This window comes from Pseudomonas borbori (assembly GCF_900115555.1).
Taxonomy (GTDB): Bacteria; Pseudomonadota; Gammaproteobacteria; order Pseudomonadales; family Pseudomonadaceae; genus Aquipseudomonas; species Aquipseudomonas borbori.
Map to the genome: position 1 here is coordinate 112,580 of NZ_FOWX01000009.1, position 55,981 is coordinate 168,560.

Consider the following 55,981-nt stretch of genomic DNA (forward strand, 5'->3'; position numbering starts at 1 on the left):
CCGGTCAGGGCGCCGAACACCCGGCCGGTCTTGCCGCGCACCAGTTCGGGTACATCGGGGTTCTTTTTCTGCGGCATGATCGAACTGCCGGTGCAGAAGCGGTCCGGCAGGTCGATGAACTGGAACTGCGCGCTGGTCCACAGCACCAGCTCTTCGGAGAAGCGCGACAGGTGCATCATGGCGATGGAGGCGGCGGCGCAGAACTCGATGGCGAAGTCGCGATCCGACACGCCATCGAGTGAGTTGCCGCCCACGGCGTCGAAGCCGAGCAGCTGGGCGGTGATTTCGCGCTGGATCGGGTAGGTGGTGCCGGCCAGCGCGGCGCTGCCGAGCGGCATGCGGTTGGTGCGCTTGCGGCAGTCGAGCAGGCGCTCGTAGTCGCGGCTGAGCATTTCGAACCAGGCCAGCAGGTGATGGCCGAAGGTCACCGGCTGGGCGGTCTGCAGGTGGGTGAAGCCGGGCATGATGGTCGCGGCTTCACGCTCGGCCTGTTCCAGCAGACCCTGCTGCAGGCGGGTGATCTCGGCGAGGATCAGGTCGATCTCGTCGCGCAGCCACAGGCGGATGTCGGTGGCGACTTGGTCGTTACGGCTACGGCCGGTGTGCAGTTTCTTGCCGGTGACGCCGATACGGTCGGTCAGGCGCGCCTCGATGTTCATGTGCACGTCTTCCAGGTCGACGCGCCAGTCGAACTGGCCGGCTTCGATCTCGCTCTGGATCTGCTTCAGGCCATCGATGATGGCGTCGCGCTCGGCGTCGGTCAGCACGCCGACCTTGGCCAGCATGGTCGCATGGGCGATCGAGCCCATGATGTCGTGGCGGTACAGGCGCTTGTCGAATTCGACGGAGGCGGTGAAGCGGGCGACGAAGGCGTCGACCGGCTCGCTGAAGCGGCCGCCCCAGGATTGATTGGTTTTTTCGGTGCTCATGGGCTTCGCTCGGCTGGTGCGCTAAAAAACAGGCGGGCCGCAGGTGGCGGCCAGCGTGGCGGAAAAAGTCCGCCGATAATAACAGGCTGGCGGGCAAAATCGCCGGGTCGGTTTGTCGGCCGTTGCCTCGGACGCAGCGCGGGCAGTGTTGCGTGGCTCACAGTTTGCCGAGGCCGGCCGTATTTTCGCGTTTTATTTTGCCCGACTGCAGCCGGCTCGCTTGCCGCCCGGCCGGGCCACAGGGAAACTGCGCCGATGCATACTCAATGGTTGAACACTAAAAATCAGTCGGCGCCCATCGACGACTTCTTCGTCCCGGAGCTGTGCGAGCCGGAAGCGCTGCTGAGCATGGTCTTGCTGGCCGAACTGCTGGTGCTGGTGCTGGTGCTGGCCGAGCCGATGCTGCCCGGCTTCGACTGGGTGCGCCTGGCGCTGACCTCGCTGTTCGTGCAGTGGATCCTGCTGCTGTCGGCAGCCCTGCTGTGCCGGTTGCGACCACTGCTGGCGCGCTGGCGTGCGGCGCTGGCCGGGGTGCTGTGCTGCCTGATCGTGGTCGGGCTGACGCTCGCCTGCACCGCGGTGGCCGATTATTACGACCTCGGCGGGCCGCTGCCACATGCTGGCGAGGTCAATCTTTACCTGCGCCATGCCCTGATCAGCATGATCATGTCCGCGCTGCTGCTACGCTATTTCTATCTGCAGAGCCAATGGCGCCGGCAGGAGCAGGCCGAGCTGCGTGCGCGCATCGAATCCTTGCAGGCGCGGATCCGTCCGCACTTCCTGTTCAACAGCCTGAACAGTATCGCCAGCCTGGTGGTGGTCGATCCGTTCAAGGCCGAGCAGGCGGTGCTGGACCTGTCCGACCTGTTTCGCGCCAGCCTGGCCAAACCCGGCAGCCTGGTGCCCTGGAGCGAGGAGTTGGAACTGGCCAAACGATATTTGTCGATTGAGCACTATCGCCTTGGCGAACGACTACAGTTGCAATGGGAGGTGGTCGATGTGCCGAACGATTTACCGATTCCGCAGCTGACGCTGCAACCGCTGCTGGAGAACGCCTTGATCTACGGGATCCAGCCGCGCATCGAGGGTGGCTTGGTGCGTGTCGACGCGAGTTATGCCGATGGGGTGTTCCAGTTGTGCGTCAGCAACCCTTATGAAGAGCCAAGCGAGCAGCCGTCTTCGCGTGGGACGCGCCAGGCGCTGGGTAATATCGATGCGCGTCTTGCGGCACTTTTCGGGCCGCGGGCCAGTCTCAGCGTGGAGCGCCGTGACGGCCGCCACTTCACCTGTCTACGCTATCCTTGTGCGAGACTCACGCAGGAAGCCCGTGTCCTATGAATGTCCTGATCGTCGATGATGAACCCCTGGCCCGTGAGCGCCTCAGCCGCATGGTCGGCGAACTCGATGGCTACCGTGTCCTCGAGCCGTCCGCGAGCAATGGCGAGGAGGCCCTGACCCTGATCGACAGCCTGAAACCGGATGTCGTGTTGCTGGATATCCGCATGCCGGGCCTGGATGGTCTGCAGGTCGCCGCCAAACTCTGCGAACGCGAAGCGCCGCCAGCGGTGATCTTCTGTACGGCCCATGACGAATTCGCCCTGGAGGCGTTCAAGGTCAGTGCGGTGGGCTATCTGGTCAAGCCAGTGCGCGCCGAACACCTCAGCGAGGCGCTGAAAAAGGCCGAGCGACCCAACCGGGTGCAGCTCGCCGCCCTGACGCGTCCGGCGGCGGAAAGCGGGGTCGGTCCGCGCAGCCACATCAGTGCGCGCACGCGCAAAGGCATCGAGCTGATTCCGCTCGATCAGGTGATCTTCTTCATCGCCGACCATAAATACGTGACCCTGCGCCATGCTGGCGGCGAAGTGCTGCTGGACGAGCCGCTGAAGGCGCTGGAAGACGAGTTCGGCGACCGTTTCGTGCGTATCCACCGCAACGCCCTGGTCGCCCGCGAACGCATTGAGCGCTTGCAGCGCACCCCGCTCGGGCACTTCCAGCTATTCCTCAAGGGCCTCAACGGCGATGCCCTGATCGTCAGCCGCCGGCATGTGGCCGGGGTGCGCAAGTTGATGCATAACCTTTAGCCGCGCGCGCAAGCCTGTGCTGATTTGCCCCGGCCTCTGGGGTGAGGCTTGAGGCGGGTCAGCCTGTTATCATCCCTGGCAGTTCGTTTTCTGGAATTGCCCATGATCCGCGAAATCCGTATTGCCACCCGTAAAAGCGCCCTGGCCCTGTGGCAGGCCGAACACGTCAAGGCCCGCTTGGAGCAGGCTCATCCGGGTCTGGCCGTCAGCCTGGTGCCGATGGTCAGCCGCGGCGACAAGCTGCTCGATGCGCCGCTGGCGAAAATCGGCGGCAAGGGCTTGTTCGTCAAGGAGCTGGAAACCGCCTTGCTCGAGAACGAGGCCGACATCGCCGTGCACTCGATGAAGGATGTGCCCATGGACTTCCCCGAAGGCCTGGGCCTGTACTGCATCTGCGAACGCGAGGATCCGCGCGACGCCTTCGTTTCCAACACTTTCGACAACCTGGATGCACTGCCCGCCGGCAGCGTGGTCGGCACCTCCAGTTTGCGCCGCCAGGCGCAGTTGCTGGCCCGCCGCCCCGACCTGAAAATCCAGTTCCTGCGCGGCAACGTCAATACCCGCCTGGCCAAGCTGGATGCGGGCGAGTACGACGCCATCATCCTCGCGGCCGCCGGCCTGATTCGCCTGGGCTTTGCCGCGCGTATCCGCTCCTCCATCAGTGTCGATGACAGCCTGCCGGCGGGCGGGCAGGGTGCGGTCGGTATCGAATGCCGCAGCGCCGATGCGCAGATCCATGACTTGCTGGCAGCGTTGAACCATCACCAGACCGCCTTGCGCGTCAGCGCCGAACGGGCGCTGAACAAGCGGCTCAATGGCGGCTGTCAGGTGCCGATCGCCTGCTATGCGCTGCTCGAAGGCGAGCAATTGTGGTTGCGTGGCCTGGTTGGCCAGCCCGATGGTGGTTTGCTGCTGCGCGCGGAGGGTCGTGCTCCGGCGGCGCAGGCCGAGCAACTCGGCGTGCAGGTCGCCGAGGCGCTGCTGGCCCAGGGCGCAGCGGATATCCTGCAAGCCGTCTACGGTGAGGCCGATCCCGAGTGAGCGACTGGCGCCTGCTGCTGACCCGCCCGGCCGAGGAGTGTGCGGCCCTGGCCGCGACCCTGGCCGAGCAGGGGATCTACGGCAGCAGTCTGCCATTGCTGGCGATCGAGGCCCTGGCCGAGACGCCGGAGCAGCGCGCAACCATTCTCGAGCTTGATCGCTACTGCGCGGTGATCGCGGTGAGCAAACCGGCCGCGCGGCTGGGCCTGGACTTGCTCGAGCGCTATTGGCCGCAGCCGCCGGCCGTGCCGCTCTGGTTCAGTGTCGGCGCGGCCACCGCCGAGATCCTCGGCGACTATGGCCTGCCCGTGCATTATCCCGCGCAGGGTGACGACAGCGAGGCCTTGCTGGCGCTGCCGCAACTGCGGCAAGTGCTGGCGGCGGCGTGCCCGCCGCGGGTGCTGATTCTGCGTGGCGAGGGTGGCCGCGAACTCCTCGCCGAGCGCTTGCGCGACCAGGGCGTGGAAGTCGACTATCTGTCGCTGTACCGCCGGCTGTTGCCGCACTACCCGCCAGCGGCACTTGTCGAGCGGGTGCAGGCGGAACGCCTGAATGGCCTGGTGGTCAGCAGTGGCCAGGGTTTCAGCCATCTGCTCGAGCTGGCCGGCGAGCACTGGCCGTCGCTGGCTCGGCTACCCTTGTTCGTACCCAGCCCGCGTGTGGCTGAACAGGCGCGGGCTGCTGGCGCCAAAAATATTGTGGATTGCCGCGGTGCGAGTGCCGCGGCGTTGCTGGCGGCGTTGCAGGCGCAACCTGCCCCCGACCTCTGATGCAAAGGATGGATACGTGAGCGAAGCGACTACCCCGAAAGAACAACAGCCGCCGGTAGCGGAGGCGCCTCCTGCCGCCGCGTCCGCCCCCGTGGCCAAGCCGGCGTCGCGTGGCAATCGCCTGGTCGTGCTGGCCCTGTTACTGGGCGCTGCAGGCGTGGCGGCAGCGGGCTGGGGCCTGTGGCAGTTGCGCAGTCTGGAGCTGCGCGACCAGCAGCAGCTCAGTCAACTGGAGGCGGCGCGCAGTCAAACTGAAGCCTTGGCCCAGCGTACCCAGGGACTGGATGCCCGCCTGCAGCAATTGCCCGGCGCCGATGAGCTGGACGCTCGCCGCCGCCTGGTCGCGCAGTTGCAGGGCGATCAGCAGTTGCTCAACCAGCGTCTGGAAACTGTCCTCGGCGCCAGTCGTCAGGATTGGCGCCTGGCCGAGGCCGAGCATCTGTTGCGTCTGGCCAGCCTGCGCCTGTCGGCCCTGCAGGACATCAACAGCGCCACTGCCCTGGTGCAGGGCGCCGACGAGATTCTTCGCGGGCAGGATGATCCCGCCGCTTTCGCCGCGCGTGAGCAACTGGCCAAGAGCCTCGAGGCGTTGCGCGCTACCGTCAATCCCGATCGCACCGGGCTGTTCCTGCAGTTGGCGGCATTGCGTGAGCAGGTGGCGCAGTTGCATGCGCTGAATCCGGCCTTCGTCGGTTCCGGTGGGGTGCTCAGTGACCTGGCCGCCGAGGGTGATGGCAGCAGTTGGTGGGCCGAGTGGCTCGAGATCCTGTCACAGTATTTCCGTATCGACTTCAGTGCCGACGAGAATATTCGCCCGTTGCTCGCCGGGCAGAGCCTGACCCAGGTGCGCCTGGCCCTCAGTCTGGCCCTGGAGCAGGCGCAGTGGGCGGCGCTGCACGGCCAGACCCCGGTCTATCGGCAGTCGCTGGTGCAGGCGCGCGAGGTACTGGATGCACATTTCGACCTGGACAACCCCAATAGCCGTGCCTTGCGTGCGCGCATCGGGGAGTTGCTCGAGCAGCCGATCGAGGTGGCCGCACCGGATCTGAGTGGTTCGCTCAACGCGGTGCAGGCCTATATCCAGCGCAAGCAGTCGGCCCGCCAGCAGGTCGAGCGTGACCCGGCGGCAGACGCCCTGCCGAGTGTGGAGGAGGCTCGCCCATGAAGCGCGTCTATCTGCTGCTCGTCGTATTGGCGGTCGCCGCGGGGCTGGCGTTGCTCGCCCTGGCGGTAGCCGAGCACAAGGGCTACGTGTTGTTCGCCTACCAGGGCTTTCGCTACGAATCGAGCTTGTGGGCTTTCCTGGCGTTGCTCGCGGTGGTCTGGCTGGCGTTCTATCTGCTGCGGCTGTTGCTGCGCCTGCTCGTTACCTCGGGAGGACTGGTCAATCCCTGGTCGCGTCTGCATGGTCGTCGGCGCGTGCGCCTGGCCCGCGAGCAGGGCTTTCTCGATCTGGCTGAAGGTCGCTGGGCGCATGCCTTGCGTCATTTGCGCCGAGCCGCCGAAGGCGAGGAGCAACCCTTGGCCTATTACCTGGGGGCCGCTCGCGCTGCGCAGCAACTGGGGCAGGAGCAAGACAGCGAGCAGTTGCTGGAGCAGGCGCTCACGCGCCAGCCGCAAGCCGAGCTGGCCATCGCCCTGACCCATGCCGAGTTGCAAGTGGCGCGGGGGCAGACCGAGGCGGCGCTGGAGACCTTGCAGGCGATGAACGAGCGTCATCCCCACCACGCACTGGTATTGCGTCAGTTACAGCAGCTGTATGTGCAACGCGGCGATTGGTCGGCGCTGCTCGGCTTGTTGCCGGAATTGCGCAAGAGCAAGGTGCTCGCCGATGCCCAGTTGGCCGAGCTGGAGCGGCAGGCCTGGTGTGGCCGGCTGGCGGATGCCAGTCGGGCTGACGAAGACGGCGGGCAGGATGCGTTGGCGGCGCTGGCGCAAGCCTGGCAACAGCTGTCGGCGGCGCACCGTCAGGAGCCGGAGCTGTTGGCGGTCTATGCCGAGCGCTTACGTGTGCTGGGTGCGGAGCCCGAAGCCGAAGAATTACTGCATGCGGCGCTCAAGCGCAGCTATGACAGCCGCCTGGTACGCCTCTATGGCTTGCTGCGTGGGCGCGACCCCGCGCGCCAGTTGCAAGCGGCCGAGGGTTGGCTGAAGCAGCACCCGAGTGATCCGGGCCTGTTGCTGACGCTGGGGCGGCTGTGTTTGCAGTGCCAGCTGTGGGGCAAGGCCAAGGAATATTTCGAGACTAGCCTGGTGTTTCAGCGCCATCCGGAAACCTGTGCGGAATTGGCGCGTCTGCTGGCTCGGTTGGGCGAGACCGAGCAGAGCAATCGTTTGTTTCAGGAAGGGTTGGGGCTACTCGATCAGCGTTTGAACAACCTGCCTTTGCCTGCTCCAGGCATCAGCCGATAGGCGGATGCCTGCATGGTGCTGCAGGCGGTTTCCCTGAGCTTGCCGGGCGGCAGGTGGCGCTGTGCGGCCGAAATTGTGTCGATCCGTTTGATGTCGATCATGGGATGGGGCTGATTGATCAACCCATGCTGTGCAAGTTGGTCTGCATATGTTGTAGTGCAGGCACGCGTCGAGTGGCGTCTGGTTGAGTTTCTGCAAGCCAGACGCTGTGCGGGTCGCTGATTAAACGCTCGTATGAAGTTTTCTCGACCGAGCGCCTTGAAGGCGCAGGTTCGCGGGCATAATCTGGCTCGCAAGCGCCGCCGGAAAGTTGCCGTTTCGTAGGTTTTTTTCTGGACCATGTGCCGATTGACAAAAAACCGTCTCGGATCGGACGTATAACAGAAATACCGATAAGGGAAGTGAGGCCATCATGCTCGATAGTTGTCAGAACGCCCAGGAACGTTGGGGTGGTGTTCACCTGCTGATCGACCGCTGGTTGCAGGAGCGTCAGGATCTGGTGGGGGCCTATACGGCCATCAGTAGCTCACCTCAGGCACCGATTACCAATGCGCAAGCCTTGCAGAGGTTCTGCGAAATTCTGGTCGACTACGTATCCGCCGGGCATTTCGAGGTCTATGAACAGTTGACCAATGAAGCCAAGGCTTTTGGCGATCAGCGCGGTCTCGACTTGGCCACGCAGATCTATCCGCGCATCGAAGTGATCACCGAGGTTGCGCTGGCGTTCAACGATCGCTGCGATAACGGCGATTGTCGCGACAGCGTGTCCCTGGGTGAAGAGCTCCAGCGTCTGGGGCAACTGCTGCATGAGCGTTTCGAGCTGGAAGACTGCTTGATCGAAGTGCTGCACAACGCGCATCAGCAGCAGGTACAGGCTCCGGTTTCGGTGCTCTAGCCGGCGGTTTTAATGGTCCTGCCCGGGTTCGCTCTTGTGCAGGGACTCAGCCTCCCAGGGGGGGCTGAAGCCGGCCGGCGTTCAGCCCAGGCATCGCCCATCGACAGATGAGGGCTAGACCGGCTTGTGCGACCCATTCCCTCGATCTCAATGCAGTCGCTAGCGACTGGCGAGTCAGGCGTCTAGTATGACTCGCATCTACATCCGCCTGGAGGCGCGCCATGTCGGCCACAAAGAATACCAAGAAGAAATCGGTCAGTACCCCGCTGCACTTGCTCCATCAACTCTCCGGCAGCTTGCTCGAGCATCTTGAGGATGCCTGTTCGCGAGCGCTGATCGATGCTGAAAAGCTGCTCGGCAAGTTGGAGAAGCAGCGCGGCAAGGCCCAGGAAAAACTGCATAACGCCCGCGTCAAATTGCAGGATGCCGCGGTGGCGGGCAAAACCAAGGCGCAGGCCAAAGCCAAGGATGCGGTGGCCGAACTGGAAGAGTTGCTCGATACCCTCAAGGGCCGGCAGAGCGAGACCCGCGACTATATCGTCGGGCTCAAGCGCGATGCCCAGGAAAGCCTGAAGCTCGCCCAGGGTGTGGGCAAGGTCAAGGAGGCCGCCAGCAAGGCGCTGGGCCGCCGTGAAGCCAAGCCCGCCGTCGCCAAGCCTGTCGCGGCCAAAGCTCCGGCAGCCAAGGCCGCGGCCAAACCGGCGGCGAGCAAGGCGCCCACCAAGGTCACCAGCCCATCTGCCGCCAAGCCCGCGGCCAAGCCCGCGGCTAAGCCTGCAGCAAAACCTGCGGTCAAGGCCGCTGCCAAGCCGGCAGCCAGTAAAGCTGCCGCCAAGCCGGCCAACAAGGCACCGCTCAAGCCTGCTGTCAAACCAGCCGCCACTACTGCGGTAGCCGCCAAGCCGGTTGCCAGGGCAGCCGCCAAGCCGGCGGCGAAGAGCAGTGGCAAGCCTGCGCTAGCCAAGCCAGCGCCTGCCAAGGCGCCTGTAGCGGCCAAAGCGGCGAGCAAGCCAGCGGCGAAACCTGCGGCTAAAGCTGCCGCCAAACTCGCGGCGCCAACCGCGGTTGCCAGCTCGCCGGCCGTGCCTGTCGCGGCCACTGCCGTACCAGCAGGCGGCACCCCGCCGACAGCGTCCTAAACCTGTCGGGCTGCGGCGTGCAGTAGATGCAGTGCGTCGCGGTCGGCTGCCGTGTTTACGCTGGCCAGCCTGTGCAGCCAGCCGTGCACGTCCTCGCTCGCAGCGTCTGGCCAGGCGTGGCAGCATGACGCCAGACGTTGCAACTGTTCGCGTTCGGCTTGCAGTTCAAGCTGTTTGATCTGCTCGCGCAGCGCCGCCAGGGCGCTGTCGTGGTGAGCGGCTGCGCGCCATCGTTGGCGAACGTGCCTGAGGGGGCTGACCACCTCGCGCTGCCAGGGCTGCGCTAGGGCGCGCAGGCAGTCGGCTCGGACGGCGCTGCAGGCCACGCCGCGACGGCCGAGCCAGGCAGCGCAGAGCAGCAGGCAGATATCGTTACCCCGGGCCTGCAGGTGCAGGCAGGCGGTCTCGACGCCGGGGCGGCGATAGAGGTCTTCGGCGAAACGCCACAGGTCAGGATGCATGGTGCTTTCCGGGTGTGCGGCGGGCGACTCTGGTAGACTCCGCCGCCATTATGATCCGACTCCAGAACCTCACTTTACAGCGTGGTCCCCAGCGTCTGCTAGAAGACGCCGAAATGACCCTGCACCCCGGCCACAAAGCCGGCCTGATCGGCGCCAACGGCGCCGGCAAATCCAGCCTGTTCGCCTTGCTGCGCGGCGAACTCAGCGCGGACGCGGGCGACTGCCTGATCCCTGCCGACTGGCGCATTGCCCATATGCGCCAGGAGATCGACGCCGTCGAGCGCCAGGCGGTGGACTATGTGCTCGATGGCGATCTGCAGCTGCGCAAGGTGCAAGCCGAGCTGGCCGTTGCCGAGGCCGCCCATGACGGCGCGGCCATCGCCCGTTTGCACACCGAGCTGGATAACCTCGATGGTTACAGCGCCGATGCCCGTGCGCGCAAATTGCTCGCCGGTTTGGGCTTCGACAGTGCGCAGATGGATAGACGCGTCGGCGACTTTTCCGGCGGTTGGCGCATGCGTCTGAACCTGGCCCAGGCGCTGATGTGCCCGTCCGACCTGCTGCTGCTCGACGAGCCGACCAACCACCTGGATCTGGATGCGATCCTCTGGCTGGAGGGCTGGCTGCAGAGTTACCCCGGCACCCTGTTGCTGATTTCCCACGACCGCGATTTTCTCGATGCGGTGGTCGATCACGTCGCCCATGTCGAACAGCGCAAGCTGACTCTCTATCGCGGCGGCTATTCGGCCTTCGAACGCACCCGCGCCGAGCGCCTGGCCCAGCAACAGCAGGCGTACGAGAAGCAACAGGCGCAGCGCGCGCACATGGAAAAGTACATCGCCCGCTTCAAGGCCCAGGCGACCAAGGCGCGCCAGGCGCAGAGCCGGATCAAGGCGCTGGAGCGTATGGAAGAACTGTCGGCGGCGCATGTCGACTCACCGTTCGACTTCAGCTTCCGCGAGTCCGACAAGATCTCCAGCCCGCTGCTGGACCTGAGCGAAGGCCGTCTCGGCTATGCCGACAAGGTGGTGCTGGACCAGGTCAAGCTGCAGCTGACGCCCGGTGCGCGCCTGGGTTTGCTCGGCCCTAACGGCGCCGGCAAGTCGACCCTGATCAAGAACCTGGCGGGCGAGCTGCAGCCCATCAGTGGCCGTCTGCAGCGTGGCGAGAACCTGGTGGTCGGCTATTTTGCCCAGCACCAGCTCGACGCCCTCGACGACAAGGCCAGTCCGCTCCTGCATTTCCAGCGTCTGGCGCCGAGCGAGCGCGAGCAGACCCTGCGCGACTTCCTCGGCGGTTTCGATTTCCGCGGTCCGCGCTGCGACGAACCGGTGCTGAATTTTTCCGGCGGCGAAAAGGCCCGTCTGGCCCTGGCCCTGATCGCCTGGGGCAAGCCCAACCTGTTGCTGCTCGATGAACCGACCAACCACCTCGATCTGGAGATGCGTCTGGCTTTGACCATGGCCCTGCAGGAGTTCTCCGGCGCGGTGGTGGTGGTCTCCCACGATCGCCATCTGCTCAAGAGCACCACCGATGAGTTCCTGCTGGTCGCCGATGGTCGGGTGCAGCCGTTCGACGGTGATCTCGAGGACTATGCGCGCTGGTTGAACGACTACCGGGTGCGCCAGGCGCCGGTCAGCAATAGCGAAGGCAACCCGGATAAAACCGACAAGCGCGCCCAGCGCCAGGCCGCGGCTGCGCTGCGCCAGCAGCTGGCGCCGCTCAAGCGTGAAGCCGACAAGCTGGAAAAGGAACTCGGCCAACTGCATCAGAACCTGGCTGCCGTGGAAGCCCGCCTTGGCGACAGTACGATCTACGAGGCGGCGAGCAAGAATCAGCTGCGCGATGCGCTGGCCGAACAAGCCACGCTGAAAAGCCGCGAAGCCGACCTGGAAGAGCGCTGGCTGCATGCGCTGGAAACCCTCGAGGCCTTGCAGGCCGAGCTGGAGACGGCCAGTTGAGCGAGCCCGCTCGGGCCGTGCCGATTGTACTGCCGGTGTGGGTGCGCCGATCTGCGGATCGGCGATTGCGTCGAGGTGATCGAGAGTGCCGCCAAGCCCGATGTCGGCGGCCGGGGCCCGGAGATCAGCCTGTTCTACACCATCCCGGGTGCGCCGGGCACCGGGGTACAGGGCCCAGCAGCCCGTTCTTTCAGAAAGCCGTGCGCCGTTGGCGCAATGGCGAACGTCCCTCCACCCGCAAGCTCGAGATTTAATCCCTATGGAATGGCTGGCCAGCCCTGAACTCTGGGTCGCGTTTCTGACCCTGACCGCCCTGGAAATCGTCCTCGGCATCGACAACATCATCTTTATCTCGATCCTGGTCAGCCGCCTGCCCAAGGCCCAGCAACCCAAGGCGCGCTTCTTCGGCCTGGCCCTGGCCATGGGCACGCGGATCCTGCTGCTGCTGTCGATCAGCTGGGTGATGCGCCTGACCACCGACCTGTTCCAGGTCTTCGGTGAAGGCTTTTCCGGACGCGACCTGATCCTGTTCTTCGGCGGCCTGTTCCTGCTGTTCAAGAGCACGGCGGAGATCTACCACAGCCTGGAAGGCGAAGAGGAGGCGCAGGGTACGGGCGGCAAGGCCTATGGCTTCATGGGCATCATCGTGCAGATCGCCATCATCGACATCGTCTTCTCGCTGGATTCGGTGATCACCGCGGTCGGCCTGGTCGACAATGTGCCGGTGATGGTTGCGGCCATTGTCATCTCGGTGATCGTGATGATGCTCTCGGCTGGCACCATCAGCGACTTTATCGACAAGCACCCGAGCCTGAAGATGCTCGCCCTGTCGTTCCTGATCGTGGTCGGCACCGTGTTGATCGCCGAAGCCTTCGACGTGCATGTGCCCAAGGGCTACGTCTACTTCGCCATGGCCTTCTCGCTGGCGGTGGAAGCGGTCAATATCCGCCTGCGCACGGCCCGCGCCCGGGCGCGCAAGGAAGAGCTGGAGTCGGTGCACCTGCGCAAGGGTTCGCCGGACTGAGTTAGCCGGCTGGGCGTGCAACGCAACAAGGGGTAGGCTAGAGCGCCTGCTTCTGTCCGCAGGCAGCCCTTCATCATTCTGTTCGAGGTATCGCCATGGCACTGGAAACCTGGCTTGCGTTCTTCGCCGCCTGTTGGGTCATCAGCCTGTCGCCGGGAGCCGGGGCCATTGCCTCGATGTCCGCCGGGCTGCAATACGGCTTCTGCCGCGGCTACTGGAATGCCCTGGGTCTGCAGTTGGGCCTGGCCCTGCAGATCGTCATAGTCGCCGCCGGGGTCGGGGCGATTCTCGCCGCATCGGAAGTGGCGTTCAGCCTGATCAAGTGGTTCGGCGTGGTCTATCTGGTGTACCTCGGCTATCGCCAGTGGCAGGCCTTGCCCAGCGCCATGACGGCGCCGGCCGAGCGTCCGATCGGTCGGCCGTTGACCCTGGTCCTGCGCGGCTTTCTGGTGAATTTCAGCAACCCCAAGGCCATCGTTTTCATCCTGGCGGTGCTGCCGCAGTTTCTCGATCCGCAGGCGCCGTTGCTGGTGCAGCACCTGCTGATGGGCGTGACCATGATCGGCGTCGACCTGGTCGTCATGGCCGGCTACACCGGGTTGGCGGCACGGGCGCTGCGCGCCTTGCGTGCGCCGCGTCAACAGCGGGTGATGAACCGGACATTCGCCGTGCTGTTCGTCGGTGCCGCCGCGCTGTTGGCCACGGTACGCCGCGCACCGGCCTGAGCGGGAGTCGTTGGTCTTGAATGAGCAAAGCGCCCGGATACGTGTCTGGATAGATGCCGACGCCTGCCCCAAGGCGGCCAAGGATCAAGTGGTCAAGTTCGCCCTCAAGCGGCACTTCGAGGTGTTGCTGGTGGCCGGTCAGGCACAGGTCAAGCCGGCCTACGCCTGCGTGCGGCTGATCGTGGTGCCCAGCGGCCTGGATGCGGCGGATGACTATCTGGTCGAGCATGCCGTGTCTGGCGAGTTGGTGATCTGCAGCGATGTGCCCCTGGCCGATCGCCTGGTGAAGAAGGGGGTTGCCGCGCTCGATCCACGCGGCAAGGAGTTCGACGAGGGCAACATGGGTGAGCGCCTGGCGGTGCGCAATCTGTTTACCGAGTTGCGCGAGCAGGGCCAGGTCGGCGGTGGCCAGGGGCCCTATGGTGAACGCGACAAGCAGGCCTTCGCCAATGCCCTGGATCGTATTCTCACGCGCTTGTTGCGCAGCTGAAGCCCGGCCGCGCCGACTTCAGCCGCCCCAGGGCGTAGGATGGGTATCGCTGTGCTCTCCGCCCCATTCTTGTCCCTCGACTGCCGCCCAAAGAGACGATAGTTCCCGGCAGATCATTGGGGGAGGATCAGGAATAAGGGGCTAACCGCACAGGTAGGTGCCGGTGCCGACCGCCACCAGGGTGCCGTCATCGCTGTGCAGTTCGCTGCGCACCACCGCAACCTTGTTGCCGGAGCGTAGCAGCACGGCGCTGGCAGTGAAGTGCTGGCCGCGACCGGGGCGCAGGTAGTCGATGCGCAGGTCGATGGTGCCCAGCTTGGACAGCCGCGCCATGCGCTCCTGGCTGGACAGGTGGCGGTGCTTGTCGAAAGCGCCGATCAGCGCCATGGCGCCGCCGACGACATCCAGCAGCGAGGCGATCACCCCGCCATGCAGGATGCCGTGGACGAAGTTGCCGATCAGTCCGTCCTGCATCGGCAGGTGCATGGTCACCCGCTGCGAACTCAGTTCACCAAGCTGGATGCCCAGCATCTGGTTGAACGGGATGCGCTGAAAAAAGCCGCTCACGGCCTTCTGCAGTTCCTCGGTGAGTTCGATAGGTGGAGTGGTCATGGCGCCTGCCTTTACGAGGGGTTGCTCACGCTGCAGCAGGCTGGTCTGCTTGGCCAGAGGCGCGGCCGGTGTGCCGCGCGCATTGGCGGGTTTGACCTAGACGTGGGTCAGTTCGAGTACCCGGTCGACCAGCTTGTTGATGCCCGAGGCCGCTTCACTGATCGATTGGGCGAGCATGTAGGCGGGCGTGGTGACCAGCTTGTTGGGGTGATCCTCGATAATTTCGCTGACTTCGCATTCGTGATGGATGGCGCCCATCTGGGTCAGGGCGGCGGCGGTGTCATGGTCGTTGCCGATGGTGCAAACCACGCCGCGGCCGAAGATCCTTGCCGCCAGAGCCGGAGCGATGCACATCAGGCCGACCGGTTTGCCGGCCTTGACGAAGGCCTGGGTGGCGTTCAGCACGTCGGCCTGCACCGTGCAGTTGGCGCCACTGAGGACGAAGTCCGAGAGGTTCTTGGCCACGCCAAAGCCGCCGGGCATGATCAGGGCGTCGAAATCGTCCACATGCAGCTCGCGTACGTCCTTGATCTTGCCGCGCGCGATGCGGGCGGCCTCCACCAGGACGTTGCGCGTCTCGTCCATTTCATCGCCGCTGTAATGATCGACCACATGCAGTTGCTGCACGTTCGGTGCAAAGCACTGCACCTCGGCGCCGCGCTGGTCGAGGCGCAGCAGGGTGATAACACTCTCGTGGATCTCGGCGCCGTCGTAAACGCCGCAACCGGACAGAATCACCGCTACTTTTTTGTTCATTGAGAACTCCTGGTCACTGGGCTGAGTCAGGGTGGCTATGCAGGCCATGACGGGGCTGCAGCCGATCCTCGACGAGTTGGGCGTGATGGCGGGGGTGCACATCATCCGCCTGGTCAAGATTCTTCTGCTAATCCTAGCTTCTGGGCTTCGATGGCGATATGGGCTTGAGTTGAATTACAGCCTGCTAGGCGATATCGATGTGGGGCGGAGTGCCCGGGGTGTTTCGCCCGCTCGGCCTGCTCTCTCGCTGCGCTCGGGAAAACGCTGCGTCGCTCGACGACGCTGGGCATGCTGGGCACAATGATGCGGCAGGCCGGCGCGCCGCGTTGGCGGCGTTTCGCCTGCGACCGTCATCATTTGGTCATAATGGTGGCTTATAACTGTCACGCTCGCCCGTTCGTGCGGGCTATGGAGTCTGCTGTGAGCTTTACCCCTGCCAATCGCCTGTTTCCTGCCACGCGCCTGCGGCGCAACCGTCGCGATGAGTTTTCCCGGCGCCTGGTGCGCGAGCATCGGTTGAGCGTCGACGACCTGATTCTGCCGGTGTTCGTCCTCGACGGCGACAACCGCCGCGAGGCGATCGCCTCGATGCCGGGTGTCGAACGGCTGTCCATCGACCTGCTGCTGCAGGAGGCGGAGAAGTGGGTGGCCCTGGGCATCCCGGCGCTGGCGCTGTTTCCGGTGACGCCGCTGGAGAAAAAGTCGCTGGACGCTAGCGAGGCATGGAACCCCGAGGGCATCGCCCAGCGCGCGATTCGCGCCCTGCGTGCCCGTTTTCCGGAGCTGGGCATCATCAGCGACGTGGCCCTGGATCCCTTCACCACCCACGGCCAGGACGGCATCCTCGACGAACACGGCTACGTGCAGAACGACGTCACCGTCGACGCCCTGGTCAAGCAGGCGTTGTCGCATGCCGAGGCCGGTGCCCAGGTGGTCGCGCCCTCGGACATGATGGACGGTCGGGTGCAGGCTATCCGCGAGACCCTGGAACTGGCCGATTTCCCCAATGTGCGGATCATGGCCTACTCGGCCAAGTACGCCAGCGCCTACTACGGCCCGTTCCGCGATGCGGTGGGTTCGGCAGCCAATCTGGGCAAGGCCAACAAGGCCAGCTATCAGATGGATCCGGCCAACGGCGACGAGGCGCTGCACGAAGTGGCCGCCGACCTGGCCGAAGGCGCCGATATGGTGATGGTCAAGCCGGGCATGGCCTATCTGGACATTCTCTGGCGGGTCAAGCAGGAATTCCGCGTGCCAACCTTTGTCTATCAAGTCAGTGGCGAGTACGCCATGCATATGGCCGCGATCCAGAATGGCTGGTTGAGCGAGGCGGTGATCCTCGAATCGCTGACCGCGTTCAAGCGGGCCGGTGCCGATGGCATCCTTACTTATTTCGCCGTGCGTGCGGCAGAACTGTTACAGCCGGGGCGCTAGTCCCGCCAGGACGATCCAATGACTACCGAAGGACTCACCCCGAGCGAATTGCAGGCTGCCGAAGCAGTCGTCGCCGAACTGCCGGCGGAAATTCTGCTGCCGATCGAAACGCCGGTGCTCGCACCCACGCCGGCTCCGCCCATGGTGGTGCCGAACCTGGACGACAGCAGCCTGTATATCCACCGCGAGTTGTCGCAGCTGCAATTCAATATCCGTGTGCTGGAGCAGGCACTGGATGAGTCCTATCCGTTGCTGGAACGGCTGAAGTTTCTGCTGATTTTCTCCAGCAACCTGGACGAGTTCTTCGAGATCCGTGTCGCCGGCTTGAAGAAGCAGATCAACTTCGCCCGCGAGCAGGCCGGCGCCGATGGCTTGCAGCCGCATCAGGCGCTGGCGCGGATTTCCGAGCTGGCGCACGAACAGGTCGAGCGCCAGTATGCAATTCTCAACGACGTGCTGTTCCCGGCGCTGGCGAAGCACAATGTCAACTTCATCCGCCGCCGTCACTGGAACGCCAAGCTGAAGGTCTGGGTGCGCCGCTACTTCCGCGACGAAATCGCGCCGATCATCACGCCGATCGGCCTGGATCCGACCCATCCGTTCCCCTTGCTGGTGAACAAGAGCCTGAACTTCATCGTCGAGCTGGAGGGCATCGACGCCTTCGGCCGCGATTCGGGTCTGGCGATCATCCCGGCGCCGCGCCTGCTGCCGCGGATCATCAAGGTGCCGGAGGAGGTCGGCGGTCCCGGCGACAACTACGTGTTCCTCTCCTCGATGATCCACGCCCATGCCGACGACCTGTTCCAGGGCATGAAGGTCAAGGGCTGCTACCAGTTCCGCCTGACCCGCAACGCCGACCTGTCGGTGGACACCGAGGACGTCGAGGACCTGGCCCGTGCCTTGCGCGGCGAGTTGTTCTCGCGGCGTTACGGCGATGCGGTGCGTCTGGAGGTGGTCGACACCTGCCCGCGGCCGCTGCTGGATTATCTGCTCAAGCAGTTCAGTCTGGGCGAGAGCGAGCTGTACCGGGTCAGCGGGCCGGTCAACCTGACCCGCCTGTTCAGCATCACCGGCCTGGCCAGTCACCCGGAACTGCAGTACCCGCCGTTCACCCCGGTGATCCCCAAGCTGCTGCAGAACAGCGACAACATCTTCAGCGTGATCAGCAAGCAGGACATCCTCCTGCTGCACCCGTTCGAGTCCTTCACCCCGGTGGTCGATCTGCTCCGTCAGGCGGCGAAAGATCCGCATGTACTGGCGATTAAGCAGACCCTGTACCGCAGCGGCGCCAACTCGGAAATCGTCGATGCGCTGGTCGAGGCCGCGCGCAACGGCAAGGAAGTCACCGCGGTGATCGAGCTGCGCGCACGCTTCGACGAGGAGTCCAACCTGGCCTTGGCCAGTCGCTTGCAGGCGGCCGGTGCGGTGGTGATCTACGGCGTGGTCGGTTTCAAGACCCACGCCAAGATGATGCTGATTTTGCGCCGCGAAAGCGGCGAGATCGTCCGTTACGCGCACCTGGGCACCGGCAACTACCATGCCGGCAATGCCAGGCTGTACACCGACTACAGCCTGCTCACCGCCGATGTGGCCCTCGGCGAGGACGTGGCGAAGATGTTCAGCCAGCTGATCGGCATGGGCAAGACCCTGCGCATGAAGAAGCTGCTGCATGCGCCCTTCACCCTGAAGAAAACCCTGCTCGACCTGATCGCCAAGGAAACCGCCGCCGCGGCCGAAGGCAAACCGGCACAGATCATCGCCAAGTTCAACTCGTTGACCGATCCGAAGATCATCCGCGCGCTGTACAAGGCCAGTCAGACCGGGGTGCGCATCGACCTGGTGGTACGCGGCATGTGCTGCCTGCGTCCCGGAATTGCCGGGGTGTCGCACAATATCCAGGTGCGTTCGATCATCGGCCGCTTCCTCGAGCACACGCGGGTGTTCTACTTCCTCAATGGCGGCGAGGAGAAGATCTACCTGTCCAGCGCCGACTGGATGGAGCGTAACCTGGACAAGCGCGTCGAAACCTGTTTTCCGGTGGAAGGCAAGAAGCTGATCCTGCGGGTGAAGAAGGAGCTGGAGGCCTACCTGACCGACAACACCCAGAGCTGGGTGCTGCAGCCGGACGGTCGCTACCTGCGCAGCAGCCCGACCGGCAACCAGAACCCGCGCAGCGCCCAGGCCGGGCTGCTGGAGAAGCTGACGGTGCCGCTGGTCAGCGCACGCTGAGCTCGATGCCGATGCGCTTGAGCCACTCGGCTTCCTGAGTGAAATCCGCCTGGGTCAGCGGGTTGGCCGCCAGCCAGTCTTCGGGGAAGACGATTTCCAGGCTCTGCGCGCTGGCCTGCAACTGCACCTTGGGCATCGCCTGGGTGCTGCGGATGTGATGAAACAGGATGGCGAAGCGCAGCAGTACGCACAGACGGATCAGCTTGATGCCTTCTTCGCCGAATTCGCCGAGCTTGTCCTTGGGTATGTTGCGCCGGTGGCCGCGCACCAGCAGGGCGAGCATCTGCTGATCCATGCGTGAGAAGCCGGCCAGGTCGGAGTGCTCGATCAGGTAGGCGCCGTGCTTGTGGTACTGGTAGTGGGCGATGTCCAGACCCAGTTCATGCACCCGCGCGGCCCAGATCAGCAATTCGCGATGCCATTCGTCGCCCAGTCCCCAGCTGCCAGCCACCTGCTCGAGGGCTTCCAGGGCCTTGTGCTCGACCCGCGCGGCCTGCTCCAGGTCGACGTGGTAGCGCTCCATCAGTGCGCTCAGGGTGCGCTCGCGTACGTCTTCGTGGTGATGGCGGCCAAGCAGGTCGTAGAGTACGCCTTCGCGCAGGGCGCCTTCGGAGTGCGACATGCGCTCGATCTCGCAGGCATCGAAAATCGCCTCGAGAATGGCCAGGCCGGCGGGGAATATCCCGCGGCGATCCGGCTTGATGCCGTCGATGTCGAGCTTGTCCACGTCGCCGAGCTTGAAGATCTTGCGTTTGAGCCAGGCCAGGCCTTCCGGGTTGATCTCGCCAGTGCCCAGCCCGGCGGCCTGGATCGCCAGGCCGATGGCCTTGATGGTGCCGGATGCACCCACCGCATCCTGCCAGCCGAGCCGGCGCAGGGCATGCTCGATGCCCATGATTTCCAGGCGCGCCGCGGTATAGGCCTGGGCATAGCGGGCCGGGGTGATCTTGCCGTCCTTGAAGTAGCGCTGGGTGTAGCTCACACAGCCCATCTGCAGGCTCTCGCGCAGCAACGGCTCGAAGCGCTGGCCGATGATGAACTCGGTACTGCCGCCGCCGATATCGGCAACCAGGCGCTTGCCCGGCGTGTCGGCGATGCTGTGGGACACGCCGAGGTAGATCAAGCGTGCTTCTTCGCGACCGGAGATGACTTCGACCGGGTGACCGAGGATCTCCTCGGCGCGGCGGATGAATTCGCCGCGGTTGTGCGCCTCGCGCAGGGCATTGGTGCCGACGATACGCACCGCCCCCTCCGGCAGGCTGGCGGTCAGTTGGGCGAAGCGTCGCAGGCAGTCGATACCGCGCTGCATGGCGGCCTCGTCGAGCAGGCGCAGCTCGTCGATACCGGCGGCCAGTTGCACCTTGTCGCCCAGGCGCTCGAGGATACGCAGTTCACCGTGATCGGCCTTGGCCAACACCATGTGGAAGCTGTTGGAGCCCAGGTCGATGGCTGCAATCAAGGGAAATGACTCTGCAGGGGTATGCGGCATGATGGGGCTTTCTCGATACGGAACGCCGACATCCTGCCACGATAGGTGGAGCGCGCCAACGCATACCGATGTCGCAGGTCGACGGCCTGCCCTTGGCCGCCCGGCGCTTGGCCGCTCCAGGCGTGGGCCCGCTGAGCCCGTCGCCGGCGGGCAAAGGCCGTTGCAGAGGCGGTCTGGGCGCCTTGTGCGGTCCAGCTCCGGTGCGTTTCTGGCTGGAGTTGCGCAGACCTTTGCCAGGGCCTATAGATAAGCTCAATGGCGCCCGCCTTCCTGTGTCGGGAAAGCCGGGCTATGATGTCGCCCATCTTTTGCTTCCGAACACGGGGACTTTCCATGAGCGAATTCATCACCAATGTCAGCGATGCCAGCTTCGACCAGGACGTCATCCAGGCCGAAGGTCCGGTTCTGGTCGATTACTGGGCTGAGTGGTGCGGTCCGTGCAAGATGATCGCGCCGGTACTCGATGAGATCGCCAGGGACTATCAAGGCAAGCTGAAAATCTGCAAGCTGAATATCGATGAGAACCAGGGAACCCCGCCGAAATACGGCGTGCGTGGCATCCCGACCCTGATGTTGTTCAAGAACGGCAACGTTGAGGCCACCAAGGTTGGCGCGCTATCCAAGTCGCAACTGATGGCCTTCCTCGACAGCAACATCTAAGCTGGGTCGAGTCGCAGAAGCCCTGCCTGGTGCGGGGCTTTTTTCTGCGCGAACGCTGGACGTGCCGACAAAGCCGGTGTTACATTCGGCCTCGCTGTATTTCCTATACAGCCCTCTGCAAGCCGTCGCCGACGGATTCCTATTCGAATACCTTCGATACACAAGCGGGCGATCCAGTCGTCTTCTCAGTGGCGCGGCCTCCCAAGCTAAATAGCTTATTTCCCCTCCTTCATGATTACGTCATTCCTATGAATCTGACCGAACTCAAGCAAAAGCCGATCACCGAACTGCTGGAACTCGCCGAACAGATGGGCCTGGAAAGCATGGCTCGTTCGCGCAAGCAGGACGTGATTTTCTCGCTGTTGAAAAAACACGCTAAAAGCGGTGAGGAAATCTCCGGTGATGGCGTGCTGGAGATTCTCCAGGACGGTTTCGGCTTCCTCCGCTCCGCGGACGCTTCCTACCTGGCCGGCCCCGATGACATTTACGTCTCGCCGAGCCAGATCCGCCGCTTCAACCTGCGTACCGGCGACACCATCGTCGGCAAGATCCGCCCGCCGAAAGAAGGCGAGCGTTACTTCGCCCTGCTCAAGGTCGACACGATCAACTTCGACCGTCCGGAGAACGCCAAGAACAAGATTCTGTTCGAGAACCTGACGCCGCTGTTCCCCACCAAGCGCCTGGTCATGGAGGCCGGCAACGGCTCCACCGAGGACATCACCGGCCGCGTGATCGACCTCTGCGCGCCGATCGGCAAGGGCCAGCGTGGCCTGATCGTGGCGCCGCCGAAAGCCGGCAAGACCATCATGCTGCAGAACATCGCCGCCAACATCGCGCGCAACAACCCGGAATGCCACCTGATCGTTCTGCTGATCGACGAGCGCCCAGAGGAAGTGACCGAAATGCAGCGCACCGTGCGCGGCGAAGTGGTCGCCTCGACCTTCGACGAGCCGCCGACCCGCCACGTGCAGGTCGCCGAGATGGTGATCGAGAAGGCCAAGCGCCTGGTCGAGCACAAGAAGGACGTGGTCATCCTGCTCGACTCCATCACCCGTCTGGCGCGGGCCTACAACACCGTGATTCCGAGCTCCGGCAAGGTGCTCACCGGTGGTGTCGATGCCCATGCCCTGGAAAAGCCGAAGCGCTTCTTCGGCGCCGCGCGCAACATCGAGGAAGGCGGTTCGCTGACCATCATCGCCACCGCGTTGGTGGAAACCGGCTCGAAGATGGATGAAGTAATCTACGAAGAGTTCAAAGGCACCGGCAACATGGAGCTGCCGCTGGACCGTCGCATCGCCGAGAAGCGCGTATTCCCGGCCATCAACATCAACCGCGCCGGCACCCGTCGCGAAGAGTTGCTGACCGCCGAAGACGAGCTGCAGCGCATGTGGATCCTGCGCAAACTGCTGCACCCGATGGACGAAATCGCCGCCATCGAGTTTCTTATCGACAAGCTGAAAGCGACCAAGACCAACGAAGAATTCTTCATGTCGATGCGACGTAAATAAGAAAGCCGCAAGCTGCAAGCGACAAGCCGCAAGCGGTTGCCAGGTCGCTTTGAGCTTGTAGCTTGCCGCTCGAGGCTTGTAGCTCACTATGCAATATCGCGACCTGCGCGACTTTATCCGCGGCCTGGAACAGCGCGGTGAACTCAAGCGCATCCAGGCACCGATCTCCCCGGTGCTGGAAATGACCGAAATCTGCGACCGCACCTTGCGCAAGGGCGGTCCTGCGTTGCTGTTCGAAAATCCCACGGGCTTCGGCATGCCGGTGCTCGGCAACCTGTTCGGCACGCCCAAACGGGTGGCGCTGGGCATGGGGGCGGAAGAGGTCGGCGAACTGCGCGAGATCGGCAAGCTGCTGGCGTTTCTCAAGGAGCCGGAGCCGCCCAAGGGGCTGAAGGACGCCTGGTCGAAGCTGCCGATCTTCAAGAAAGTCCTGTCGATGGCGCCCAAGGTGCTGAAAGACGCACCCTGCCAGGAAGTGATCGAGGAAGGCGAGGACGTCGACCTCGGCAAGCTGCCGGTGCAGACCTGCTGGCCGGGCGATGTCGGTCCGCTGATCACCTGGGGCCTGACCATCACCAAGGGCCCGAACAAGGAGCGGCAGAACCTCGGCATCTACCGCCAGCAGGTGATTGGCCGCAACAAGGTCATCATGCGCTGGCTCAGCCACCGCGGCGGCGCCCTGGACTTCCGTGACTGGTGCGAGAAATATCCGGATCGACCCTACCCGGTGGCCGTGGCCCTGGGCGCCGATCCGGCGACCATTCTCGGTGCGGTCACCCCGGTGCCCGACAGTCTGTCCGAGTACGCCTTCGCCGGTCTGTTGCGCGGCCATCGCACCGAACTGGTGAAATGCCGCGGCAGCGAACTGCAGGTGCCGGCCAGCGCCGAGATCGTCCTCGAGGGGGTCATCCACCCCGGCGAGATGGCCGACGAGGGGCCCTACGGCGACCATACCGGCTACTACAACGAGGTCGACCGTTTCCCGGTGTTCACCGTCGAGCGCATCACCCGCCGGCAGCAGCCGATCTACCACAGCACCTACACCGGGCGGCCGCCGGACGAGCCGGCGATCCTCGGGGTGGCCTTGAATGAAGTCTTCGTGCCGATCCTGCAGAAGCAGTTCCCGGAAATCACCGACTTCTACCTGCCGCCCGAAGGTTGCTCGTACCGCATGGCGGTGGTGACCATCAAGAAGCAGTACCCCGGCCACGCCAAGCGGGTGATGCTCGGTGTCTGGTCGTTTTTGCGCCAGTTCATGTACACCAAGTTCGTCATAGTCACCGACGACGACATCGATGCGCGCGACTGGAACGACGTGATCTGGGCCATCACCACCCGCATGGATCCCAAGCGCGACACGGTGCTGATCGACAACACGCCTATCGATTACCTTGATTTCGCCTCGCCGATCTCTGGATTGGGTAGCAAGATGGGCCTGGACGCTACCCATAAATGGCCGGGCGAGACCAGCCGGGAGTGGGGCCGTGCGATCGTTCAGGATGAGGCGGTCAAGCGTCGGGTCGACGATCTCTGGGCGCAGTTGGGGATCGACTGATACTGCATGGCTGGATAGATGAGCGACTTCGCTCGTGCTTACTGCAATACGTGCGGTGCCCTGAGCGGGCCGCTGGTTTGCGCCTTGGATTGAAAACGCTATGAAAGTAACCCTGCAACCCTCAGGTGCCGTGCTCGACGTCGAGCGAGGCGAGCGCATCCTCGATGCCGCACGCCGTCTCGGTTACGACTGCCCGCAGAGCTGTCGCAACGGCAACTGCCATATATGCGCATCCCTGCTGGTCAACGGCCGGGTGCGTCAGGCCGGCCAGATCCATGATCATGGCGAGGTGTTCGCTTGTCTGGCCGAACCCGAAGAGGAGTGCGTGCTCCTCTGGGACGGCGTGCTGGCCCCTGGCGAGCTGCCGATGCGCGAGTTGAACTGCCAGCTGATCGCGTGCGACGAGGTGGGTGGCAATGTGTTTCGTGTCCGTCTGCGTGCACCGGCTGGCAAGCTGCCGCGCTATTACGCGGGTCAGTATCTGTTGTTGCGGCGCGCCGAAGGTGAGTACTCGGCGTTCTCCCTGGCCTCGGCGCCACAATCGGGACGCGAGCTGGAGCTGCATATCCTGGCGCGCGACCCGTCCAGTGTCGCGGTCATCGAGCACCTGCGCGGGCAGGGCTTCGCCCAGGTGCAGATGCCGTTTGGCGACACCCATCTGGCCGAGTTGCCGGACGGCCCGCTGGTGCTGATCGCCGCCGGTACCGGCATGGCGCAGATGCGCAGCCTGATCGAGCACTGCCGCGCTGCCGGCTTTCCCCACCCCGTGCATCTGTACTGGGGCGCGCGCCGGCCGGAAGATTTTTATGAGTTGCCCTGCTGGGCCGAGTGGCAGTCGTTGCCCAACCTGTTCCTGCATCGGGTGGTCAGCGACCAGTGCGGCTGGCAGGGCCGTTGCGGTCTGTTGCACGAGGCGGTGTGCGAAGACTTTGCCAACCTCAAGCCGTTGCATGTGTATGCCAGCGGCTCGCCGGTCATGGTCTACGCGACCCTGGACGCCCTGGTCGAGGCGGGCATGGATGCGCGGCAGATGCGCGCCGACGTATTTGCCTACGCTCCCAGGGGCTGATTGACGCCCATGAAAAAGTCCGCCCGAGGGCGGCTTTTTCGTAGGGTGCGCTGCGCGCACCGATATTCCTGGGTGGGCCGAAGGTGCGCATGGCGCACCCTACCGGCTAATGGCTCAGCGAACCTGCACCACCACCTTGCCCACGGCCTTGCGCTGACCGAGGGTGTCGATCGCCGCTGCCGCCTGCTCCAGCGGAAAGGTCTGCGACACCAACGGCTGGAGTTTGCCTTCGGCATGCCAGGCGAACAGCTGCCGGAAGTTGGCGGCATTGTCCTGCGGCTGACGCTGGGCGAACGAGCCCCAGAATACCCCGACCACGGCGGCGCCCTTGAGCAGGGCCAGGTTGGCCGGCAACTCGGGGATGCGTCCGCTGGCGAAACCCACCACCAGCAGGCGGCCATTCCAGGCGATGCTGCGGATGGCCTGATCGAACAGGTCGCCGCCTACGGGGTCGTAGATCACGTCGGCGCCCTGGCCGCCGGTCAGGCGTTTGATTTCATCTTTCAGGTCGCTGTCGCTGTAGTTGATCAGTTCGTCGGCACCGGCGGCCTTGGCCACGGCCAGCTTCTCCGCGCTGCTCGCCGCGGCGATCACCCTGGCGCCCATGGCCTTGCCGATTTCCACTGCCGCCAGGCCGACGCCGCCGGAGGCGCCGAGCACCAGCAGGGTTTCACCGGGCTGCAGGTTGGCGCGCTGCTTGAGCGCGTGCATCGAGGTGCCGTAGGTCATGCCGAAGGCGGCGGCAGTGGTGAAGTCCATGCTCGACGGGATCGGTATGACGTTGTCGCCCGCCACCGCCACCTGTTCGGCAAAGCTGCCCCAGCCGGTCAGGGCCATCACCCGGTCACCGACCTTCAGGTGGCTGACCTTTTCCCCCAGCGCCGCCACCACGCCTGCTGCCTCGCCACCGGGGGAGAAGGGGAAGGGCGGCTTGAACTGGTACTTGCCCCCGATGATCAGGGTGTCGGGGAAGTTGACCCCGGCCGCATGCACCTCGAGCAGGATCTCGTTGCGCTTCGCTTCGGGGCTGGCGATTTCTTCCAGTACCAGGGTTTCGGCGGGGCCGAAGGCTTTGCACAGCACGGCTTTCATCGGGCTTCTCCTCTGCGGATGATGGGCTGGGGTCTGCTGACGTTTGGTGGCGAGCCGCGCCGCAACCAAGCGTCAGCAGACCCTTGCAGTGTTGGAGGCGAAGGGCTCTCGGTCAACGAGCATGGTCGCGTCTGATGGCGCTGCATAAGCCTGGGCGTTTTTTCACGCACGCCGGGGCTTGGGCTGCGGTCCGGCTATGGCTATGCTAGGCGCCCGATGTGGAGGAAGACCCCCTGTGAAAGTCTGGATCGCACTGTTGTTGGCCCTGTCCCTGCCCGTGATGGCATTCGCCGAGGACGCGGAGAAAGAACCGCAAGAGGATGCGCCGCCGACGGTTGCCTATGTCAGCCTGGTGCCCGCGCTGGTGGGCAATTTCGGTTCAGGGCCCAAGCTCAAGTTCTACAAGGCGGATATCGCCCTGCGGGTCAGCGGTACTGCAACCGAGGGCAAGGTCAAGCACCACGAACCGTTGATCCGCAATCAGTTGGTGATGCTGTTTTCCCAGCAGACCGAGGAGAGCATCGGAGCGGCCGGCGCCAAGGAGGCGCTGCGCCAGGAAGCGCTCAAGCAGGTGCAGGACATCCTGACTCAGGAAGAAGGCCGGCCGCTGGTGGACGACCTGTTGTTCAACAATCTGATCATTCAGTGATGCCCGCGATAAGAGCGCTGTAGGTTCGCGGCTGAAGGGGGATGAGGTCGTGTCGGTTGCGTGGGCCTGCACATTCCCCCATCTCCCATCAGGCCTGGTCCCGCCAGACACAGATGCGGTTGCGGCCCTCGTGCTTGGCGCGGTAAAGCGCCTGGTCGCAGTGCGCTACCAGCAGGTCCGGCGACTCGCCGCCGTCGGGTTCGGCAACGGCCAGGCCGATGCTCAGGGTCAGGTGACCCAGCGGGCTGGCCGGATGGGCGAGGTTGAGCGCTTCGAGTCGTTGCTGGACCCGGGAGGCGACATGCATGCCGCCCTCCAGGCCGGTATCGGCGAGGATGATCGCGAATTCCTCGCCGCCATAGCGGCAGGCGCTGTCGCCTTCGCGCTGCAGGCTGGTGCGCAAGACGTCCGAGACCTGGCGTAGCGCATCGTCGCCGGCCAGATGACCGAGCCGGTCGTTGTAGCGCTTGAAGTAATCGATATCCAGCATCAGCAGGGCCAGCGAGGCGCCCTGGCGGCGCAAGCGGCGCCACTCGCTGTTGAGCTGGCTGTCGAAAAAGCGCCGGTTGTACAGGCCGGTCAAGCCGTCCTGTTGCGACAGGCGTTGCAGCTGCGCTTCGAGCTGCAGGCGTTGGCTGTTGTCGCGCGATACCCCGATCAGGTATTCGTGGTCGTTGAGCCGAACCAGCTGGGCGCTGATTTCCGCGGCTTGTTCGCTGCCGTCGCGACGGCGCATCTTCTGTTGGAAGATGGTCGACAGCTTGTCTTGCTGGGCCTGGCGGACGCCCTCCAGCCAGTCGCGGTAACCCGGCAGTAACTGTTCCGGATCCTGCTTGAGCAGTTCGCGGAAGGCCTCTGCGCTGTAACCCAGGCTGTTGTGGGTGGCCTGGTTCATGTGCAGGATGTCGCGGTTCTGCGGGTCGATGATGAACAGGCCGTCGTGACTGGAATCGGTCAGGTCGAGTACCAGTTGCAGGCGCTCACGGCTGTCGCGCAGCACTTGCTCGATCTTTGCGCGTTGCTCGAGTTCTTCGCTCAGACGCCGGTTGCCGGCTTGCAGGGCGCTGGCGCGCCGCGCGTTGCCCAGCGCCAGGCCAATGGCTGCGACCAGCAACAGGCTGATGGTCAGGCTGGCGCCGAGGACGACCTGCGGTAGAGGCGTGGCCAGTCGTTGTACCAGCTGCTCGGTTGGTTTGAGGCGCAGGGTAAAGCTCTGGTTGTTCAAAAGATCCAGCGGCACCTCCTGCTGCAGGGCGTCAAGGGCATCGGGTCGTTCGTGGCTGTAGATCGGCCGGCCCGCTTCCAGCAGGTAGACGCTGAAGTCGTGGCTATCGGCGTGGCTGAGCAGTTCATTCATCAGCCCTTCGACGCGAAACACCCCTTGCAGGAAACCATCGAAGACCCGTTCGTTGTGCTCATCGTGGATATACAGCGGGGTGTAGAGAATAAAGCCGCGGCCACCCTGGAGCAGGACGAAGCTGTTGGAGAAGCGCGGTTCGCCCGAGGCCTTGGCCCGTATCGCCAGGTTGAAGTTGGGGTGGGCCGGGGTCAGGCGGAATTGCCGGGCCGCTTCATTGCCCAGCAGGGGTTCGATCCAGCGCATACTGAGGTCGGCATCGAGCCATTGGATGGCCTGGTAGCCCTTGAAACGTTCGAGCGCGAAGCGGCTGTCGAGCAGCCATTCGTCCATCGGGATGCGCCCGCGGTGACTCCATTGCAGGGCGATGCGGCGCAGGCCGGCGACCTGATCATGCAGGCTGGCTTCCAGTTGCCGGGCCAGGCTGCGCGCCTGGTAGCCGACGCGTTCGGCGACACGCTCCTGCTGTGCGATCAGCAGTCGCTGCCAGAGTAGCAGGCTGATCAGGCACAGGCCCAGCAGCAAGGCCGCAAGCGCCAGGCGAGCTGGCCAGGGGGACTGAGAGCGCAGCGGCATGAGTGAGGTCCGTGGGCGGTTCACTTACCTCTTAGCACAGTGCCGGTGCCCAGTGCCAGAGCTGGCTCAGCGCAGTGCGAAGATTGCCGCCCATTGTTCGGCGCTGACCGGCATCACCGACAGGCGACTGCCTTTGTGCACCAGAGGCAGTTCCAGCAGGGCGCTTTGCGCCTTCAGTGTGGCCAGCGGGATGACTCGCTCGAAGGCTTCGACAAAGGTCACGTCGACCGCGCTCCAGGGGTTTTTCTCGGTGCTGGCCCTGGCGTCGAAGTAAGGGCTGTGCGGGTCCAGCGCCGTCGGGTCGGCGTAGGCGGGGCTGCTGATGCAGGCGATACCGGCGATGCCCGGCTCGGGGCAGCTGGAGTGGTAAAAGAACAGCTGTTCGCCGACCTGCATGCTGCGCAAGAAATTGCGCGCCTGGTAGTTGCGTACCCCGTCCCAGCGGGCTTGGCCGAGGCGCTGCAGGTCGTGGATGGAGAACTCGTCGGGTTCCGATTTCATCAGCCAGTTGGGCATGAACTTTGCTCCGTGAAGTCGGCCTTTGCTGCGGGCTGATGGCCGTAGGTGTAGCTGACGACCGTTTGGCGCCAGAAATTGCCTGGTTGTAAGCGCTGGCGGACAATGCCGGCCTTTGCGCCAGACAGTTTGTACGGCCGATAACAATAACTAACAATAACCGCCGCCGGCCCACCGTGCGCAGCATGCCTTGAAGGGGGAGGCATCCGATGAAACGCAAACCAGATCTATTGTGGGTATTAGTCATCCTGTTCGGCCTGGGCGTGGTTACTACGGGTTACACCCAGAGCCAATGGGAGCGCCAGGGCGATATGCCGGTTAACCATTCCGCACAACCTTGACCCGCTTGCTCGATCCGCCATGTGCCGCAGGGATCGCGGTACCACCAACGCAGTTCAGTACCACGCCCTGTCCGTCACCGTCGCCTTGAGCGGTACATCCCAGCTGGCCAGTGCCAGTCGATCCACCTGCTGACATTCATGCGCCAGACCCAATAAGGTCGGGTTGTGCCATTTTTTGCGCACCCCGCGATAGGCCAGGCTGCGATCGTAAAAGCCACCGCCCATGCCGATGCGTCCGCCATGACGGTCGAAGCCGACCAGCGGCAACAACACCAGATCCAGTGCCCATACCTTGCGTTGCCGGGCGCGGTTATGGCGCGGCTCGGGGATGCGGAAGCGGTTGGGTTGCATGGTTTCGTGGGGGCGCACGCGCTGAAACACCATCTTGCTGCGCGGCCAGGCGTTGAGTACCGGCAGATAGGTGGCTTTGCCGCGGCGTTGAGCGGCGCGTAACAGCAACCGGGGGTCGATTTCGCCATCGTTGGGCAGGTACAGGGCGATGTGCCTGGCGCGCCGGAACAGCGGGTGTTGCGCCAGTTGCCGATACAGCTGGTGGGCGGCCCGGCGTTGCGCCTGCTTGCTCAGGGCGCGGCGCTCCTGTCGCAGCAGGCGGCGTAATTGCGGGCGGGGCAGGTCAGTAGCGTCGAGCATGGTCAGGCGCAGAACCTGTTGCCGGCAGCGGGCAACAGGTATGTAAAAGAGACTCCCCGACGTGCCGCTGTCGGCTTAGCCCTTGAACCCGAAAGTTCAAGGTGGAGGTTGCAGGAGGCGTTAAGGCTTTCCGTCAGGCGGACATGCACACCGGCCCCAACATGCAACCCCCGGGTTTGTGCGTATCGGCTCAGGGACATCACCAACTGGCGCACACCCCAGGGAGTGGCGGCCAGTATACCCGAAACCGCTGCGGCGCAATCAGTGAGCTTGAGCATCGTCATCGTTGGCCAGGGCATGGTCGACGCGTTCGAGCAGGTCGCGCACCTGGTCGCGGGTCGAGGTCGTTTGTTGATCGAGATTGTGCTGTTTGTGCAGCAGGTCATGGGTGATATTCAGCGCGGCCATCACCGCTATACGGTCGGCGCCGATGACTTTGCCGCTGCTGCGGATCTCGCGCATCTTGCCGTCCAGGTAGCGCGCGGCGCCTTCCAGATTGTTGCGTTCGTCCGGCGGACAGGCGATGCAATATTCTTTGTCGAGGATGTGCACGGTAACGGTATTCGACTGGGTCATGAGTCCTGCTCCAGGGCTTTGAGGCGCGAAATCATGGATTCGACCTTGTGCCGGGCCATTTCGTTCTTTTCGATCAGATGGGCACGCTCCTCGCGCCAGGCCTGCTCATTGGCCAGGAGAACCCGGTTGCGGGCCTTGAGCTGCTCGACGCGCTGGATCAGCAGGTCCAGCTTGGTCGTAAGGGCGTGCAGGTCGGCGTCTTCCATGGACTCTCGCTAAAGCTGGGCTTGACCGGACTGTATAGGCGCGTCCTCGTGCGGGGTCAAACCCGCCGATGGTTTTGCCGCGCCCGCCGGTGCTAGGATACGAGGCCTTCATTCTAGTGATTGCGCCGCTTGGCGCCTAGTGATCTATGCCGACTTCTCCTTATACCGCTTTCGCCGCGCTGCTCGCCAGCAGCGGTCATCCCGTTTCCCCTGCCGAGCTGCATGGTCTGCTGCTGGGCCGCAGCTGTGCCGGCGCCGGCTTCGATATCGACGCCTGGCTGGTGGATGCCGCCGAGTTGCTCGGCGCTGCGCCGCAAGACAACGTGCGCCAGGCCCTGATTGGCTTGCAGGAGATGGTCAAGGGCGAGTTGTGCGGCGACGAGGTCGCTGTGGTGCTGCTGTTGCCGTCCGATGACGCGCCGCTGCGCGAGCGTGCGGCTGCCCTGGGCCAGTGGTGCCAGGGTTTTCTCGGCGGCTTCGGCCTGACCGGCCGTGACAGCGCCTTGAGCGCCGAGGCCATGGAAGTGCTGCAGGACCTCTCGGCCATCGCCCAGGTGCAGAATGCCCTGGAAGAGTCGGAAGATGGCGAGAACGACTACATGGAAGTGATGGAATACCTGCGGGTAGCCCCGCTGCTGCTGTTCAGCGAGTGTGCCAAACCTGTGGCGGCGGCCGCCAAGCCGTCGCTGCATTGATTTATTTCGCGATAGAAGTGGACCCAGCCTGCCCATGATCAGCATCCCCAAGTCGGAATACGCCCGTCGGCGCAAGGCGCTGATGGCGCAGATGGAACCCAACAGTATCGCCATCCTGCCGGCGGCGCCGGTGTACATCCGTAATCGCGACGTCGAGCATGTCTACCGTCAGGACAGCGACTTCCAGTACCTCTCCGGCTTCCCCGAGCCAGAGGCGGTGATCGCGCTGATTCCCGGTCGCGAACATGGCGAGTACGTGCTGTTCTGCCGCGAACGTGATCCCGAACGCGAGCTGTGGGATGGCCTGCGCGCCGGTCAGGACGGCGCGATCAGCCAGTACGGCGCCGACGATGCTTTCCCCATCGGCGATATCGACGACATCCTCCCCGGTCTGATCGAAGGCCGCGAGCGGGTCTATTACGCCATGGGTACCAACCAGGAGTTCGATCGCCACCTGATGGAGTGGATCAACCTGATCCGCTCCAAGGCGCGCCAGGGTGCGCAGCCGCCCAACGAATTCGTCGCCCTCGATCACCTGCTGCACGACATGCGCCTGTACAAGTCGGCCGCCGAGGTCAAGGTGATGAGGGAGGCCGCGCAGATTTCCGCACGCGCCCATATCCGTGCCATGCAGGCCAGCCGCGCCGGGCTGCACGAGTTTCATCTGGAAGCCGAACTGGACTACGAGTTCCGCAAGGGCGGGGCGAAGATGCCGGCCTACGGCTCGATAGTCGCGGCCGGCAAAAATGCCTGCATCCTGCATTACCGCGAGAACGATGCGCTGCTCAGGGACGGCGATCTGGTGCTGATCGACGCCGGCTGCGAGATCGACTGCTACGCCAGCGACATCACCCGCTGCTTTCCGGTCAACGGCAGGTTCTCGCCCGAACAGAAGGCCATTTACGAACTGGTGCTGGCGGCCAACGAGGAAGCCTTCAAGCACATCGCGCCCGGCAAGCACTGGAACGAAGCCCACGAGGCGACGGTGCGAGTGATCACCGCCGGGCTGGTCGAGCTGGGTCTGCTGCAGGGCGAGGTCGACGAACTGATCGCCGCCGAGGCCTACAAGCCGTTCTACATGCACCGCGCCGGCCACTGGCTGGGCATGGACGTGCACGATGTCGGCGACTACAAGGTCGGTGGCGAGTGGCGGGAGCTGGAAGCCGGCATGGCCATGACCGTCGAGCCGGGCATCTACATCGCCGTGAACAACACCAGTGTGGCGAAGAAATGGCGCGGTATCGGCGTGCGCATCGAAGACGACGTGGTGGTGACCAGGAACGGTTGCGAGGTGCTCACCCTTGGCGTGCCGAAAACCGTCGGCGAGATCGAGGCGCTGATGGCCGCCGCGCCGACAGTGGCGGTCTGAACCCATGCCGCGAGTCGATCTGGCAATCATTGGCGGCGGTCTGGTCGGCGCCAGTCTGGCTCTGGCCCTGCAGGGCGAGGCCCGGGCGCGCGGCTGGCGGATCAGCCTGATCGAACCTTTCGCCCCGGGCGAAGGCTATCAGCCGAGCTACGATGCGCGCTCCACCGCACTGTCCTACGGCACGCGGCTGATCTACCAGCGTTTTGGTCTGTGGCCGGTCATCGCTGAGCGGGCCGAGCCGATTCGGCAGATTCACGTCTCCGACCGCGGTCGCTTTGCCGCGGCGCGCCTGAGCGCCAAGGATGAGGGTGTGCCGGCGCTGGGCTATGTGGTGGAGAACGCCTGGTTGGGCCAGTGCCTGTGGCAGGCTCTGGATCAGCAGGTGGTCAGTTGGCGCAGCCCGGCGCAGGTGACGCGCCTGGACGCGCAGGAGAGCGGTTACCGGCTGACCCTGGACGATGAGTCCAGCCTGGAGTGCGGCCTGGCGATTCTGGCCGATGGCGGCCGCTCCGGCTTGCGCGAGCAGTTGGCTATCGGCGTCAGCCACAGGCCCTACGGTCAGAGTGCGCTGATTGCCAATATCAGCCCGCAGGACGATCACCAGGGGTTGGCCTTCGAGCGCTTTACCGAAGACGGACCTATGGCCATGCTGCCGTTGGCGGACAAGCGCTGTGCGCTGGTCTGGACCCGCCCAACGGCTGATGCCGAACGCTTGCTGCGGCTGGACGAGGCAAGCTTTCTCAATGAATTGCAGCAGGCCTTCGGCTACCGTCTCGGCGCCTTGTGTCAGGTCGGTGCGCGGCACCTGTACCCGCTGGCGCTGACCGCGGCCGAAGAGCAGGTGCGCGCCCATCTGGTGGTACTCGGCAATGCCGCGCACAGCCTGCATCCGATTGCCGGGCAGGGCTACAACCTGTCCCTGCGCGACACCCTGGCGTTGGCCGAGACGCTGCTAAGCAGCAGTGCGCCGCTGGGCGATCTGGCGACCTTGCAGGGGTATCTGCAGCGGCAGCGGGTCGACCAGCAATTGACCGTGGGCTTTTCCGATCGGGTCACCCGCCTGTTCAGCAGTGGCCAGCCGCTGCTCGCCGCCGGGCGCGGCCTGGGCCTGCTGGGCCTGGACCTGCTGCCACCGGCCAAGCACTGGTTCGCCCGCCAGGCCATGGGCCTGGGGACCCGCAGCCTGTGAGCGCACGCCGCCGCAAAGCGTTGTCGCTACCCGGGGCGCTGGGCACGCCGGGCGCCGGGGCCGGTGGATCCGACGGACAGCGATCCGTAGGGTGCGCCGTGCGCACCATCTCCTCTTCCTGGTGCGCGCGGCGCACCCTACCTGCGAGCCGCCGGGCCAGGCAGCTGCCTCGGCAGCGCCGGTCACCATTCAATTCGCGCTGATTCAATAAGGAATGACTATGCAAGCGGATCTGATCATCGTCGGTGCCGGTATGGTCGGCAGCGCCCTGGCTTTGGCTCTGCAAGAGCAGGGGTTGGACATTCTGCTGATCGACGGCGGGTCGCTCAGCGTCACGCCGTTCGACCCCGCCGCGCCCTTCGAACCGCGGGTCAGCGCGCTGTCGATCGCCAGTCAACGGGTGCTCGAGCGGCTGGGCGTGTGGCCGGGCGTCGCCGCTCGGCGCAGCAGCCCCTATGCCGAGATGCGGGTGTGGGACGGCTGCGGGACCGGGCAGATTCATTTCAGCGCGGCCAGTGTGCATGCCGAGGCGCTCGGCCATATCGTCGAGAACCGGGTGGTCCAGGACGCCCTGCTCGAGCGCCTGCACGACGGCCCCGTAGGCCTGCTGAACCATGCCCGTCTGGAGCAGTTGCGCCGTTCCGGCGACGACTGGCTGCTGACCCTGACTGATGGCCGCCAGTTGCGTACCCCCTTGCTGATCGCCGCCGACGGCGCCAACTCGGCGGTGCGCCGCCTGGCCGGTTGCGCCACCCGCGAGTGGGACTACCTGCACCATGCCATCGTCACCAGCGTGCGCTGCAGCGAGGCGCACCAGGCCACGGCCTGGCAGCGCTTCACCGACGACGGCCCGCTGGCCTTCCTGCCGCTGGCCGGGCCCGCCGGCGAACACTGGTGTTCGATCGTCTGGTCGGCCACCCCCGGCGAAGCCGAGCGCCTGATGGCGCTGGATGACGCCGGTTTCTGCGTCGAGCTGGGCAAGGCCTTCGAACACCGACTGGGCCAGGTGCTGCATGCCGATCCGCGGCTGCGCATCCCGTTGCGCCAGCGCCACGCCAAGCGCTATGTCGAAGCAGGACTGGCGCTGATCGGCGATGCCGCGCACAGCATCCATCCGCTGGCCGGGCAAGGCGTCAACCTGGGTTTCCTCGACGCCGCGGTGCTGGCCGAGGTGCTGCTGCATGCCCAGGCGCGGGGTGAGCGCCTGGCCGATGAGCGTGTGCTGAGCCGCTACGAGCGCCGGCGCATGCCGCACAACCTGGCGATGATGGCGGCGATGGAGGGTTTCGAGCGCTTGTTCCAGGCCGATCCGCTGCCCCTGCGCTGGTTGCGCAACGCCGGTCTCGACTGGGTCGACGAGCTGCCCGAGGCCAAGGCGCTGTTCGTCCGTCAGGCGCTGGGGCTTAGCGGCGATTTGCCGGAGCTGGCGCGCGCCTGAATCCGCGGGCATGCCGTCAGGCTGTCCCGTTGGCGCGCGGTAGTCGCCCATGCCTGCAGCAGGCATCGCTGGCATGGGCTAGGCGCCCCCGCCGTTCCTACGGACTGGACATTCCCCCTGTGGAAGCCCGTTGCGTGCGGATACACCTGTCGAAGATTGATCTGGGTCATGGCGGATAGTGGTTGTGCAGTGAAGAATGGTTGAGAAACTAAATGACATTCACTACTATTTTGTCTTTCGACTCACCTTCGCTCAAGAGGCAGTATCCATGCAGGTAAGCAAGCGTTTGTTCGCCGCTCTCACCCTCAGTGCTCTGGCTGGCGCCGTCCAGGCTGCCGATGAAGTGGTGGTCTACTCCGCCCGTATCGATGAGCTGATCAAGCCGGTCTTCGATGCCTACACCGCCAAGACCGGTGTCGAGGTGAAGTTCATCTCCGACAAGGAAGCGCCGCTGCTGGCCCGTCTGAAGGCCGAAGGCGAGAACACTCCGGCCGACATGCTGATCACCGTGGATGCCGGCAACCTCTGGCAGGCCGAGCAGGAAGGTGTGCTGAAGAAGCTGGACTCCAAGGTCATCGAGAGCAACATTCCCGCTCAGTATCGCTCCAGCACCGGCGCCTGGACCGGCCTGTCGCTGCGTGCGCGGACCATCGTCTACTCCACCGAGCGGGTCAAGCCTGCGGAACTGTCGACCTACGAAGCCCTGGCCGACAAGAATTGGGAAGGCCGCCTGTGCCTGCGTACCAGCAAGAAGGTCTATAACCAGTCGCTGACCGCCACCCTGATCGAGACCCACGGCGCCGAAAAAGCCGAGACGCTGATCAAGGGTTGGATCGCCAATCTGGCCACCGATGTATTCCCGGACGATACCGCGCTGATCCAGGCGATCGATGCCGGCCAGTGCGATGTCGGCATGGTCAACACCTACTACTTCGGTCGCCTGCACAAGCAGCAGCCGGATCTGAAAGCCAAGCTGTTCTGGCCGAACCAGGCCGACCGTGGCGTGCATGTCAACCTGTCCGGCGCCGGTGTCACCGCGCACGCGCCGCATGCCGAGGCCGCCCAGAAGCTGCTGGAGTGGATGACCACCGAGGAAGCCCAGGGCCTGTTCGCCAGCCTGAACCAGGAATTCCCGGCCAACCCGCAGATCGCGCCGTCCGCCGAAGTGGCCGCCTGGGGCAGCTTCAAGGCCGACAGCATTCCGTTGGAAGTGGCCGGCAAGCGTCAGGCCGAAGCGACCATGCTGATGGATCGCGCCGGCTGGAATTGAGGCGGGCGGAGCCCGCCAGCGGCAAGTGGAAAGCCACAAGCTGCAAGTAAGAGCGAAAGGCTTGATGGTAGGAGGTCACCCCTCACACTGATTCGCTTGCAGCTTGCAGGGGGGAGGCCACCCGCCTTGCAGCTTGCAGTTATACTCCACGCCCCGGCTTAGTCCGGGGCGTTGTGTTTCTGCCGTCGAGAAAATAGTTTCGAGGATTCTGCGTGGCCCATCCTGCCCAGCGTCGCTGGTATCCCATCGCCTTTGCCGTTGCCCTGCTGGTGTTGCTGCCGCTCAGCGTGCTGTTGTTCAGCTGGCATGAGGTGGATCGACAGATCTGGGCGCACCTGTGGCAAACCCAGTTGCCGCGCCTGATCGGCAATACCCTGGTGCTGGTAATCGGGGTCGGGGTCGGGGTCACCGCGCTCGGCGTCAGCCTGGCCTGGCTGACCAGCCTCTGCGAGTTTCCCGGGCGCCGCTGGCTGGATTGGGCGCTGATGCTGCCCTTCGCCATTCCGGCCTATGTGCTGGCCTTCGTCTTCGTCGGCCTGCTGGATTTCGCCGGGCCGGTGCAAACCCTGCTGCGCGACTGGTTTGGCGCCGGCTTGCGGTTGCCGCGGGTGCGTTCCACCGGCGGGGTGATCATCGTCCTGGTGCTGGTGTTCTACCCCTATGTCTACCTGCTGGCGCGCAATGCCTTCCTGGCCCAGGGCAAGGGTCTGATGGAGGCGGCGCGGGTGCTCGGGCAGAGCCCCTGGCAGGCGTTCTGGCGGGTGGCCCTGCCGATGGCGCGGCCGGCCATCGGTGCCGGCCTGGCGCTGGCGATCATGGAGACCCTGGCCGATTTCGGTGCGGTCTCGGTGTTCAATTTCGACACCTTCACCACCGCCATCTACAAGACCTGGTACGGCTTCTACAGTCTGACCAGCGCCACCCAGCTGGCCAGCCTGCTGTTGCTCGCGGTGATGCTGGTGCTCTATGGCGAGCGGCGTGCCCGCGGTGCGGTGCGTCCGGCCAACGAACGGCCGCGGGTCAAGGCGCTCTATCACCTCAAGGGTGGCCAGGCACTGGCCGCCAGCACCTGGTGCGGCCTGGTGTTCGCCTGTGGTTTCGTGATTCCCGTGCTGCAGTTGCTGGTGTGGTTCTGGCAGCGCGGCCGTTTCGATCTGGACGAGCGCTACACCGCCCTGATTCTGCACACCGTCTACCTCGGCGGCATGGCCGCGCTGATCACCGTCTGCGTGGCCTTGCTGCTGGCCTTCGCCCGCCGCCAAACGCCGACCCGGTTGATGCGCGGGGCGGTCAGCCTGGCCAATCTCGGCTATGCCTTGCCGGGCTCGATGCTGGCGGTGGCAATCATGCTGGCCTTCAGCGTGCTCGACCGCGAACTGGTGATGCCGCTGTCCGGTTGGCTCGGCGGCGCGGGCAAGCCGATCCTGCTCGGCAGTCTGTCGGCCTTGCTCCTAGCCTACCTGATTCGCTTCATGGCGGTGGCCTACGGGCCGCTGGAGAACAGCCTGGCGCGGATCCGCCCGTCGTTGCCGGAAGCCTCGCGCAGCCTGGGGGTCGGCGGCATCGGCCTGTTCTTGCGGGTCTACCTGCCGCTGCTGGTGCCGGGAGCGCTGTCGGCGGCGCTGCTGGTGTTCGTCGATGTGCTCAAGGAAATGCCGGCAACCCTGCTGATGCGTCCCTTCGGCTGGGGCACCCTGTCGGTGCGGGTGTTCGAGTTGACCAGCGAGGGCGAGTGGGCGCGCGCCGCGTTGCCGGCCCTGACCCTGGTGCTGGTCGGGTTGTTACCGGTGATCCTGCTGATCCGCCGTTCGGCGCGCAGGATCGGCTAGGAAGTGAGGGCAGTGGGGTTGCAGGGGTGAGGAATGGGGTTGTGCTGGCCCAGCGGGCCGGGCACGCTCCTCCATCTCCATCTCCATCTCCATCTCCATCTCCATCTCCATCTCCATCCCCCTGGGCGAAAGGCTATGGCTGATGGTCGGGATGACCCGCCGCGGTCTTGCGGCTACAATGCGCGCCATTCGCTGCGGCGCGTCATTTCGACGGCCCGTGCCAGTGCCCTGATGCAACGGGTCCAGCCGGGTTCAGCTACTTGCCCGCAGCTCTGCCAAGCCCGGAAGGAGATACCCATGGGACAGCGCACCCCTCTCTATGACCTGCACCTCGCCCTGGGCGCCAAGATGGTCGACTTCGGTGGCTGGGACATGCCGCTGCACTATGGCTCGCAAGTCGAGGAGCACCACCAGGTGCGTCGCGACTGCGGGGTCTTCGACGTTTCCCACATGTGCGTGGTCGATGTTGGCGGCAGTCAGGCCAAGGCCTACCTGCAGCACCTGCTGGCCAATGACGTGGAGCGTCTGCATGTTTCCGGCAAGGCCCTATACAGCGCCATGCTCAACGAGCAGGGTGGGGTGATCGACGACCTGATCGTCTACCTCACCGACTTTGCCGAGGGGCGGAGCGGCTATCGCCTGGTGGTCAATGCCGCCAACCGGGACAAGGATCTGGCCTGGATGCGTCAACAGAGCGGCGCCTTTGCCGTCGAGCTGAATGAGCGCAGCGAACTGGCCATGCTCGCGATCCAGGGGCCGCATGCCCGCGCCAAGACCTGCGAATTGGTGACCCAGGCCCGCGCGGCCCTGATCCATGAGCTCAAGCCGTTCCAGGGGCTGGCGGAAGGCGACTGGTTTGTCGCCCGCACCGGCTACACCGGCGAGGATGGCCTGGAAATCGTGTTGCCGGCCGATCAGGCCGTCGAATTCTTCAATGACCTGGTTGGCGCCGGCATCTCGCCGATTGGCCTAGGTGCGCGCGATACCTTGCGTCTGGAGGCCGGGATGAATCTGTATGGCCAGGACATGGACGAGCAGGTCACGCCGCTGGCGGCCAACATGGCCTGGAGCATCGCCTGGGCCCCGGCCGCTCGTCAGTTTGTCGGGCGCAGGGTGCTCGAAGAGCTGAAGAGCGCTGGTATCCAGTCCAAGCTGGTCGGTCTGGTGCTGGAGGAACGTGGTGTGCTGCGCGCCCATCAGGTGGTGCGGGTCGACGGTGTGGGCGAGGGTGAGATCACCAGCGGCAGCTTCTCCCCGACCCTGGGCAAGTCCATCGCTCTGGCGCGTGTGCCGACAGCCACTGGCGAACGCGCTGAGGTGGAAATCCGTGGCAAATGGTACCCGGTCAGGGTGGTCAAACCGATGTTCGTCCGCCACGGCAAGGCCCTGATCTGAGCCCCGGCTGCAGGCTGTGCGGCCGCTGCCGCGCCAAGCCTGCAACCCGGATGGACCCGGGGGCGTACCGAGATGTTTTCAACGACTGTCTGTCGCTATGGCCAACCCCTGCTAAATTCTCCTGACGGCGCGGTCGCCGTCATGTCTTACGAGGAACGACACATGAGCACTATCCCCGCCGATCTGCGTTACGCCACCAGCCACGAATGGGCCCGCCTGGAAGCCGATGGCACGGTCACCGTCGGTATTTCCGATCACGCCCAGGAAGCCCTGGGCGACGTGGTCTTCATCGAGCTGCCGGAAGTCGGCAAGACCCTGGCGGCCGGTCAGGAGGCCGGGGTCGTGGAATCGGTCAAGGCAGCATCCGATATCTACACGCCGGTGGGCGGCGAAGTGATCGCGATCAACCAGGATCTGGCCGACAGCCCCGAGAGCGTCAACAGCGACCCCTACGGCAGCTGGTTCTTCAAGCTCAAGCCAAGCGATGCCAGCGAACTGGACAAGCTGCTCGATGCGGCCGCCTATGAGGCGACTGCCGACGCCGACGCCTGATCGGACCGTGCCAGACTGGTCTCGCCTGGCCGGTTTGGCGCGCAGGGGCTGTGTTTGCCCAGCGGACAGAGCCTCGCGGTGTCGAGGTTTTGTCATGTATGCCCATGCCCATCCAGCCCGTGCCTGTTCACCGCCATGGTGAACGGGAGAGGCGCGGTTCCTGCTAAGGTAGATACCCGCCCTTCTCCCTGTCTGACCGATTGATTGCCCATGCCCGAACTGCCCGAAGTCGAAACCACCCGCCGCGGCATCGCGCCCTTTCTCGAAGGTCAGCGGGTTAGCCAGGTGATAGTGCGCGAGCGTCGTCTGCGCTGGCCGATTCCCGAGGATCTGGATGTGCGCCTGTCCGGCCAGCGCATCGAGTGTGTCGAGCGGCGCGCCAAGTACCTGCTGATCAAGGCCGAGACCGGCAGCCTGATCAGTCACCTGGGCATGTCCGGCAGCCTGCGTCTGGTCGAGTGCGGCCTGCCGGCGGCCAAGCACGAGCATGTGGATATCGAGCTGGAATCCGGCCTGGCCCTGCGCTACACCGACCCGCGGCGTTTCGGCGCGCTGCTCTGGTGCGCCGACCCCTTGCAGCATGTGCTGCTCAGCAAGCTCGGTCCCGAACCTTTGACCGAGTCGTTCGACGGCGAGCGTCTGTACCGGCAGTCGCGTGGCCGCTCGATGGCGGTCAAGCCCTTCATCATGGACAATGCCGTGGTGGTCGGGGTCGGCAATATCTATGCGAGCGAAGCGCTGTTCGCCGCCGGCATCGACCCGCGCCGCGAAGCCGGTTCGATTTCCCGGGCGCGCTACATGACCCTGGCCGAGCAGATCAAACGCATCCTCGCCTATGCCATCGAGCGCGGCGGCACCACCCTGCGTGACTTCGTCGGCGGTGACGGCCAGCCGGGCTATTTCCAGCAGGAGCTGTTCGTCTACGGGCGCGGCGGCGAGTTCTGCAAGAACTGCGGCAGCACCCTGCGCGAGCTCAAGCTGGGGCAGCGCGCCAGTGTCTATTGCCCGCGCTGCCAGCGCTGATCGAGGTCGGCAAATTCCCGCGCACCTGCGGTGCCTCTAGCCCGAAAAACTCGAGCACGCTTTTCATGGCGATTGATGGGCGTCACGCTGACAATTTCAAGAGCGCTGTTATAGTTACTGGCACCGCCTCCTAATCGTTGAAGGATCGCCCGATGAAACTGTTTCGCTCGACCGCTGTTGTCCTGGCGCTGACCACTGGCTTGCTGGCGCTGCCGGCACAGGCGCAAGTGGTGCAAAACTCCAGTGGCGATCCGTTGTACACCGCCAATGCGCCCAAGGCGTTTTCGATGGTCGGCGACCTGGTGATCGCCCGGCCGTTGCTGATTGGCGCTACCGCCATCGGTGCTGTGGCCTTTGTGGTCAGTCTGCCGTTCACCGCTTTGGGCGGGAATGTCGGTGAGGCGGCTCAGGCGTTGGTGGTCGAACCGGGCAAGGCGGCCTTCGTGCGCTGCCTGGGTTGTACGACCAGCGGCTACAACAAAGACTGACCTAGCTGTATGCCTGACCCTGGCCGCAATCTTCGGCATCGATTGCGATCGCTCAGCTGGATATTCCTGTTTGTCCTGTTGGCCCTGAGCTTCTGGTTCAGTGCCGGCTGGCTGGGCCTGTGCGCAGGCCTGGCGCTGTTCCTGTTCGGCATGCAGTGCCTGGAGGAAGGCTTGCGCCAACTGGCCGGCGGCAAGCTGGAACGCCTGCTGGCGCTGAGCACCGCCACGCCCTTCAAAAGCCTGATGTTCGGCGTGAGCGCCACCATGCTGGTGCAGTCCAGTTCGCTGGTGTCGCTGCTGACCATCGCCTTCCTCAGTACCGGCCTGATCCAACTGGCGGCGGGGATCGCCATCCTGTTTGGCGCCAACCTGGGCACCACCAGCGGTATCTGGCTGCTGGCCCTGGCCGGGCAGAACGTCAGTCTCGGCCCTCTGGCGTTGCCCCTGCTGGTGTTTGGCGTGCTCGGCGGTTTCATCGGCCCGCGCGGGCCGGCTGTCGGTCGCGTGGTGCTCGGCGTGGCGTTCCTGTTTCTTGGCATCGAGCAGATGAAGGCCGGCTTCTCCAGTGTGGCCGGCGACTTCGATCCCCTGCACTACCAGATGCCCGGCATTGCCGGCCATCTGCTGTTTACCGGCGTCGGCTTGCTGATCACGGTCCTGCTGCAGTCCAGCCATGCCACCCTGATGCTCACCCTGACTGCTCTGGCTGGCGGCCAACTGGCCCTGGAGCAGGGCTTGGCGATCGCCATCGGCTCGAATATGGGCAGCACGGTAACGGCGGTGATCGGCGCCCTGGGCGGAGCCCGCGCCGGGCAACGCCTGGCCCTGGCCCATGTGTTGTTCAATCTGACCACCGGTGTTCTGGCCCTCGCTTTGTTGACGCCGTTGGCTCTGCTGGTGCAGTGGCTGGCGACGCCGCTGGGGCTGGGCGGCAACCTGCTGATTCAGTTGGCACTGTTCCATACGCTGTTCAATGCCATGGGCGTGAGCCTGTTCTGGCCGATGCAGGGTTGGCTGGCGGCTTTGCTGCAACGCTGGCTACCCGAGCGCGAAGAACCCCGGGTGCTGATCACCGAGGTGGCCGCGCCTGCGACTGAGCCGACCCGCGCCCGTTACCTGGACGACAGCGCCCTGGCCAGTGCCGATAGCGCGGCCCAGGCGGTGGTGCTGGAGTTGCAGCACCTGGCTCGTCTCAGTCTGGAGGTGATCTGCCACGCCCTCTATGTGCCGGTGGATCAGCTCGAGCACAGCCGTCAGGACGAGCGCCTGCTGAGCGCCCGCCCCGATTCGCGGGCACTGGATGCGGAGCAGCTCTACCAGCGGCATATCAAAGGCGTGTACAGCGACTTGCTGAGTTTCATGAGTCGCCTGGAAGTCAGCCTCGATGAGGCGCATCAGCACTTCTGGGTCAGCTGCCAGCTGGCGGCGTTGCAACTGGTGGACGCGGTGAAAGATGCCAAGCATCTGCAGAAGAATCTCGGGCGCTACCTGCGTCAGGACGACAGCGGCGCCCGCCAGACCTATGTCGAGCTGCGCCGCCACCTGCTTGGCGTGCTCCACGAGGTGCGCGAACTGGGCCGGCTCGAGCTGCCCGATACGCTCTGGGACGAGCGCCTGCGGCAGTTCGACGAGGGGGCGGCAGCCTTCGACAGTGCCTTCCGCGAGCGTCTGTTCGCCGCCGTGCGCGAGCGCCGTCTGGATGGCCAGCAGGCCAGCTCGTTGATGAATGACCTGGGCTATGTCAGCCGCATCACCCAGAGCCTGCGCAACGTGCTGCTGCTCGGTCAGGGTGACGGTAACGAGCTGTTCCGGCCGCTGCGCCAGCTGGTGGCCGAGGACGGCCCGCTGATCCAGCTGGATTGAGCTTGCGGCATTATCGGCGGCTCATGCCGGCTTCCTGTCGGCGTGCGCGGCTAATCTTTGCGGGGCGATCCGGCATGCGTGCTGCGCTCCTGTTGGCCCGGCGTAACCACCGCGCTGGTGCCGACGCCGCGGGGGTCGCTGGCGGCCTCGACCCGGTTGTCCGACTTGTCCCAGAACAGCACCTGCTGGTTGCCGTAACTGCGCTGCAGGGCTTTGAGTCGATGGCCGCGGGCTTGCAAGGCAGCGATTTGCGCCGGGCTGAAGGTGTCCGGTTCGTGTTCGATCAGGTCCGGGCGGTATTGGTGGTGATAGCGGGCGACGCTCGGCCAGCGGGCAATCGGTTGACCATCGAGGTATTCGAGCATCGCCAGCAGCACCATGCTCGGGATGCGGCTGCCGCCGGGTGTGCCGAAGCTGGCGAATTGCTCGGCACTTTCGATAAAGCTCGGACTCATGCTCGACAACGGGCGCTTGCCGGCGGCGATGGCATTGGCCTGACTGCCGGCCAGGCCGTAGGCGTTGGCACCCCGGACATCGGCGGCGAAGTCGTCCATCTCGTCGTTGAGCAGCACGCCGGTGCCGGGCACGGTGAAGGCGGCGCCGAACGGCAGGTTGATCGACAAGGTGGCGGCCACCGCATTGCCGTCGGCATCGAGCACCGAGAAGTGGGTGGTGTGATCGCCTTCGTGCCAGCCGCCGGCGGGTGGCAGGCTGGCACTGGGCGTGGCTTGGTCCGGGTCGATGCTGGCGGCCAGTTGCTTGATGTAGGCGGGTGCGAGCAGCTTGTTCAGCGGGTTGGCGACGAAGTCCGGGTCGCCGAGCAGGCCGCGGTCGCGGTAGGCGCGGCGCAGCGTTTCGACGACCAGGTGGGTGCGTTGCACCGGCCCGGCCTGGCGCCAGGGCAGTTGCTGCAAGATCAGCAGGCTCTGCGCCAGGGCCAGACCGCCAGCCGAGGGCGGCGGCGCGCCGATCAGCTCGCGACCCTCGGCCAGGGGCACGCGCACGGGTTGCCGTTCGACGATGCGGTACTCGGCCAGATCGCGCAGGGTCCAGATGCCGCCGGCGGCACGCACGCCAGCGACCAGCTTGTCGGCGATCTCGCCGGCGTAGAAGCCGGCATGGCCACCGCGGGCCAGGTGTTCCAGGGTGTTGGCCAGTTCCGGCTGGCGCAGCAGGTCGAACTCTGCGGGGATTTCGCCGTCTTCATCGAGGAAAATTCGCGCGCTTTGCGGGTCGTCGCGCAGAGCGGCCAAACGCCAGTTGGCCCGCTCGCGGTAGACCCGGTCGATGCCGACGCCGTCGCGGGCCAGGCGAATCGCCGGGGCCAGGGAGTCGCGCAGCGGCAACCGGCCGAAGCGTTCGGCCAGCAGCACCAGGGCGGCGGGCAGGCCGGGGATGGCGGCGGCCAGCGGCCCGTTCAGCGACAGCGGCGGCTGTACCTCGCCGTCGCGCCGGTAGAGGTCGACGTGAGCCGCCAGGGGCGCCCGCTCGCGGGCGTCGAGAAAGCGGTAGGTCGGTTGCTCGCCGGCCTCGCGCAGGAGGAAGAAACCGCCGCCGCCCAGGCCCGAGCTGTAAGGCTCGGCCACCGCCAGGGCGGCGCTGATGGCGACCGCCGCATCGAAGGCGTTGCCGCCCATGGCCAGGGTTTCCTGGCCGGCGACGGTGGCGGCGGGGTGGGCGCTGGCGATGGCGGCCTGGTTGGGCGCTGCGTGGGCCAGCAGGCTGCAGCCCAGCAGCAGGATGATGGGGAGGGCGAGTCTCTGCAACATGGGGCGATCTGTACCGTGCTTCGGGGAAGCCGAAGCTTAGCAGCGATTGGCCGGTCGGTCCGTGAAAGGCGCCTTTCAGGCCTTGCCGGTGATGATCAGGTACTTCTCCATCAGCTCGTCCTTGCTCTCGACATGGTTCGCGTCGAGCGGAATGCAATCCACGGGGCAGACTTGCTGGCACTGCGGCTCGTCGTAGTGGCCGACGCACTCGGTGCACAGGTTGGGGTCGATCACGTAGATCTCTTCACCCTGGGAGATCGCGCCGTTCGGGCACTCGGGTTCGCAGACGTCGCAGTTGATGCAGTCGTCGGTGATGATCAGGGACATGGGCTAAACGCTCCTGTCGCAGCCTTCGGCAACGACATTCTCAGACAACAATGGCAGACAGCGATGGGCGAATTGTGCCGGATTGTTGAGACGGGCGCCATGTGTGGGCGGCTGTAGGAGCAGGCCATGCCTGCGAACCGGCGCTGCTCGCGATACCGATCGCACGCATGGGCTAGGCGCCCCCGCGGCTCCCACAGGGGGCGCTCAGCGCTTGAAGCGCTCGTTCAGGGCGTCGGCCACGGCAGGGTGGACGAATTTGCAGATATCGCCGCCGAGCGCGGCGATCTCGCGCACCAGGGTCGAGGAGATATAGGAGTATTTTTCCGACGGAGTGAGAAACAGGCTTTCCACGTTCGGCGCCAGTTGGCGGTTCATGTTGGCCAGCTGGAACTCGTATTCAAAGTCCGAGACCGCGCGCAGGCCGCGCAAGAACACATTAGCGCCTTGCTCCTTGGCGAAGTGCGCGAGCAGGGTGGAGAAACCCATCACCTCGACATTCGGCAGGTGCTTGGTCACCTCGCGGGCCAGTGCGACCCGTTGCTCGAGGGGGAACAGCGGGTTCTTCTTCGGACTGGCGGCCACCGCGATGATGACGCTGTCGAACAGACGCGCGGCGCGTTCGACCAGATCGCCATGGCCCTTGGTGATGGGGTCGAAGGTGCCCGGGTATAACACTCGATTCATCGTGACGTCCTGGCGAGTCCGTTGGGGAAGCGGATGGTAGCGCAGCGCCGCACCTCGGCCAAGTCAGGCGTTGCAACGGCGGGCTTTCCGGCGCCCGTCAAGGCGCCGCTATCAGGCGTTCTTGAGGCGTTCGGCCAGCTTGGTAGCCAGCTTCGCGGTCAGGCCGTAGATCGACAATTGCGGGTTGGCACCGATGCTGGTGGGGAACAGCGAGCCGTCGTGAATCGACAGGTTCTCCAGCTGGTGGTGGCGGCCGAGGCTGTCGCAGACCGCCTGGCGCGGGTCTTCGCCCATGGCGCAGCCGCCCATCACGTGGGCGCTGCCCAGGCGGGTGCGATAGATTTCCAGGCCGAGGCCGTCGATCAGGCGCCTGGCCTCGCCCAGGGTTTTCACGTAACCGGCGTCGGCATGCAGCGGCAACACCGCCTTGGCCCCGGCGGCGAACTGGATCTCGGCCATGCTGTGGAAGGCCCGGCGCACACCGTCCCAGGTGTAATCGGTCATTTGGTAGTCGAGCACCGGACTGCCGTCGCCACGCAGTTCGACCTTGCCCTCGGCGCTGTGCGGGTGGAAGCCGTCGCGCAGCAGGGCCAGCATCACGTTGGTATGCGGCAGCTGCTCCATGCGCAGGGCGTTATCGATGCCGAAGCGGCCGAGCAGGGTGGCGGTCAGGGCCGGCTGCAGCGGCGGCACTTCCAGCTTGTAGGACAGGCGCCCGGTGGTGCCGTCGTCCCACTGGAAATGATCGGAGTAGATCGACTGCGGCGCGCCGTAGAAGGGGTTGATCACCTGCTCGAACTGCGCGGCGGAGAAGTTCACCAGGTGCAGGTAAGTGCGCTTGCCGCTGCGCCGGTGCGGATCGGGGGCGTTCGAGCGCAGCAGCAGGCCAGGGGTGTTGATGCCGCCGCCCGCCAATACATAGTGCTTGGCCTTGACCCGGATCTTGCGCCCGTTGGGCGCCACGCTGCGTTCGTCCATACCCAGGCATTCGATGCCGCTGACCCGCTCGCCGTCGATCAGCAGACGCTCGGCGCGTGCCAGATACAGCAGCTCGCCGCCTTTTTCCAGGGTCGCCGGAATGGTCGTGACCAGCATCGACTGCTTGGCGTTGGTCGGGCAGCCCAGGCCGCAATAGCCGAGGTTCCAGCAGCCGCGCACGTTGCGCGGGATCACCTTGGAGCTGTAGCCGAGCTTGTCGCAGCCGCTGCGGATCACCTGGTTGTTGGCGTTGGGCGGCACGGCCCAGGGCGCGACGCCCAGGCGCTGCTCCATGCGCTCGAACCAGGGCGCCATGTCTTCGGGGCTGTGGCCGATGACGCCGTGCTCGCTGGCCCAGTGCTGCAGGGTCTGCTCGGGGGTACGGAAGCTCGAGGTCCAGTTGATCAGGGTGGTGCCGCCCACCGCGCGGCCCTGCATGATGGTGATGGCGCCGTCCTTGCTTATGCGGCCGATGCCTTCCTGATAGAGACTGGCGTAGGACTCGGCCTCGAGCATCTTGAAGTCGTCGCTGGTCTTCAGCGGGCCTTCCTCGATCAGCAGCACCTTGAAACCGGCGGCGCTGAGGATCTCCGCCGTGGTGCCGCCGCCCGCGCCGCTGCCGACGATGGCGACATCGGCTTGCAGGGTCAGGTCGTGGTCCAGGCGCGAGCCGTCATGGGTTTTCCAGCCGCGGGCCAGGCCTTGCTTGAACATGTCGGGTACGGGCATTGCGGGCTCTCTTTCTTGTTCTGGCCGGCTTGGCGGCTGGGTAATGGGTAGCGCTGCACTTAACCCATCGGTTCCTTGTAACGGTGTCCCCATGGCCTGTTGGGTTCGGCTATCGCCACTGAGGGTGGAATGGGCTGTGCCCGTAGGGTGCGCCGTGCGCACCAGAATTACCCTCAGTCGGTGCGCGCGGCGCACCCTACGCATGGCGGTCCTGGCACCGGCCGACGCGCAGCCAGCCGTCAGACCGTTGGTGGCCCGGGGTAACCGCAGTGGGCCCATGACTCCGCGCGGCCGTACCAGCTCATCATCACCAGTTGCAGCAGCGAGGCATGGCCCATCTGCAACAGGCCGATGGAGCTGTTCTGCCAGCGTTCGAGAAAGGCCCGCACATCGGCCGCCGAGGCGTGCTGCCAGCTGCTCCAGATGCCGGTCAACGGCCCGCGGGTGAGCGGCAGGGCCAGTACATCGAACAGCTGTACGGTGAGCCCCCGCATTTCCGGCGAGACATGATTAAGGCTGTAGTCCAGGCTTTCCAGGGTGCCGTGAACCGCCCCGGCCATCTGCGCAGGCTGTACCGCGCCTGCGAGCATGACCGGGATCAATGCCCGCAGGAAGGGTAGGTCGGACTCGCGCAGCACGGCAAAGCCGGCTTTTGGGCTGCTGGCCGAGCAGCCGCTGAGGCTGGCGGCCAGCCCGGCGCCGGCGAGCAGGGCCGAGCCGAACAGGCCGACCTTGAGCAGGCCACGGCGTGACAGTTGTGACGAATCAAGCGTGGTGTTGTGCATTTATCGTTATCACCAAGACAGGGATGTTTAGCGCACGAACAGCTTGTAGACCAGCTTGTGCAGGGTCTTGCCATAGGGCGGGTAGATCAGCTTGGCGGCGTTGAAGCGCTGCTTGATCAGCACGCCCTTGGCCTTGCTGAAGGTCAGGAAACCCTCGTGGCCGTGATAATGGCCCATGCCGGACGGGCCGATGCCGCCGAACGGCAGGTCGTCCTGGGCCACGTGCAGCAGAGTGTCGTTGAGGCACACACCGCCGGAGTGGGTTTCATCCAGCACGCGCTGCTGCTCGCGTTTGTCGTAACCGAAGTAGTACAGCGCCAGCGGCCGGGCGCGCCGGTTGATATAGGCGAAGGCATCTTCCAGCTTGTCGTAGGGCACGATCGGCAGCAGCGGGCCGAAGATCTCATCCTGCATGACCGTCATCTCGTCCGCGACATTCAGCAGCACAGCGTGCGGCATGCGCCGACCCTGGGCCTCGGGGTACAGCGCGATGATGGTCGCGCCCTTGCTCTCGGCGTCCTGCAGGTAGCCGTTGAGGCGCTGCTGCTGGCGCTCGTTGATGATCGCGGTGTAGTCGGGGTTGTCCGCCAGTTGCGGGTAGAAGTTCAGCACGGCCTGGCGGTAGGCCTCGACGAAACCCTCCACGCGGTCTTTCGGCACCAGCACGTAGTCCGGCGCCACGCAGGTCTGCCCGGCATTCATGGTCTTGCCGAAGGCGATGCGCTCGGCGGCATCGCTCAGCGGCACATCGGCGGAGACGATGGCCGGCGACTTGCCGCCCAATTCCAGGGTTACCGGGGTCAGGTTCTCGGCGGCGGCGCGCATCACCTGTTTGCCGATGCTGGTGGCGCCGGTGAACAGCAGGTGGTCGAACGGCAGCCTGGAGAAGGCCATGCCGACTTCCGCTTCGCCCAGCACCACGGCCACCAGATCCTCGGGGAACACCTTGGCCAGCAGCTCCTTGAGCAGCTGCGAGGTGGCCGGGGTGGATTCGCTCATCTTGATCATCACCCGGTTGCCGGCCGCCAGCGCGCCGACCAGCGGGCCGATGGCGAGGAACAGCGGGTAGTTCCACGGCACTATGACCCCGACTACGCCCAGCGGCTGGTAGATCACCTTGGCCGAGGCGGGCATGAACTGCAGGCCGACGTTGCGCCGCGAGGGCTTCATCCACTGCTTCAGGCGTTTGGCCGCGTAATGGATGCCGTGCAGGCTGGGCATCAGTTCGGCGATCAGGGTTTCGTCGGCTGAGCGGTTGCTGAAGTCCCGGGAAATCGCCTGGATCAGCGCTTCGCGCTCGGCGCTCAGCAGCTCGCTCAGGACCTTGAGCCACTGCAGGCGTTGCTCAGCGGGCGGCATGGGGTTGGCCTGGAAGGCCGCGCGCTGCAGGGCGAAGCTGGTTTCCAGCTGGCTGATTTGGTCCTGGCCGTGTTGCAGGCTCTGCTCCAGGTGGGCGGTGTCGGCGGGCATGGCGATTTCCTCGATGTTCCAGCGTTGCAGTCCTGCCCGTGCGGTGCGGGTGCTGCGAAAAGGTGTGCTGGATTTTTAGAGCAATTACTCTAATATGTCAAATGAGATGAGGATTGAAGGCTTGGCGTGCGGCCATGCGGCTAGCGCCGCAGGCGCTTCAGCCTGTACCTTTGCCGGGCTTTTGAGTCGAGATCGAGCAGTCATGGCCATTCCACCGAAAACCCGCGAGCGCATCATCCAGGCCAGCCTCGAGCTGTTCAACGCCCAGGGCGAGCGCAGCGTCACCACCAACCACATCGCCGCGCACCTGGGCATTTCGCCGGGCAACCTCTACTACCACTTCCGCAACAAGCAGGCGATCATCGCCGAGCTGTTCGGCCAGTACGAAGGCCATGTCGACGGCTTCCTGCGCCTGCCGCCCGAGCGGCCGCTGACCATAGACGACAAGACCTTCTACCTGGAGGCGCTGCTCGCGGCCATGTGGCACTACCGCTTCCTGCACCGAGACCTGGAGCACCTGCTCGACAGCGATGCCGAGCTGGCCGGGCGTTACCGGCTGTTCGCCCGGCGCTGCCTGCAGGGTGCGCAAGACATCTACCAGGGCTTCGTCGAGGCCGGCATCCTGTTGATGAACCCGGCGCAGATCGAGGCGCTGACGCTCAATGCCTGGATCATCATGACCTCCTGGGTGCGCTTCCTCTGTACGACCAGCGGCCAGCCCGGCGAGCTCAGCGAAGCGATGTTGCGCCGCGGCATCTACCAGGTGCTGGTGCTGGAGGGTGGCTATATCGCGCCGCCGGCGCGCGAGGCGGTGGAGGCCTTGTATTGGAAACTACATGTGCCGCTGGAGCAGGTGATCTGAAGCGTAATGGCCGAGTGGTGGAAACCGCGAAGCGTTTTCCACCACTCGGCAGCTGGATCGGGTAGGTGATGAGTCATTACACCCCCTGCTAATGGTGGGCAGCTGCGCGTTGTCCATCCTACGGATTGCCTGCGTCAGCCGGCGTCTGCGCTGCCAGCCACTGCGGAATCCGCCGTTCCAGGTAATAGCCGGGCTGGCGCAGCGAGCCGTCGATGAAGCCGACATGGCCGCCGTGGGTGTGCAGCTCGAACTCGATGTGCGGTGACAGTTCGGCGGGTTCCGGCAGGCTGTGGCGGAACACGAAGGGGTCGTCGGCGGCCTGGATGATCAGGGTCGGGGTCGCGATGCGGCCGAGGAAATAGCGGCTGGAGGAGCGCTTGTAGTAGTCCTGGGCATCGCTGAAACCGTGCAGCGGCGCGGTGAAGCGGCCGTCGAAGTCCCAGAAGGTGCGCATGCCTTCCAGCGGTCCGAGGTTTTCCAGGGTGGCCAGGCGGTCGGCCATGCCTTTATGGGCGAACAGGCGCTGCTTGGTCTTCACGTAGGCGACCATCTGGTTCATGAAATGCGCCTGATAGATCCGCGAGAAGCCCAGGCCGAGACGATCCGCGCTCTGGTCCAGGCGAAACGGTACCGACACCGCCGCGGCGCCCTGTATCTGGCTGTCGCCGCCGGTTTCGCCGAGGTACTTGAGCAGCACGTTGCCGCCCAGGGAATAGCCGACGACATACAGCGGGGTCAGCGGCCGTTGTGCGCGCAGGTGGCGCACCGTCTCGGCCAGGTCGTCGCTGGCGCCGGAGTGGTAGCCGCGCGCCAGCAGGTTGGGTTCGCCCGAGCAGCCGCGCCAGTTCAACGCCACGCTGGCCCAGCCGCGTGTGGCCAGGGCCTGCTGCAGGCCGAGCACATAGTGCGAGTCGGACGAACCGGTCAGGCCGTGCAGCACCAGCACCAGGGACGCCTCGGCATCATGCGGGCCGTGCCAGTCGAGGTCGAGAAAGTCGCCGTCCGCAAGCCACAGGCGCTCGCGTCGGCGCTGCAGTTGCGGCGGCTTGCGGCACAGCGAAGTCCACAGGGTCTGCAGGTGCGGGCCGGGCAACCACCAGGCGGGTTTGAAGGGCGGGGTCATAGATGTATTCAAGACCAATCGCCGCCGTTTTCATCCACCCGGCTGGCCGGATGGATGAATGGGCGGTGCCTCAGCCGGTCTGCGCGCTGCGCTGCCACAGCGCGTAATACACCTGGCCGGCCTTCTGTTCGCGGTGCAGGCGCCAGTTGCCGGGCAGGCCGAGGCCTGAGGGCGGGTTTTCGCTTTCCGTGTAGACCCAGGCATCCGCGGCCAGCCAGCCGTGTTGCTCCAGCAGGTTGCAGGCCGGCAGGAGCAGATTCTGGCTGAACGGCGGGTCGAGAAACACCAGGTCGAACGGTGTGGCGGCCTGGCTCTGCAGGTAGACCAGAGCATCGCTTTGCAGCAACTGGCCGTTGTCGCAGTGCAGGGTCAGCAGGTGGCTGCGCAGGCTGGCGATGGCGCCGGGGTTGAGGTCCAGGGCCAGGGCGCTGCCGGCGCCGCGCGACAGCGCCTCGAGGAACAGCGCGCCGCTGCCGGCGAACAGGTCGAGTACCCTGGCGCCCTCGACGTAGGGCGCCAGCCAGTTGAACAGGGTCTCGCGCACGCGGTTGGGCGTGGGGCGCAGGCCGGCGGCCATGGGGAAGTTGAACTGGCGCGAACGCCATTGCCCGCCGATGATCCGCAGTTGGCCGTCGCCGCCGTGGGCCGTTGCCGCTTTGTTGGGCTTGCGCATCAGTGCTCCGGTACGGCAGAAGGTTGTTCGACGGGTTTGTCGCTGGGCGGCGGCAGCTCCTGCTGCGCCACCGTCGGCCCGGCGCTGACGATGACCAGGGCCTCCGGGTCGAGGTGCTTGGCCATGGCGGCCTTGACCTGCTCGACGCCGAGGGCCTGCACCTCGCGCATGAAGTCTTCCAGGTGGCTCAGGGGCAGGTCGTAGAAGCCCATGGAGCCGAGCTGGCCGACGATCGCGGCGTTGCTCGCGGTGGACAGCGGGAAGCTGCCGGCCAGCTCGCGCTTGGCATTGTCCAGTTCCTCCTGGGTCGGGCCGCTGGCCAGGTAGTCGCGCAGCAGGTCCTTGATCAGTTGCAGGGTGCCGGCGCTGAGTTCGGCGCGGGTCTGCAGGTTGATCATGAACGGGCCGCGCACCTGCATGGCGCTGAAGCCGGAGTAGACGCCGTAGGTCAGGCCGCGCTTTTCGCGCACCTCGCTCATCAGGCGGGTGCCGAAGCCGCCGCCGCCGAAGATCTGATTGCCCAGAAAGAGGGCGGCGTAGTCCGGATCGCGCCTGTCGATGCCGAGCTGGGCGATCATCAGGTGGGTCTGGTTGGACGGGAACTCGATATGGCTGGCGCCGGCCTGCGGCACGTCGGGCTGGGCGATGATGGGCAGGGCCGGGCCTGCTGGCAGTGCGGCGGAAACCTCTGCCGTGAGTGCTTCGGCTTCGGCCCGCGAGAGGTCGCCGACCAGCGCGATCACCGCGTTGCCGGCGGCGTAGGCCTTGGCATGGAAGGCTTGCAGCTGCTCGCGGCTAATTGTCGGGACGGAGCCTTCATTGCCTTCACTGGGGTGGGCGTAGGGGTGCTCGCCATAGAGCCGCTCGAACAGTTGCAGGCTGGCCAGTTTGCCGGGGTTCTGCTTCTGGTATTCGAAGCCGGCCAGCAGCTGGTTCTTGATCCGTGCCAGGGCGTCTTCGGGAAAAGTCGGCTGGCCGATCACCTGGTTGAACAGCTGCAGGGCCGGCTCGCGTTTATCCGCTGCACTGAGGCTGCGCAGGCTGGCCACCGCCATGTCGCGGTAGGCGCCATTGCCGAACTCGGCGCCCAGGCTTTCGAAACCGGCGGCGATGGCGCCGACGTCCTTGCCCGGCACACCTTCGTTGAGCATGGCGTTGGTCAGCATGGCCAGCCCTTGTACGCCGTCATCCTGGCTGCTGCCGGCAGCGAACGTCAGGCGCAGGTCGAGCATTGGCAACTCGCGTGCCTCGACGAACAGCACCTTGGCGCCCTCGGCGGTTTGCCAGGTCTGGATCTCCAGATTGCGCCGGCTCGGCGCCTGGCCGTTGATTTCGGTGAGCGACTCGATCTTCGCGCTGTCCGCCGGCACAGCTTGTGTGGCGGGGGCGTCCGGGCGCCTGACCACCAGCAGCAGCAGCGCCAGCAATATCAGTACCGCCAGGCCGAGCAGGCCGTAGCGCAAACCATTGCGCTCACTCATCATGCTTCTCCTCGGGTAGGACATGGGCGACGCTCAGGCGGTCGCGGGTAAAGAAGGTTTTCGCTGCGCTCTGGATATCGGCCGGGGTGACCGCTTCCAGCTCGGCCAGCTCCTGGTCCATCAGCGTCCAGGACAGGCCGACGGTCTCCAGTTGGCCGATGGCGGTGGCCTGGCTGGTGATCGAGTCGCGCTCATAGACCAGGCCGGCGATGACCTGGGCGCGTACCCGGGCCAGCTCCTCGGCAGAGGGCGGGTTCTGCTGCAGGTCCTGCAGCTCGCGCCACAGGCCGGCTTCGGCTTGCGCCAGGGTCTTGCCGGTTTGCACATTGGGCGTGGCGGACAGCACGAACAGGCTGTCGCCGCGCGGGTGGGCGTCGTACCAGGCGGAAGCTCCGGAGACCAGTTCCTCGCCACGCTCCAGGCGCGTCGGCAGGCGGGCGCTGTAGCCGCCATCGAGCAGGGTGGCGATCAGGCGCAAGGCATGCACCTGGCGCGGCTGCTCGGCGGTGGCCAGGCCCGGTACGTTGAAGCCCAGCATCAGGCTCGGCAGCTGGGTTTTCAGGTGCAGGGTGATCCGCCGTTCGCCCGGTGCAGCCAGTTCGCGCGGGGCTTTCGTCGGTGGTACGGCGCGCTTGGGGATGTCGCCAAAATAGCGTTCGGCCAGTACCTTGACCTCGCTGGCGCTGACATCGCCGACCACCACCAGGGTGGCGTTGTTCGGCGCGTACCAGGCTTGATACCAGGCGCGCAGTTCCTCGACGGTCATGCGCTCGAGGTCGGCCATC

Annotated in this window: 53 protein-coding genes and 1 other RNA gene (2 of these 54 cut by a window edge); 32 read left to right on the forward strand and 22 right to left on the reverse strand. The window is 65.1% G+C overall.

The features are described from left to right. A protein-coding gene (argH, locus tag BM315_RS08950) for an argininosuccinate lyase (protein WP_090499989.1) crosses the window boundary here: on the reverse strand, positions 1-929 show its 5' portion. The gene continues 466 nt to the left of window position 1, outside the view; the window shows 929 of its 1,395 coding nt (coding positions 1-929); the start codon lies at positions 927-929; the stop codon falls past the left edge of the window. Between the two features lie 255 nt (positions 930-1,184). Here argH and BM315_RS08955 point away from each other — a divergent pair, with 255 nt between their 5' ends. The 8 genes from BM315_RS08955 (at position 1,185) to BM315_RS08990 (ending at position 9,267) form a co-directional block, all read left to right on the forward strand. After that, complete coding sequence (locus tag BM315_RS08955; RefSeq protein WP_090499991.1) at positions 1,185-2,267, forward strand: sensor histidine kinase; 1,083 nt, start codon at positions 1,185-1,187, stop codon at positions 2,265-2,267. Then, positions 2,264-3,010 (forward strand): LytR/AlgR family response regulator transcription factor, encoded by a 747-nt coding sequence (locus tag BM315_RS08960; RefSeq protein ID WP_090499993.1) that lies wholly within the window; start codon positions 2,264-2,266, stop codon positions 3,008-3,010. The genes BM315_RS08955 and BM315_RS08960 overlap by 4 nt, the downstream gene beginning before the upstream one ends. A gap of 102 nt (positions 3,011-3,112) precedes the next feature. Further along, complete coding sequence (hemC, locus tag BM315_RS08965; protein ID WP_090499995.1) at positions 3,113-4,051, forward strand: hydroxymethylbilane synthase; 939 nt, start codon at positions 3,113-3,115, stop codon at positions 4,049-4,051. Beyond that, positions 4,048-4,821, forward strand: a complete 774-nt coding sequence (locus tag BM315_RS08970) for a uroporphyrinogen-III synthase (RefSeq protein WP_090499997.1) — start codon at positions 4,048-4,050, stop codon at positions 4,819-4,821. The genes hemC and BM315_RS08970 overlap by 4 nt, the downstream gene beginning before the upstream one ends. Positions 4,822-4,837: 16 nt before the next feature. After that, positions 4,838-5,986, forward strand: a complete 1,149-nt coding sequence (locus BM315_RS08975; protein ID WP_090499999.1) for a uroporphyrinogen-III C-methyltransferase — start codon at positions 4,838-4,840, stop codon at positions 5,984-5,986. After that, entirely contained in the window at positions 5,983-7,233 is a 1,251-nt protein-coding gene (locus tag BM315_RS08980; RefSeq protein WP_090500002.1) for a heme biosynthesis HemY N-terminal domain-containing protein, read from the forward strand. The genes BM315_RS08975 and BM315_RS08980 overlap by 4 nt, the downstream gene beginning before the upstream one ends. Positions 7,234-7,645: 412 nt before the next feature. Beyond that, the gene (gene rsd, locus BM315_RS08985) at positions 7,646-8,128 is read left to right on the forward strand and encodes a sigma D regulator (protein ID WP_090500005.1); all 483 of its coding nucleotides are present in this window, start codon (positions 7,646-7,648) and stop codon (positions 8,126-8,128) included. A 221-nt stretch (positions 8,129-8,349) separates the two neighbouring features. Then, on the forward strand, positions 8,350-9,267 hold the full coding sequence (locus BM315_RS08990) for an AlgP family protein (RefSeq protein ID WP_090500007.1): 918 nt from the start codon (positions 8,350-8,352) through the stop codon (positions 9,265-9,267). Here the strand turns inward: BM315_RS08990 and BM315_RS08995 are convergent. Next, positions 9,264-9,728: a TIGR02444 family protein gene (locus tag BM315_RS08995; RefSeq protein WP_090500009.1), complete on the reverse strand. Its 465-nt coding sequence runs from the start codon at positions 9,726-9,728 to the stop codon at positions 9,264-9,266. The two genes, BM315_RS08990 and BM315_RS08995, sit on opposite strands and share 4 nt — an antisense overlap. A gap of 50 nt (positions 9,729-9,778) precedes the next feature. Between BM315_RS08995 and BM315_RS09000 the strand changes: the two genes are divergently transcribed. From BM315_RS09000 to BM315_RS09015, 4 genes are all read left to right on the forward strand, one after another. Next, positions 9,779-11,689 (forward strand): ATP-binding cassette domain-containing protein, encoded by a 1,911-nt coding sequence (locus tag BM315_RS09000; RefSeq protein ID WP_090500012.1) that lies wholly within the window; start codon positions 9,779-9,781, stop codon positions 11,687-11,689. Positions 11,690-11,948: 259 nt separating this feature from the next. Next, positions 11,949-12,713: a TerC family protein gene (locus tag BM315_RS09005; protein ID WP_090500015.1), complete on the forward strand. Its 765-nt coding sequence runs from the start codon at positions 11,949-11,951 to the stop codon at positions 12,711-12,713. Positions 12,714-12,808: 95 nt separating this feature from the next. Then, positions 12,809-13,438: a LysE family transporter gene (locus BM315_RS09010; RefSeq protein WP_090500018.1), complete on the forward strand. Its 630-nt coding sequence runs from the start codon at positions 12,809-12,811 to the stop codon at positions 13,436-13,438. A gap of 37 nt (positions 13,439-13,475) precedes the next feature. Next, positions 13,476-13,928: a YaiI/YqxD family protein gene (locus BM315_RS09015; RefSeq protein ID WP_090500142.1), complete on the forward strand. Its 453-nt coding sequence runs from the start codon at positions 13,476-13,478 to the stop codon at positions 13,926-13,928. 141 nt (positions 13,929-14,069) lie between these two features. Here BM315_RS09015 and BM315_RS09020 read toward each other — a convergent pair whose 3' ends face one another. Next, positions 14,070-14,540, reverse strand: a complete 471-nt coding sequence (locus tag BM315_RS09020; protein ID WP_090500021.1) for a thioesterase family protein — start codon at positions 14,538-14,540, stop codon at positions 14,070-14,072. A 96-nt stretch (positions 14,541-14,636) separates the two neighbouring features. Next, positions 14,637-15,296, reverse strand: a complete 660-nt coding sequence (gene elbB / locus BM315_RS09025) for an isoprenoid biosynthesis glyoxalase ElbB (RefSeq protein ID WP_090500023.1) — start codon at positions 15,294-15,296, stop codon at positions 14,637-14,639. 420 nt (positions 15,297-15,716) lie between these two features. On the opposite strand from elbB, the gene hemB reads away from it, so the two are divergent. Both hemB and ppk1 read left to right on the forward strand, forming a co-directional pair. Beyond that, the gene (gene hemB, locus BM315_RS09035) at positions 15,717-16,730 is read left to right on the forward strand and encodes a porphobilinogen synthase (RefSeq protein ID WP_090500027.1); all 1,014 of its coding nucleotides are present in this window, start codon (positions 15,717-15,719) and stop codon (positions 16,728-16,730) included. An 18-nt stretch (positions 16,731-16,748) separates the two neighbouring features. Next, positions 16,749-18,959: a polyphosphate kinase 1 gene (gene ppk1 / locus BM315_RS09040; RefSeq protein ID WP_090500029.1), complete on the forward strand. Its 2,211-nt coding sequence runs from the start codon at positions 16,749-16,751 to the stop codon at positions 18,957-18,959. Here the strand turns inward: ppk1 and ppx are convergent. Beyond that, positions 18,946-20,448 carry an exopolyphosphatase gene (ppx, locus tag BM315_RS09045; RefSeq protein ID WP_090500031.1) on the reverse strand — a complete coding sequence of 501 codons (1,503 nt, stop codon included), beginning with the start codon at positions 20,446-20,448 and terminating at the stop codon, positions 18,946-18,948. The genes ppk1 and ppx overlap by 14 nt on opposite strands. A 333-nt stretch (positions 20,449-20,781) precedes the next feature. Between ppx and trxA the strand changes: the two genes are divergently transcribed. From trxA to BM315_RS09065, 4 genes are all read left to right on the forward strand, one after another. Beyond that, positions 20,782-21,108, forward strand: coding sequence for a thioredoxin TrxA (gene trxA, locus BM315_RS09050; protein WP_090500034.1), 327 nt, complete (start codon positions 20,782-20,784; stop codon positions 21,106-21,108). 248 nt (positions 21,109-21,356) lie between these two features. Further along, positions 21,357-22,616 carry a transcription termination factor Rho gene (gene rho / locus BM315_RS09055; protein WP_090500036.1) on the forward strand — a complete coding sequence of 420 codons (1,260 nt, stop codon included), beginning with the start codon at positions 21,357-21,359 and terminating at the stop codon, positions 22,614-22,616. An 88-nt stretch (positions 22,617-22,704) separates the two neighbouring features. Continuing rightward, positions 22,705-24,171, forward strand: coding sequence for a 4-hydroxy-3-polyprenylbenzoate decarboxylase (ubiD, locus tag BM315_RS09060; RefSeq protein WP_090500038.1), 1,467 nt, complete (start codon positions 22,705-22,707; stop codon positions 24,169-24,171). A 100-nt stretch (positions 24,172-24,271) separates the two neighbouring features. Beyond that, positions 24,272-25,240, forward strand: a complete 969-nt coding sequence (locus BM315_RS09065; RefSeq protein ID WP_090500042.1) for a CDP-6-deoxy-delta-3,4-glucoseen reductase — start codon at positions 24,272-24,274, stop codon at positions 25,238-25,240. 114 nt (positions 25,241-25,354) lie between these two features. On the opposite strand, the gene BM315_RS09070 is transcribed toward BM315_RS09065, so the two are convergent. Beyond that, on the reverse strand, positions 25,355-26,332 hold the full coding sequence (locus tag BM315_RS09070) for an NADPH:quinone oxidoreductase family protein (protein ID WP_090500046.1): 978 nt from the start codon (positions 26,330-26,332) through the stop codon (positions 25,355-25,357). 235 nt (positions 26,333-26,567) lie between these two features. On the opposite strand from BM315_RS09070, the gene BM315_RS09075 reads away from it, so the two are divergent. Further along, entirely contained in the window at positions 26,568-26,981 is a 414-nt protein-coding gene (locus tag BM315_RS09075) for a flagellar basal body-associated protein FliL (RefSeq protein ID WP_244527276.1), read from the forward strand. An 88-nt stretch (positions 26,982-27,069) separates the two neighbouring features. Here the strand turns inward: BM315_RS09075 and BM315_RS09080 are convergent, their stop codons facing one another. Continuing rightward, a complete protein-coding gene (locus tag BM315_RS09080; RefSeq protein ID WP_244527277.1) occupies positions 27,070-28,914 on the reverse strand; it encodes a diguanylate cyclase in 1,845 nt (614 codons plus the stop codon). Between the two features lie 66 nt (positions 28,915-28,980). Then, positions 28,981-29,430, reverse strand: a complete 450-nt coding sequence (locus BM315_RS09085; protein ID WP_090500050.1) for an EVE domain-containing protein — start codon at positions 29,428-29,430, stop codon at positions 28,981-28,983. 209 nt (positions 29,431-29,639) lie between these two features. Here BM315_RS09085 and BM315_RS25255 point away from each other — a divergent pair, with 209 nt between their 5' ends. Further along, the gene (locus BM315_RS25255) at positions 29,640-29,771 is read left to right on the forward strand and encodes a hypothetical protein (protein ID WP_280140416.1); all 132 of its coding nucleotides are present in this window, start codon (positions 29,640-29,642) and stop codon (positions 29,769-29,771) included. A gap of 54 nt (positions 29,772-29,825) precedes the next feature. On the opposite strand, the gene BM315_RS09090 is transcribed toward BM315_RS25255, so the two are convergent. From BM315_RS09090 to BM315_RS09105, 4 genes are all read right to left on the reverse strand, one after another. After that, positions 29,826-30,422, reverse strand: coding sequence for a 5-formyltetrahydrofolate cyclo-ligase (locus BM315_RS09090; RefSeq protein WP_090500053.1), 597 nt, complete (start codon positions 30,420-30,422; stop codon positions 29,826-29,828). 49 nt (positions 30,423-30,471) lie between these two features. Continuing rightward, positions 30,472-30,650, reverse strand: a non-coding RNA gene (ssrS, locus tag BM315_RS09095) — 6S RNA. Positions 30,651-30,683: 33 nt separating this feature from the next. Continuing rightward, positions 30,684-30,998, reverse strand: coding sequence for a cell division protein ZapA (locus BM315_RS09100; protein WP_090500054.1), 315 nt, complete (start codon positions 30,996-30,998; stop codon positions 30,684-30,686). Next, on the reverse strand, positions 30,995-31,204 hold the full coding sequence (locus tag BM315_RS09105) for a TIGR02449 family protein (protein WP_090500056.1): 210 nt from the start codon (positions 31,202-31,204) through the stop codon (positions 30,995-30,997). The genes BM315_RS09100 and BM315_RS09105 overlap by 4 nt, the downstream gene beginning before the upstream one ends. Before the next feature lie 146 nt (positions 31,205-31,350). On the opposite strand from BM315_RS09105, the gene BM315_RS09110 reads away from it, so the two are divergent. The 11 genes from BM315_RS09110 to BM315_RS09160 all read left to right on the forward strand — a co-directional run bounded on the left by BM315_RS09110 (position 31,351) and on the right by BM315_RS09160 (position 44,315). Then, a complete protein-coding gene (locus BM315_RS09110; RefSeq protein WP_090500058.1) occupies positions 31,351-31,899 on the forward strand; it encodes a YecA/YgfB family protein in 549 nt (182 codons plus the stop codon). A 34-nt stretch (positions 31,900-31,933) separates the two neighbouring features. Next, positions 31,934-33,268: a Xaa-Pro aminopeptidase gene (gene pepP, locus BM315_RS09115; RefSeq protein ID WP_090500060.1), complete on the forward strand. Its 1,335-nt coding sequence runs from the start codon at positions 31,934-31,936 to the stop codon at positions 33,266-33,268. Positions 33,269-33,272: 4 nt separating this feature from the next. Next, positions 33,273-34,457, forward strand: a complete 1,185-nt coding sequence (ubiH, locus tag BM315_RS09120; RefSeq protein ID WP_090500062.1) for a 2-octaprenyl-6-methoxyphenyl hydroxylase — start codon at positions 33,273-33,275, stop codon at positions 34,455-34,457. A 220-nt stretch (positions 34,458-34,677) separates the two neighbouring features. After that, positions 34,678-35,895 (forward strand): 2-octaprenyl-3-methyl-6-methoxy-1,4-benzoquinol hydroxylase, encoded by a 1,218-nt coding sequence (locus BM315_RS09125; protein WP_170862186.1) that lies wholly within the window; start codon positions 34,678-34,680, stop codon positions 35,893-35,895. A gap of 268 nt (positions 35,896-36,163) precedes the next feature. Further along, positions 36,164-37,165, forward strand: a complete 1,002-nt coding sequence (locus BM315_RS09130; RefSeq protein WP_090500066.1) for an extracellular solute-binding protein — start codon at positions 36,164-36,166, stop codon at positions 37,163-37,165. 212 nt (positions 37,166-37,377) lie between these two features. Then, on the forward strand, positions 37,378-38,994 hold the full coding sequence (locus BM315_RS09135; RefSeq protein WP_090500069.1) for an ABC transporter permease: 1,617 nt from the start codon (positions 37,378-37,380) through the stop codon (positions 38,992-38,994). A gap of 297 nt (positions 38,995-39,291) precedes the next feature. Next, on the forward strand, positions 39,292-40,389 hold the full coding sequence (gcvT, locus tag BM315_RS09140; RefSeq protein ID WP_090500071.1) for a glycine cleavage system aminomethyltransferase GcvT: 1,098 nt from the start codon (positions 39,292-39,294) through the stop codon (positions 40,387-40,389). Positions 40,390-40,551: 162 nt separating this feature from the next. Continuing rightward, positions 40,552-40,941, forward strand: a complete 390-nt coding sequence (gcvH, locus tag BM315_RS09145; RefSeq protein ID WP_090500073.1) for a glycine cleavage system protein GcvH — start codon at positions 40,552-40,554, stop codon at positions 40,939-40,941. 210 nt (positions 40,942-41,151) lie between these two features. Beyond that, positions 41,152-41,964 carry a bifunctional DNA-formamidopyrimidine glycosylase/DNA-(apurinic or apyrimidinic site) lyase gene (mutM, locus tag BM315_RS09150; RefSeq protein ID WP_090500075.1) on the forward strand — a complete coding sequence of 271 codons (813 nt, stop codon included), beginning with the start codon at positions 41,152-41,154 and terminating at the stop codon, positions 41,962-41,964. Between the two features lie 152 nt (positions 41,965-42,116). Next, the gene (locus BM315_RS09155; RefSeq protein WP_090500077.1) at positions 42,117-42,452 is read left to right on the forward strand and encodes a multidrug transporter; all 336 of its coding nucleotides are present in this window, start codon (positions 42,117-42,119) and stop codon (positions 42,450-42,452) included. A 42-nt stretch (positions 42,453-42,494) separates the two neighbouring features. Further along, a complete protein-coding gene (locus BM315_RS09160; protein WP_244527278.1) occupies positions 42,495-44,315 on the forward strand; it encodes a Na/Pi cotransporter family protein in 1,821 nt (606 codons plus the stop codon). 50 nt (positions 44,316-44,365) lie between these two features. On the opposite strand, the gene ggt is transcribed toward BM315_RS09160, so the two are convergent. From ggt to BM315_RS09190, 6 genes are all read right to left on the reverse strand, one after another. Continuing rightward, on the reverse strand, positions 44,366-46,084 hold the full coding sequence (ggt, locus tag BM315_RS09165; protein ID WP_090500082.1) for a gamma-glutamyltransferase: 1,719 nt from the start codon (positions 46,082-46,084) through the stop codon (positions 44,366-44,368). Between the two features lie 75 nt (positions 46,085-46,159). After that, the gene (locus BM315_RS09170; protein WP_090500084.1) at positions 46,160-46,411 is read right to left on the reverse strand and encodes a YfhL family 4Fe-4S dicluster ferredoxin; all 252 of its coding nucleotides are present in this window, start codon (positions 46,409-46,411) and stop codon (positions 46,160-46,162) included. 204 nt (positions 46,412-46,615) lie between these two features. After that, positions 46,616-47,095, reverse strand: coding sequence for a pantetheine-phosphate adenylyltransferase (gene coaD, locus BM315_RS09175; protein ID WP_090500086.1), 480 nt, complete (start codon positions 47,093-47,095; stop codon positions 46,616-46,618). A 111-nt stretch (positions 47,096-47,206) separates the two neighbouring features. Then, the gene (locus BM315_RS09180) at positions 47,207-48,802 is read right to left on the reverse strand and encodes a GMC family oxidoreductase (RefSeq protein WP_090500088.1); all 1,596 of its coding nucleotides are present in this window, start codon (positions 48,800-48,802) and stop codon (positions 47,207-47,209) included. A 239-nt stretch (positions 48,803-49,041) separates the two neighbouring features. Next, positions 49,042-49,587, reverse strand: a complete 546-nt coding sequence (locus BM315_RS09185; RefSeq protein WP_090500090.1) for a twin-arginine translocation pathway signal protein — start codon at positions 49,585-49,587, stop codon at positions 49,042-49,044. A 27-nt stretch (positions 49,588-49,614) separates the two neighbouring features. Then, positions 49,615-51,057, reverse strand: a complete 1,443-nt coding sequence (locus BM315_RS09190; protein WP_090500092.1) for a coniferyl aldehyde dehydrogenase — start codon at positions 51,055-51,057, stop codon at positions 49,615-49,617. Positions 51,058-51,259: 202 nt separating this feature from the next. Between BM315_RS09190 and BM315_RS09195 the strand changes: the two genes are divergently transcribed. Then, positions 51,260-51,919, forward strand: a complete 660-nt coding sequence (locus tag BM315_RS09195) for a TetR/AcrR family transcriptional regulator (protein WP_090500094.1) — start codon at positions 51,260-51,262, stop codon at positions 51,917-51,919. 118 nt (positions 51,920-52,037) lie between these two features. Here the strand turns inward: BM315_RS09195 and BM315_RS09200 are convergent, their stop codons facing one another. The 4 genes from BM315_RS09200 to BM315_RS09215 form a co-directional block, all read right to left on the reverse strand. After that, positions 52,038-53,042 carry a hydrolase gene (locus tag BM315_RS09200; RefSeq protein ID WP_090500098.1) on the reverse strand — a complete coding sequence of 335 codons (1,005 nt, stop codon included), beginning with the start codon at positions 53,040-53,042 and terminating at the stop codon, positions 52,038-52,040. 70 nt (positions 53,043-53,112) lie between these two features. Further along, positions 53,113-53,715: a 16S rRNA (guanine(966)-N(2))-methyltransferase RsmD gene (gene rsmD, locus BM315_RS09205; RefSeq protein WP_090500100.1), complete on the reverse strand. Its 603-nt coding sequence runs from the start codon at positions 53,713-53,715 to the stop codon at positions 53,113-53,115. After that, entirely contained in the window at positions 53,715-55,196 is a 1,482-nt protein-coding gene (locus BM315_RS09210; RefSeq protein WP_244527279.1) for a M16 family metallopeptidase, read from the reverse strand. Before BM315_RS09210 ends, rsmD begins: the two co-directional genes overlap by 1 nt. Continuing rightward, positions 55,189-55,981 carry the 3' portion of a M16 family metallopeptidase gene (locus tag BM315_RS09215; protein WP_090500105.1) on the reverse strand. The gene runs 563 nt beyond the window's last position, so the window shows 793 of its 1,356 coding nt (coding positions 564-1,356); its start codon lies off the right edge, out of view — the gene reads right to left on this strand; its stop codon occupies positions 55,189-55,191. The genes BM315_RS09210 and BM315_RS09215 overlap by 8 nt, the downstream gene beginning before the upstream one ends.

Coding starts and splice junctions, on each gene's coding strand:
- BM315_RS08955 (WP_090499991.1), top strand. CDS start 1,185: ATGCATACTCAATGGTTGAACACTAAAAATCAGTCGGCGCCCATCGAC.
- BM315_RS08960 (WP_090499993.1), top strand. CDS start 2,264: ATGAATGTCCTGATCGTCGATGATGAACCCCTGGCCCGTGAGCGCCTC.
- hemC (WP_090499995.1), top strand. CDS start 3,113: ATGATCCGCGAAATCCGTATTGCCACCCGTAAAAGCGCCCTGGCCCTG.
- BM315_RS08980 (WP_090500002.1), top strand. CDS start 5,983: ATGAAGCGCGTCTATCTGCTGCTCGTCGTATTGGCGGTCGCCGCGGGG.
- rsd (WP_090500005.1), top strand. CDS start 7,646: ATGCTCGATAGTTGTCAGAACGCCCAGGAACGTTGGGGTGGTGTTCAC.
- BM315_RS08990 (WP_090500007.1), top strand. CDS start 8,350: ATGTCGGCCACAAAGAATACCAAGAAGAAATCGGTCAGTACCCCGCTG.
- BM315_RS08995 (WP_090500009.1), bottom strand. CDS start 9,728: ATGCATCCTGACCTGTGGCGTTTCGCCGAAGACCTCTATCGCCGCCCC.
- BM315_RS09000 (WP_090500012.1), top strand. CDS start 9,779: ATGATCCGACTCCAGAACCTCACTTTACAGCGTGGTCCCCAGCGTCTG.
- BM315_RS09005 (WP_090500015.1), top strand. CDS start 11,949: ATGGAATGGCTGGCCAGCCCTGAACTCTGGGTCGCGTTTCTGACCCTG.
- BM315_RS09010 (WP_090500018.1), top strand. CDS start 12,809: ATGGCACTGGAAACCTGGCTTGCGTTCTTCGCCGCCTGTTGGGTCATC.
- BM315_RS09020 (WP_090500021.1), bottom strand. CDS start 14,540: ATGACCACTCCACCTATCGAACTCACCGAGGAACTGCAGAAGGCCGTG.
- elbB (WP_090500023.1), bottom strand. CDS start 15,296: ATGAACAAAAAAGTAGCGGTGATTCTGTCCGGTTGCGGCGTTTACGAC.
- ppk1 (WP_090500029.1), top strand. CDS start 16,749: ATGACTACCGAAGGACTCACCCCGAGCGAATTGCAGGCTGCCGAAGCA.
- ppx (WP_090500031.1), bottom strand. CDS start 20,448: ATGCCGCATACCCCTGCAGAGTCATTTCCCTTGATTGCAGCCATCGAC.
- trxA (WP_090500034.1), top strand. CDS start 20,782: ATGAGCGAATTCATCACCAATGTCAGCGATGCCAGCTTCGACCAGGAC.
- rho (WP_090500036.1), top strand. CDS start 21,357: ATGAATCTGACCGAACTCAAGCAAAAGCCGATCACCGAACTGCTGGAA.
- ubiD (WP_090500038.1), top strand. CDS start 22,705: ATGCAATATCGCGACCTGCGCGACTTTATCCGCGGCCTGGAACAGCGC.
- BM315_RS09065 (WP_090500042.1), top strand. CDS start 24,272: ATGAAAGTAACCCTGCAACCCTCAGGTGCCGTGCTCGACGTCGAGCGA.
- BM315_RS09070 (WP_090500046.1), bottom strand. CDS start 26,332: ATGAAAGCCGTGCTGTGCAAAGCCTTCGGCCCCGCCGAAACCCTGGTA.
- BM315_RS09080 (WP_244527277.1), bottom strand. CDS start 28,914: ATGCCGCTGCGCTCTCAGTCCCCCTGGCCAGCTCGCCTGGCGCTTGCG.
- BM315_RS09085 (WP_090500050.1), bottom strand. CDS start 29,430: ATGCCCAACTGGCTGATGAAATCGGAACCCGACGAGTTCTCCATCCAC.
- BM315_RS25255 (WP_280140416.1), top strand. CDS start 29,640: ATGAAACGCAAACCAGATCTATTGTGGGTATTAGTCATCCTGTTCGGC.
- BM315_RS09090 (WP_090500053.1), bottom strand. CDS start 30,422: ATGCTCGACGCTACTGACCTGCCCCGCCCGCAATTACGCCGCCTGCTG.
- BM315_RS09100 (WP_090500054.1), bottom strand. CDS start 30,998: ATGACCCAGTCGAATACCGTTACCGTGCACATCCTCGACAAAGAATAT.
- BM315_RS09105 (WP_090500056.1), bottom strand. CDS start 31,204: ATGGAAGACGCCGACCTGCACGCCCTTACGACCAAGCTGGACCTGCTG.
- BM315_RS09110 (WP_090500058.1), top strand. CDS start 31,351: ATGCCGACTTCTCCTTATACCGCTTTCGCCGCGCTGCTCGCCAGCAGC.
- pepP (WP_090500060.1), top strand. CDS start 31,934: ATGATCAGCATCCCCAAGTCGGAATACGCCCGTCGGCGCAAGGCGCTG.
- ubiH (WP_090500062.1), top strand. CDS start 33,273: ATGCCGCGAGTCGATCTGGCAATCATTGGCGGCGGTCTGGTCGGCGCC.
- BM315_RS09125 (WP_170862186.1), top strand. CDS start 34,678: ATGCAAGCGGATCTGATCATCGTCGGTGCCGGTATGGTCGGCAGCGCC.
- BM315_RS09130 (WP_090500066.1), top strand. CDS start 36,164: ATGCAGGTAAGCAAGCGTTTGTTCGCCGCTCTCACCCTCAGTGCTCTG.
- gcvT (WP_090500071.1), top strand. CDS start 39,292: ATGGGACAGCGCACCCCTCTCTATGACCTGCACCTCGCCCTGGGCGCC.
- gcvH (WP_090500073.1), top strand. CDS start 40,552: ATGAGCACTATCCCCGCCGATCTGCGTTACGCCACCAGCCACGAATGG.
- mutM (WP_090500075.1), top strand. CDS start 41,152: ATGCCCGAACTGCCCGAAGTCGAAACCACCCGCCGCGGCATCGCGCCC.
- BM315_RS09155 (WP_090500077.1), top strand. CDS start 42,117: ATGAAACTGTTTCGCTCGACCGCTGTTGTCCTGGCGCTGACCACTGGC.
- ggt (WP_090500082.1), bottom strand. CDS start 46,084: ATGTTGCAGAGACTCGCCCTCCCCATCATCCTGCTGCTGGGCTGCAGC.
- BM315_RS09170 (WP_090500084.1), bottom strand. CDS start 46,411: ATGTCCCTGATCATCACCGACGACTGCATCAACTGCGACGTCTGCGAA.
- coaD (WP_090500086.1), bottom strand. CDS start 47,095: ATGAATCGAGTGTTATACCCGGGCACCTTCGACCCCATCACCAAGGGC.
- BM315_RS09180 (WP_090500088.1), bottom strand. CDS start 48,802: ATGCCCGTACCCGACATGTTCAAGCAAGGCCTGGCCCGCGGCTGGAAA.
- BM315_RS09185 (WP_090500090.1), bottom strand. CDS start 49,587: ATGCACAACACCACGCTTGATTCGTCACAACTGTCACGCCGTGGCCTG.
- BM315_RS09190 (WP_090500092.1), bottom strand. CDS start 51,057: ATGCCCGCCGACACCGCCCACCTGGAGCAGAGCCTGCAACACGGCCAG.
- BM315_RS09195 (WP_090500094.1), top strand. CDS start 51,260: ATGGCCATTCCACCGAAAACCCGCGAGCGCATCATCCAGGCCAGCCTC.
- BM315_RS09200 (WP_090500098.1), bottom strand. CDS start 53,042: ATGACCCCGCCCTTCAAACCCGCCTGGTGGTTGCCCGGCCCGCACCTG.
- rsmD (WP_090500100.1), bottom strand. CDS start 53,715: ATGCGCAAGCCCAACAAAGCGGCAACGGCCCACGGCGGCGACGGCCAA.
- BM315_RS09210 (WP_244527279.1), bottom strand. CDS start 55,196: ATGAGTGAGCGCAATGGTTTGCGCTACGGCCTGCTCGGCCTGGCGGTA.